This is a genomic window from Anaerocolumna sp., from assembly GCF_032079385.1.
In the GTDB taxonomy this organism is placed as follows: domain Bacteria; phylum Bacillota; class Clostridia; order Lachnospirales; family Lachnospiraceae; genus Anaerocolumna.
Genome location: NZ_DAMAUC010000024.1, coordinates 1 through 57671, shown reverse-complemented (window position 1 = coordinate 57671; position 57671 = coordinate 1). Strand labels below are relative to the sequence as shown.

The 57671-nt window shown below is 35.3% G+C and carries 50 protein-coding genes, 7 tRNA genes and 1 pseudogene (1 of these 58 running past the window's edge); 8 read left to right on the top strand and 50 right to left on the bottom strand.

The genetic code is table 11. The annotated features are described in order from the left end of the window. A protein-coding gene (locus RT261_RS16680; protein WP_313134175.1) for an ABC transporter ATP-binding protein crosses the window boundary here: on the bottom strand, nt 1-1489 show its 5' portion. The gene continues 260 nt to the left of window position 1, outside the view; the window shows 1489 of its 1749 coding nt (coding positions 1-1489); the start codon lies at nt 1487-1489; its stop codon lies off the left edge, out of view. Between the two features lie 377 nt (nt 1490-1866). On the opposite strand from RT261_RS16680, the gene RT261_RS16675 reads away from it, so the two are divergent. Then, nucleotides 1867-2325 (top strand): YaiI/YqxD family protein, encoded by a 459-nt coding sequence (locus tag RT261_RS16675; protein WP_313134174.1) that lies wholly within the window; start codon nt 1867-1869, stop codon nt 2323-2325. 28 nt (nt 2326-2353) lie between these two features. Here the strand turns inward: RT261_RS16675 and RT261_RS16670 are convergent, their stop codons facing one another. The 5 genes from RT261_RS16670 to RT261_RS16650 all read right to left on the bottom strand — a co-directional run bounded on the left by RT261_RS16670 (nt 2354) and on the right by RT261_RS16650 (nt 7864). Further along, the gene (locus tag RT261_RS16670) at nt 2354-4069 is read right to left on the bottom strand and encodes an ABC transporter ATP-binding protein (RefSeq protein ID WP_313134173.1); all 1716 of its coding nucleotides are present in this window, start codon (nt 4067-4069) and stop codon (nt 2354-2356) included. A 9-nt stretch (nt 4070-4078) separates the two neighbouring features. Then, nucleotides 4079-4867, bottom strand: coding sequence for an ABC transporter permease (locus RT261_RS16665; RefSeq protein WP_313134171.1), 789 nt, complete (start codon nt 4865-4867; stop codon nt 4079-4081). Nucleotides 4868-4883: 16 nt separating this feature from the next. Next, entirely contained in the window at nt 4884-5825 is a 942-nt protein-coding gene (locus tag RT261_RS16660; RefSeq protein WP_313134170.1) for an ABC transporter permease, read from the bottom strand. A gap of 255 nt (nt 5826-6080) precedes the next feature. Continuing rightward, a complete protein-coding gene (locus RT261_RS16655) occupies nt 6081-7643 on the bottom strand; it encodes an ABC transporter substrate-binding protein (RefSeq protein WP_313134169.1) in 1563 nt (520 codons plus the stop codon). A 68-nt stretch (nt 7644-7711) separates the two neighbouring features. Further along, the gene (locus RT261_RS16650; RefSeq protein ID WP_313134197.1) at nt 7712-7864 is read right to left on the bottom strand and encodes an adenine deaminase C-terminal domain-containing protein; all 153 of its coding nucleotides are present in this window, start codon (nt 7862-7864) and stop codon (nt 7712-7714) included. Between the two features lie 135 nt (nt 7865-7999). On the opposite strand from RT261_RS16650, the gene RT261_RS16645 reads away from it, so the two are divergent. Both RT261_RS16645 and RT261_RS16640 read left to right on the top strand, forming a co-directional pair. Next, nucleotides 8000-9826: a hypothetical protein gene (locus RT261_RS16645; protein ID WP_313134168.1), complete on the top strand. Its 1827-nt coding sequence runs from the start codon at nt 8000-8002 to the stop codon at nt 9824-9826. A gap of 290 nt (nt 9827-10116) precedes the next feature. Further along, a complete protein-coding gene (locus RT261_RS16640; protein ID WP_313134165.1) occupies nt 10117-10881 on the top strand; it encodes a hypothetical protein in 765 nt (254 codons plus the stop codon). 267 nt (nt 10882-11148) lie between these two features. Here RT261_RS16640 and RT261_RS16635 read toward each other — a convergent pair whose 3' ends face one another. The 16 genes from RT261_RS16635 to rho form a co-directional block, all read right to left on the bottom strand. Further along, nucleotides 11149-11943: a class I SAM-dependent methyltransferase gene (locus RT261_RS16635; RefSeq protein ID WP_313134164.1), complete on the bottom strand. Its 795-nt coding sequence runs from the start codon at nt 11941-11943 to the stop codon at nt 11149-11151. A 631-nt stretch (nt 11944-12574) separates the two neighbouring features. Beyond that, nucleotides 12575-13657 (bottom strand): aspartate-semialdehyde dehydrogenase, encoded by a 1083-nt coding sequence (gene asd / locus RT261_RS16630; RefSeq protein ID WP_313134163.1) that lies wholly within the window; start codon nt 13655-13657, stop codon nt 12575-12577. Nucleotides 13658-13840: 183 nt separating this feature from the next. Next, nucleotides 13841-14287 carry a hypothetical protein gene (locus RT261_RS16625; RefSeq protein ID WP_313134162.1) on the bottom strand — a complete coding sequence of 149 codons (447 nt, stop codon included), beginning with the start codon at nt 14285-14287 and terminating at the stop codon, nt 13841-13843. A 39-nt stretch (nt 14288-14326) separates the two neighbouring features. Further along, nucleotides 14327-15298, bottom strand: coding sequence for a tRNA dihydrouridine synthase DusB (gene dusB / locus RT261_RS16620; RefSeq protein ID WP_313134160.1), 972 nt, complete (start codon nt 15296-15298; stop codon nt 14327-14329). A 113-nt stretch (nt 15299-15411) separates the two neighbouring features. Beyond that, nucleotides 15412-16182: a type III pantothenate kinase gene (locus tag RT261_RS16615; RefSeq protein ID WP_313134159.1), complete on the bottom strand. Its 771-nt coding sequence runs from the start codon at nt 16180-16182 to the stop codon at nt 15412-15414. A gap of 15 nt (nt 16183-16197) precedes the next feature. Then, complete coding sequence (locus RT261_RS16610) at nt 16198-16542, bottom strand: DUF6145 family protein (protein WP_313134196.1); 345 nt, start codon at nt 16540-16542, stop codon at nt 16198-16200. Between the two features lie 403 nt (nt 16543-16945). After that, a complete protein-coding gene (gene argF / locus RT261_RS16605) occupies nt 16946-17881 on the bottom strand; it encodes an ornithine carbamoyltransferase (protein ID WP_313134157.1) in 936 nt (311 codons plus the stop codon). A gap of 199 nt (nt 17882-18080) precedes the next feature. Continuing rightward, on the bottom strand, nt 18081-20000 hold the full coding sequence (locus RT261_RS16600) for an LTA synthase family protein (protein ID WP_313134155.1): 1920 nt from the start codon (nt 19998-20000) through the stop codon (nt 18081-18083). Nucleotides 20001-20365: 365 nt separating this feature from the next. Beyond that, complete coding sequence (locus RT261_RS16595; RefSeq protein WP_313134154.1) at nt 20366-21286, bottom strand: SPFH domain-containing protein; 921 nt, start codon at nt 21284-21286, stop codon at nt 20366-20368. A 1-nt stretch (nt 21287) separates the two neighbouring features. Then, nucleotides 21288-21725, bottom strand: coding sequence for an NfeD family protein (locus tag RT261_RS16590; protein WP_313134152.1), 438 nt, complete (start codon nt 21723-21725; stop codon nt 21288-21290). 322 nt (nt 21726-22047) lie between these two features. Continuing rightward, nucleotides 22048-22836, bottom strand: coding sequence for a TrmH family RNA methyltransferase (locus RT261_RS16585; RefSeq protein ID WP_313134151.1), 789 nt, complete (start codon nt 22834-22836; stop codon nt 22048-22050). 84 nt (nt 22837-22920) lie between these two features. Further along, the gene (gene prfA, locus RT261_RS16580; RefSeq protein ID WP_313134149.1) at nt 22921-23997 is read right to left on the bottom strand and encodes a peptide chain release factor 1; all 1077 of its coding nucleotides are present in this window, start codon (nt 23995-23997) and stop codon (nt 22921-22923) included. A gap of 68 nt (nt 23998-24065) precedes the next feature. After that, nucleotides 24066-24917, bottom strand: a complete 852-nt coding sequence (prmC, locus tag RT261_RS16575) for a peptide chain release factor N(5)-glutamine methyltransferase (protein ID WP_313134148.1) — start codon at nt 24915-24917, stop codon at nt 24066-24068. Between the two features lie 6 nt (nt 24918-24923). Continuing rightward, entirely contained in the window at nt 24924-26396 is a 1473-nt protein-coding gene (locus RT261_RS16570) for a DUF1385 domain-containing protein (RefSeq protein ID WP_313134147.1), read from the bottom strand. Between the two features lie 157 nt (nt 26397-26553). Next, nucleotides 26554-26763 (bottom strand): 50S ribosomal protein L31, encoded by a 210-nt coding sequence (rpmE, locus tag RT261_RS16565; RefSeq protein ID WP_091687384.1) that lies wholly within the window; start codon nt 26761-26763, stop codon nt 26554-26556. 112 nt (nt 26764-26875) lie between these two features. Then, entirely contained in the window at nt 26876-28312 is a 1437-nt protein-coding gene (rho, locus tag RT261_RS16560; protein ID WP_313134146.1) for a transcription termination factor Rho, read from the bottom strand. Between the two features lie 354 nt (nt 28313-28666). Here rho and RT261_RS16555 point away from each other — a divergent pair, with 354 nt between their 5' ends. The 3 genes from RT261_RS16555 to RT261_RS16545 all read left to right on the top strand — a co-directional run bounded on the left by RT261_RS16555 (nt 28667) and on the right by RT261_RS16545 (nt 31488). After that, on the top strand, nt 28667-29821 hold the full coding sequence (locus RT261_RS16555) for an NAD(P)-dependent malic enzyme (protein WP_313134145.1): 1155 nt from the start codon (nt 28667-28669) through the stop codon (nt 29819-29821). An 80-nt stretch (nt 29822-29901) separates the two neighbouring features. Next, entirely contained in the window at nt 29902-30864 is a 963-nt protein-coding gene (locus tag RT261_RS16550; RefSeq protein WP_313134194.1) for a TIGR01212 family radical SAM protein, read from the top strand. Between the two features lie 93 nt (nt 30865-30957). Then, nucleotides 30958-31488 (top strand): DUF4364 family protein, encoded by a 531-nt coding sequence (locus tag RT261_RS16545; protein ID WP_313134143.1) that lies wholly within the window; start codon nt 30958-30960, stop codon nt 31486-31488. Between the two features lie 143 nt (nt 31489-31631). Here the strand turns inward: RT261_RS16545 and yihA are convergent, their stop codons facing one another. The 7 genes and pseudogenes from yihA to RT261_RS16510 form a co-directional block, all read right to left on the bottom strand. Beyond that, the gene (gene yihA, locus RT261_RS16540) at nt 31632-32231 is read right to left on the bottom strand and encodes a ribosome biogenesis GTP-binding protein YihA/YsxC (RefSeq protein ID WP_313134142.1); all 600 of its coding nucleotides are present in this window, start codon (nt 32229-32231) and stop codon (nt 31632-31634) included. Nucleotides 32232-32283: 52 nt separating this feature from the next. Beyond that, nucleotides 32284-34611, bottom strand: coding sequence for an endopeptidase La (gene lon / locus RT261_RS16535; protein WP_313134141.1), 2328 nt, complete (start codon nt 34609-34611; stop codon nt 32284-32286). A gap of 253 nt (nt 34612-34864) precedes the next feature. Further along, nucleotides 34865-36160 (bottom strand): ATP-dependent Clp protease ATP-binding subunit ClpX, encoded by a 1296-nt coding sequence (gene clpX / locus RT261_RS16530; RefSeq protein WP_313134139.1) that lies wholly within the window; start codon nt 36158-36160, stop codon nt 34865-34867. 88 nt (nt 36161-36248) lie between these two features. After that, a complete protein-coding gene (gene clpP, locus RT261_RS16525; protein ID WP_313134138.1) occupies nt 36249-36830 on the bottom strand; it encodes an ATP-dependent Clp endopeptidase proteolytic subunit ClpP in 582 nt (193 codons plus the stop codon). A 39-nt stretch (nt 36831-36869) separates the two neighbouring features. Next, on the bottom strand, nt 36870-38165 hold the full coding sequence (tig, locus tag RT261_RS16520) for a trigger factor (protein ID WP_313134137.1): 1296 nt from the start codon (nt 38163-38165) through the stop codon (nt 36870-36872). Nucleotides 38166-38464: 299 nt separating this feature from the next. Then, entirely contained in the window at nt 38465-39814 is a 1350-nt protein-coding gene (gene glmM / locus RT261_RS16515; RefSeq protein ID WP_313134136.1) for a phosphoglucosamine mutase, read from the bottom strand. Nucleotides 39815-40200: 386 nt separating this feature from the next. Then, nucleotides 40201-40410, bottom strand: a pseudogene (locus tag RT261_RS16510) (small, acid-soluble spore protein, alpha/beta type); the annotation flags it as partial. Between the two features lie 435 nt (nt 40411-40845). Between RT261_RS16510 and RT261_RS16505 the strand changes: the two are divergent. After that, nucleotides 40846-42153: an alanine/glycine:cation symporter family protein gene (locus RT261_RS16505; RefSeq protein ID WP_313134134.1), complete on the top strand. Its 1308-nt coding sequence runs from the start codon at nt 40846-40848 to the stop codon at nt 42151-42153. A gap of 130 nt (nt 42154-42283) precedes the next feature. Here RT261_RS16505 and vanT read toward each other — a convergent pair whose 3' ends face one another. From vanT to RT261_RS16400, 21 genes are all read right to left on the bottom strand, one after another. Further along, on the bottom strand, nt 42284-44413 hold the full coding sequence (gene vanT / locus RT261_RS16500) for a serine racemase VanT catalytic subunit (protein ID WP_313134133.1): 2130 nt from the start codon (nt 44411-44413) through the stop codon (nt 42284-42286). Next, entirely contained in the window at nt 44410-45168 is a 759-nt protein-coding gene (locus tag RT261_RS16495; RefSeq protein ID WP_313134131.1) for a M15 family metallopeptidase, read from the bottom strand. Before RT261_RS16495 ends, vanT begins: the two co-directional genes overlap by 4 nt. After that, on the bottom strand, nt 45165-46217 hold the full coding sequence (gene vanG, locus RT261_RS16490; RefSeq protein WP_313134130.1) for a D-alanine--D-serine ligase VanG: 1053 nt from the start codon (nt 46215-46217) through the stop codon (nt 45165-45167). Before vanG ends, RT261_RS16495 begins: the two co-directional genes overlap by 4 nt. Nucleotides 46218-46620: 403 nt before the next feature. Then, entirely contained in the window at nt 46621-47721 is a 1101-nt protein-coding gene (vanS, locus tag RT261_RS16485; protein ID WP_442871782.1) for a vancomycin resistance histidine kinase VanS, read from the bottom strand. Continuing rightward, the gene (vanR, locus tag RT261_RS16480; protein WP_313134128.1) at nt 47714-48418 is read right to left on the bottom strand and encodes a VanR-ABDEGLN family response regulator transcription factor; all 705 of its coding nucleotides are present in this window, start codon (nt 48416-48418) and stop codon (nt 47714-47716) included. Before vanR ends, vanS begins: the two co-directional genes overlap by 8 nt. 186 nt (nt 48419-48604) lie before the next feature. Beyond that, nucleotides 48605-49156, bottom strand: coding sequence for a DJ-1 family glyoxalase III (locus tag RT261_RS16475; RefSeq protein ID WP_313134127.1), 552 nt, complete (start codon nt 49154-49156; stop codon nt 48605-48607). Nucleotides 49157-49634: 478 nt separating this feature from the next. After that, nucleotides 49635-50027, bottom strand: a complete 393-nt coding sequence (locus RT261_RS16470; RefSeq protein ID WP_313134126.1) for a hypothetical protein — start codon at nt 50025-50027, stop codon at nt 49635-49637. 253 nt (nt 50028-50280) lie between these two features. Further along, nucleotides 50281-51048 carry a GNAT family N-acetyltransferase gene (locus RT261_RS16465; RefSeq protein ID WP_313134124.1) on the bottom strand — a complete coding sequence of 256 codons (768 nt, stop codon included), beginning with the start codon at nt 51046-51048 and terminating at the stop codon, nt 50281-50283. Nucleotides 51049-51072: 24 nt separating this feature from the next. Next, nucleotides 51073-51579 (bottom strand): GNAT family N-acetyltransferase, encoded by a 507-nt coding sequence (locus RT261_RS16460; protein ID WP_313134123.1) that lies wholly within the window; start codon nt 51577-51579, stop codon nt 51073-51075. Between the two features lie 163 nt (nt 51580-51742). Beyond that, nucleotides 51743-52399: an alpha/beta fold hydrolase gene (locus tag RT261_RS16455; protein ID WP_313134121.1), complete on the bottom strand. Its 657-nt coding sequence runs from the start codon at nt 52397-52399 to the stop codon at nt 51743-51745. A gap of 43 nt (nt 52400-52442) precedes the next feature. Beyond that, nucleotides 52443-52955: a GNAT family N-acetyltransferase gene (locus RT261_RS16450; protein ID WP_313134119.1), complete on the bottom strand. Its 513-nt coding sequence runs from the start codon at nt 52953-52955 to the stop codon at nt 52443-52445. A gap of 237 nt (nt 52956-53192) precedes the next feature. Continuing rightward, nucleotides 53193-53272, bottom strand: a tRNA-Leu gene (locus RT261_RS16445). Between the two features lie 4 nt (nt 53273-53276). Further along, nucleotides 53277-53349 (bottom strand) — tRNA-Lys (locus RT261_RS16440). A 59-nt stretch (nt 53350-53408) separates the two neighbouring features. Next, a tRNA-Gln gene (locus tag RT261_RS16435) sits at nt 53409-53480 on the bottom strand. A gap of 28 nt (nt 53481-53508) precedes the next feature. After that, a tRNA-His gene (locus RT261_RS16430) sits at nt 53509-53582 on the bottom strand. 10 nt (nt 53583-53592) lie between these two features. Further along, a tRNA-Arg gene (locus RT261_RS16425) sits at nt 53593-53666 on the bottom strand. A gap of 26 nt (nt 53667-53692) precedes the next feature. After that, nucleotides 53693-53763: transfer RNA gene (locus RT261_RS16420), tRNA-Gly, on the bottom strand. 107 nt (nt 53764-53870) lie between these two features. Further along, a tRNA-Pro gene (locus RT261_RS16415) sits at nt 53871-53945 on the bottom strand. A 175-nt stretch (nt 53946-54120) separates the two neighbouring features. Next, nucleotides 54121-54603 carry a metallophosphoesterase gene (locus RT261_RS16410; protein WP_313134118.1) on the bottom strand — a complete coding sequence of 161 codons (483 nt, stop codon included), beginning with the start codon at nt 54601-54603 and terminating at the stop codon, nt 54121-54123. A gap of 151 nt (nt 54604-54754) precedes the next feature. Next, nucleotides 54755-55357 carry an XTP/dITP diphosphatase gene (locus RT261_RS16405; RefSeq protein ID WP_313134116.1) on the bottom strand — a complete coding sequence of 201 codons (603 nt, stop codon included), beginning with the start codon at nt 55355-55357 and terminating at the stop codon, nt 54755-54757. 19 nt (nt 55358-55376) lie between these two features. Beyond that, nucleotides 55377-56525, bottom strand: coding sequence for an N-acetylmuramoyl-L-alanine amidase family protein (locus RT261_RS16400; protein WP_313134115.1), 1149 nt, complete (start codon nt 56523-56525; stop codon nt 55377-55379). A gap of 174 nt (nt 56526-56699) precedes the next feature. On the opposite strand from RT261_RS16400, the gene RT261_RS16395 reads away from it, so the two are divergent. Continuing rightward, nucleotides 56700-57623 carry an alpha/beta hydrolase gene (locus tag RT261_RS16395; RefSeq protein ID WP_313134113.1) on the top strand — a complete coding sequence of 308 codons (924 nt, stop codon included), beginning with the start codon at nt 56700-56702 and terminating at the stop codon, nt 57621-57623. Nucleotides 57624-57671: the final 48 nt, after the last annotated feature.

Here is a 57671-nt window from a genome sequence, read left to right as displayed (position 1 = left end):
TAAGAATAGGTGCATCCTTCATAAAAGCTCTTGCAATAGAACTTCTTTGCTTTTGTCCTCCGGATAGAGTCGCCCCTCTTTCTCCAACCACAGTTTCATATTTTAAAGGAAAGTTCATAATATTATCATGAATACAAGCTTCTTTCGCTGCCTGTTCCACCATCTCCAAATCATTGGTGGCAGTTCCAAAAGCAATGTTATTTCGTAACGTATCGGAAAACAAAAAATTATCCTGAGGAACATAAGCAATGTTCTCTCTTAAGATCTTTAAAGGAATTTCCCTTATATCATAACCATCCAATGTAATCTGTCCCCGCTCCACATTATACATACGAAGCAAAAGGTTTACCAAAGTAGTTTTACCACTTCCCGTCCTTCCGAGTATTGCAAGTGAAGAACCCTTCTCTATATGGACAGAAATATGATTCAGTGCATTTGGTGCATCATTATTATATCGGAAGCACAAATCTTTGATTTGAATATCTCCCTCTAAATATTCCACTCTCTTTACGGTATCTTCATCAAATATTTCCGGCTTTTCATTAAAGATATTCTGTATTCTTTTTAATGAGGCAAAACCTTGAGAGAAGAAGGTAATGCTATCCCCTGCCGCAATCATAGGCCATACCAGCATATAAATATATTGATTAAACGCAATAAAGCGGCCCAAAGTAATATCTCCTTTTATAGTCAGGAAACCACCATACAACAGAGTGATTACACTGGAAAAACCAATGATAAAATCAAGAGAGGGCATTACAATCGCCTGTAATTTCACGACGCCCATATTCTTGTCCTTGTTCTCCTTATTGGCTTTTGCAAAGGTTTTTAATTCTTTTCTTTCCTGTACAAAGGCTTTAATAACACGAATACCCGAAATACTTTCTTGTACCTGATCGGTCATGTCAGAGAATGCCTGCTGTTTCGCTGTAAATCTCTTTTCAGCCGTCTTACCATAATACACACCGCCTACTGCGATGAATAAAAGTGGAATTACCGCAAGAATTGTTAGCCGAAGATCTACATATAAAACCATCTTAATTAAAACCATCAAAGTCATAATAACCGCATCAAAGGTAGTAATGACCGCAGGGCCAATTGACATACGGACTGCATTTAAATCATTGGTAAAATGGGACATTAAATCGCCTGTTTTATTCTTATTAAAGTAATTCATCGATAACTTTTCTAAATGAGCAAATAAATCATTCCTGATTTCACATTCAATTTCCCTGGAAGAACCAAATATAAAATAGCGCCATAAAAATCTTCCAAACATCAGGATTGCGGCAACTATCAATATTTTACCAATACCCAGTAGGACCCCTTCCATATTCATGGTTCTACTTTCCAGGCCATCTGTAATTTCCCCGGTAAATTGAGGTATGTATAAGTTCACAAAATCCACTACGAATAGGGTAATGATCCCAAGAAGGTATTTCCATTTATATTTATACAAATATTTCAATATTATATTATTCTTTTTCATACTATCTCCCATTCCATGCCGCATCTCTTGCAGATGTGGCGTTGCCTCAAATCAGAATATAAATTATGCATTTCAATAACTAGCTCATATTGCATGCTACGTCTGCTTGCAAATGCGGCACTGCTATAAATCAGAATCTGAATTATGGATTTCAATAATTTATATTATTTATCTATTGTTCTTTTAATTAACCGTACCTATCTATTATGTATGATAGTTATCTTTTTTTCAATATTAATTTCATTCATTTTATAAAGGAAGCTATTGTTCTATATTTTCTTTTTATTATGTATACTGTTTATAAGTCCAATGGTATATAATAGAACTATGAACATGCCTTATGTTCAAGATAATAGATTGATTCAGAAAGGAGTCCTATGAAAATATTAGTAGATGCTGATGCCTGTCCGGTAAAGCACATTATTGAAAGAATTGCAAAAGAATATAGGATACCTGTTATTATGGTTATCGATACAAGCCATATCCTTCAATCGGATTATAGCGAAATCCTGCAGGTCAGTAAAGCTCCGGAAGCGGCGGATATTGCCTTGATTAACCGTACTTCTGCTGGGGATATTGTAGTTACTCAGGACTACGGAGTGGCTTCCATGGCCCTTGGAAAAAAGGCTTATGCCATTAATCAGAACGGCAGATATTATACAGATGACAACATTGACCGCCTTATGTTTGAACGACATATTGCTAAAAAGCAAAGAAAAGCCGGTAACAAGACCAGCTCCGTTAAAAAACGAACCAAAGAAAATGATGAACTTTTCGAAAAGGCTTTTCTACAGCTATGCCTGCAATTAAAAGAAGGAAGTTCCCAACTCGAATAAGCCGAATCCAGGAACTTCCTTTTAAAAGTTAAACTATTGTTTCTAATAGTTTTTTACTGTATGGGTGGCTTGGCTTCTGATATAATGACTCAATGTCCGCTGTCTCAACAATTTCACCTTGGTACATAACACATACACGGTCACACATTTGATAAATAACATTCAGATCATGGGAAATAAAAAGATAGGACAGGTCATATTCCTCTCTTAATTTTTTTAATAATTCCAATATCTGTGCTTGAACTGTTACATCAAGGGCAGATACCGGTTCATCCAAAACGATAAGCCGGGAATTTTGAATAATGGCAACGCCAATAGCCACTCTTTGCCTTTGTCCCCCGCTTAGTTGAGATAAATAACGCTCTCCATGCTTTTCCTTTAACCCAACTTCTTTTAATATCTGCAATACTTTTTCTTTTCTATCCTGTTTCGTATAACCACCTGCAATCCTTAAAGGTTCTTCCAAAATCCAGCTTACTTTTTTTGCAGGATTTAAGCTGCCATAGGGATCCTGAAAAACCATCTGGGGTTTCTTATCCTTTAATACAATTTCACCGGACACATCTTTTATAAGTCCTGTAATTGCTTTTGCTAATGTTGATTTCCCGCTCCCGCTTTCACCAACAATACCTAGAATTTCTCCATATTTTACAGATAAAGAGGCCTTATTTACTATTTTTTTTAATTTCCTTTTTGCAAAGATTTTGTTTACATTTTCCTCATAGAACACATCCAAATCTTGCACTTCAAGTATAGTATCTTTCTCCTTTGTATTCCTTATCCTTTCAGTTTCTGAGTTCCTGTTCTTTTTAATTTTTGATTTTTTGCCAGTTTCAATTTCTGATTTACGATAAACTTCCCCTGCTGATATTACATTGCTTTCAGTTTCTGACACCTCAATATCTTCCGGTTCTGTCTCTTTTTTATCAGCTTCCTTGTTTAAATTCTTTCTTTCTCTCCCGGGCATAGCAGCCAATAACTTCTTGGTATACTCTTTACTGGGATTTGTGAAGATATCCTGGGTAGCTCCTTCTTCTACAATCTTTCCATCCTGCATAACTAAAGCTCTTTTACAAATACTTTTAATCACACCTAAATCATGGGATATGAGAATAACAGAAGTGCCATGCTCTTTATTCAGTTTCTTAATCAGTTTTAGTATTTTAGCCTGAACAGTAACATCCAGTGCGGTTGTAGGTTCATCTGCAATCAGAACTTTAGGACGGCAGATCATTGCCATGGCAATCATCACTCTCTGGCGCATACCTCCGGATAATTGATGGGGATATTTATGAAATAATCCTTCCGGCTCCTTTAGGCCTGCCTCCTGTAACGCCTCTAATATCCGTTCCTTACGAACATCGGAATGCAATTCCGGCTCATGTAATAGGAGCATTTCTTCAATTTGATGACCGATTGTAATAACCGGATTTAGAGAGGTCATTGGCTCCTGAAATATCATGGAGATTTGATCTCCATTTATTTTCCTAAGTTCCTCCTGCTTTAATTTTAATAAATCTTTATGTTCAAAGAGAATACTACCCTCTAAAACTTCCGCATCCTTTGATAACAATCCCATAATTGCCAGCGCGGTCATTGTTTTTCCGGAACCAGATTCTCCAACTATTCCAAGGATTTCGCCTTCCTCCAATTGAAAGGAAATTTTATCTACCACCTTACTTATATTTCCTTTATGACGAAAACCAATGGTAACATCTTCAACTTTAATTAATGGATGCTTCACCTTTATTTCCTACCTTTCGTTTATCAGACTAAATCCTATTACGGATAAAACAATCATAATTCCCGGAAATATAGCACACCAGGGAGACATAAATAAATAGGATTGCGCTTCTGATAACATTCTTCCTAAACTGGGGTCAGGCGGCTGAACACCTAATTGCAGATAACTCATTCCTGCTTCTGCCAAAACAGCATTATTAAATCCAATGGTAAGAGAAGATAATAGAATCGCTTTTGTATTAGGCAGAATGTGCACAAACATAATTCGTAAATCGCTGGCGCCCATTAGCTTGGCGTTCTTTACAAAATCTCTTTCTTTCAGGGTAATATACTCACTTCGTATTACTCTGGCAAAGCTGGGAATAAAAATAACACCTAAGGCAATAATCACATTGTATTTGCCGGGACCAATTAAACTTACCACAATAAGTGCCAGCAAAATACTTGGAAAGGAAGCCAATCCATCATTAATACGCATTAGAATTTCATCTAACCAGCCTCCATAGTAGCCGGTAAAGGCACCTATCAGTGTTCCGAATACTGCACCAATGGCAACCGTTAACACCGCTACAAAAAAAGTGGTTCTTCCCCCCTCCATAACCCGGCTTAATACATCCCGTCCAAAATTGTCTGTACCAAATGGGTGTGAAAAACCCGGTGCCATATTCTTAGCAGTTCCATCCATTGCATTAGGGTCATATGGCGTATAAAACAGCCCTGTTATAATAAAGAGAAGTACAAAACTAATAATAGCAATACCTATCTTAAAGTTTAAATTATTTATTTTTTTGTTCTTCACTTATCTTCTCCTTACGTTATTTCACTCTCACACGTGGATCAATCCACTGGTATAGCATATCAACAATAAAATTAATAACAACAATGGTAGCTGCAATATATAGCACTATGATTTGTACCACAGCATAATCCCGGTTAGAAATTGCCATAACCAAAAGCCTTCCCAATCCCGGTAAACTAAAGACCTGCTCAATCATAATACTTCCCGCTAAAGTTTCCGCAACTATCATGGCTATAAAGGTAAGAACAGGGATAAATGCATTCTTTAATACATGCCTGTAAAGAATGGGGTTTTCTAAATTACCTTTACTTCTGGCTGTTCTAACATAATCCATTTGAAGTTGTCTGATAATAGAGCTTCTTAAAAACTTTAAGACCATGGCAGCCTTGGGAATTGCATTGGCAAGTGCCGGATAAATCATGTATCCCAGGAATAAACCGAAGTTCTCCCTTGGACCAATATACCTTCCAGGCGTAAACCATTTTAATATGAATCCAAATAGTAATGTTATAATAATGCCAAGAAAGAAAGGCGGTATTCCCATTCCAGTATGAGTAAAGAAGGATATGATTCTGTCTGCGGCTTCCCCTTCCTTCTTAGCTGCTATAATTCCAAGGGGAATAGAAAGAACAACAATAAAAGCAAAGGATAAAACAGCCAGCCAGATAGTTACCGGCATCCTTTCCAATATAAGGGAACTTACTGGTATTTTATATTGGCTGGAAATACCAAAATCACCAGTAAATATCTTAGAAATCCACTTTCCATAACGAATCAAAACATTACCATTTAAATTCATGGCTTCTCTTAAAGCTTCAATAGACTCTTCTGTTGCATTGGTACCCAATTGGGCAATAGCGCTGTCTCCCGGAATTATTTGAAATGCTATAAAAGTGAGAAAGGAAACAACTATTAGCGTAACGGCTAAAGTAAGGATTTTCCTTAGGGTGTATTTCATATTCCTTTTCCTCCTTTTATATGTGTTTTAGTCCTGTTTTAAATAAAGTATGTACTAACTTGTTTTATTTCTCTCTCTGTATTCCAGAATAAAATTAAATATGTCATTCTGAGAGTACATTCAGCAGGACCGCTTCCTGTACTCGAAAAATCTCACCTTTATAGAGATTCTTCACCCTTGGGGATCAGAATGACAAATTATCTTATTTCGTTATTTATCCACACGAATTTATTTTATTGCTAAAGTTATTAACAATTATTCTGTGTAATACACACTGGCCATATCCAATGCAAAAACAGGATAGAAAGTATATCCATCTAATTTTTTATTTACCGCAACTAATAAGGCAGGGTCCTGTATATATACGGCCGCCGCATCTTCTGCTAGAATGGACTGTAGTTCTTTATAGAACGTTATTTTTTCTTCATCCTTAGTTGTCTTAACAGCCTTGTCTAATGTCTGGTCAAATTGTGGGCTGCTATAGTTTAAGAAATTATTTCCCGCATCTGATTTATATCTTTCCAATACATCTCTTGGAGCCAGTTTTGCATCTAAACCAATAACCGTTGCTTCATAATTTCTTCCAACATAAACATCACTTAGCCAGCTTGCCCATTCGATCTGCTCAATTTTAGCAGTAATCCCTGCCTGCTTTAATTGTTCTACAATAACCTGGGTCGTATCCACATGGAATTTATAATTGGAAGGTACTTTAATAGTAAAAGTAAAACCTTCCGGATATCCTGCTTCAGCAAGTAAATCCTTTGCCTTTTTCACATCATAAGTATAAGTTCCCGCCGTTGCTTCATTATAATACTTGGAAAAGCCGGGAAACATATTGCTGCCAATTACGGATCCCTTTCCCCCTGCTACCATATCAAGAATTCCTTGTCTGTCTATTGCATGGTTTAAGGCTTGACGTACTTTAACATCTGTAAATGGTTTTGCATTATTATTTAAAAATAATGCCTGTACCAAATTCATATGACCTTCCGCAATATTAAACTGTTGTGATAATTGAGCTGCCTGGGTTTCTGTTAAATATGGGAAAATATCAAGTGATCCTGCCAATAAATCCAAAACTGCAGAATCCGGATTTGGTACTATTTTAAAAGTTACCTGATCTAAATATGGTTTTCCTGCAACATAATAGTCTTCATTTTTCTCTACAACCAGACTCTCTAATGGTGTATAGGACACGAATTTAAAAGGTCCTGTTCCAACCGGAGCAGTATTCTGGTCTTTGTAATCTTTCGGAATAATGGCACTGGTAAGATAACCTAGTAATTCTGTGTCACCTTCTTTTAATACCACTTCTACTGTAGTTTCATCTAACTTATTTACTTCTGAAACATTAGTAAGCGCCGATTCCACTACAACAGCAGGATCCGCTGTTTCAAGTAAACCGGCGCTTCTTTTAATTGAATATATAACATCATCTGCTGTTACAGGAGCACCGTTATGAAACTTAACATTTTCACGCAAAGGAAAAGTATATACTTTTCCATCTTCCGATATGTCATAACTCTTTGCAACAGCAGGTACTAAATCACCATTTTGGTCAGGTTTTACCAAACCTTCAAACAGATTAAATAAAACTTCCTTAGTTCCTGCCGCTACTGCTTTGTGAGGGTCAAGACTATCTAAATCCTGTGAAATTCCTACTACGATTTTTCCACCGTTAATAGGGGCTTTTGAAGACACATCATTTGCAGGAGCTTTCTCACTATCCTTTTCCTTCCTATTGCCTCCACATCCGTAAAGTGCAATGGATAACACCAGAATCATGAGTATGAAAAATGGATATTTCTTTTTCATTTTAAAACTCCTCCTTATGAAATTTTCTTCATCATATACTTATTATGTGAAAATTGCAAGATATAAATTCATTTTTTTCTAAAAATTATTAAGGTGTCAATTCCTTTCGATACACCTAAATGGATTGCCTCCTTTTTCATTGCTCCCAGCTTATCCTCCACTACTTCCGCTTTTTCGTCACACATTAAACCTGCAATAGGCAATGGCAGTTCCCCAAGGATTTCATATTATTTTAATAATATTTTAGAAACATTATGTCTGGCCTATCAAATCACCACATTTAAGTTGACTTTTTTCTACAACTCTGATAACATTTTTTTATATTTATTAATATAAAGAAGGGGTCAATATTTAATATGAATAATGAAAACCAAAATGAAAGTAATTTGAATGAAAATCCATTCTCTGAAGTAGAATTGGACAAAACTCCTAATGGAGTGCCTGAAGAAACTCCTATTACGGAAAACGCTTCTATATCAGAAGCGGAAAATAATGCCCAGGGGGAAACCTTAAATACTCAATCAGAGAATTTAGAGTTTGGCTCTGAAGATTTAGAACTTAATAAAGAAAACACTATGGGAGAAATGCAGGAAGATATATCTGTACAGCCAAGCTACTCCCAACCGGTTGTAGAAACTGTTTCTGAAACACCAGTAAAAAAGAAACCTACAGGAATAATTATAGCTGCCTTAGTAGCCTTAGTTGTTATTTTGGCGGGTTCTGTTACAGCATTTGCAAATCGTAATAAATTATCCAACGCAATTGCAATGATGACAAAAAGTTCTTCTCAATACTATGCCTATATAGAACAAAAGAATTTTGGCAAACAAATAGATTCCCTTTCAAAAAGTTACGGTGAATCATTAGACAAATATGAAAAGGGAGTTGGTATTGAGAATAACCTGTCATTCACCATCTCTCCTGCACTTTCAATGATGATGGGCTTAAATGAAATTAAACCAATCAATGCAAAGTTTGAAAGCATTTCCAAAGATGGATTAAGCAGTTTTAATGGAGTATTTTCCTATGATAATAAAACTCTTGCATCTTTAGAGTTGTTATCTGATTTGAGTACTACTAATTATTACATTAAAGTACCTGAATTAAGCAGTGCATATTTACTAATGACTATGAAAGACATAATGGAAGAAACAGGCACAGCGGAAGGCACTGATTTTGATTACAATGAATATGCAAAAAATATGCCTAAATTACTGGATAGCAAACTTCTCTCTAAAGACACCTTAAATGCAATGCTAAATAGATATTCTTCTGATATTTATAATAATATTAAAACCGTTGAGGTTGAGAAAAACGTAGAAGTAACTGCTTCTAATGTAACTTCCAGCTATAATAAGCTTACTGCAACTATTACAGAAACAGATGCATATAATATTGTTTTAGCAATTTTAGAAGATGCAAAAACTGATAAAGATTTAGCTAAAATAATAACTGCCTTACAGTTAATGCCTGAGGACGAATATTATAAGACCATTGAAGATGCTATCAATGATATGAAAACGGATATATCAACTCTGTCAAAGGATCCTATTCTGAATATGGTATTATATACAGATAGTAATGGTAATATTATGGGTCGTGAAATAACCCTTATAGACGATAACAAAACTTTCTTAGGATATACTACCGCAAGAGATGGTTCCAAATTAGGCTTTCACATTTGGTGTAAGTCAGAAGATATAGAAATTTTAAATATTACCGCTGATGGAACTATCGGCAATAATGGTTTTACCGGTAATTCTGTTACTTCAGTTAATTACTATGAAGGATATTATGATGAATATGCTTCAAAAAGTTTTAATGTAGCTCTTGAAAATGTGAAATCAAAAGATGGTAAATTAGATGGCAAATTCACTTTAACCTCCGATGAGATGCTTGGTACGGAATTCGTAGTTGAATTTAAATCTACAGCCAAACAGCAGGATATAAACGTCAAAATGATGGCTGGCGGTATTGAGACTGTTGCCTTACTATTAACCAACAAAGAAATACCAACCAAAGATATCAAAACACCTTCTTCTTCTGAGCAAGTTATTGATATGGTAAATAATATGGATTCTTATATAGAATCTTCCGATTTGGATGGATTTCTTACAAATATCCAAGATGTATTAGCAGAAGACTTCGGTCCACTATTTGATCTATTTTTATACGGAATGTAATTATAAAATATAAACGTATCAAGAAATAAATATTAAAATTACTGTAAATAGGAGTTGCTGCAAATTTCATAACGTAGATTGTGTACCTGGTTACCTTTATATGTTTATGAAAGAAATGCAGCAGCTCCTTTTATGGGTATAAATAAATATTTTACTTAACATTATAATAAATCCCCATTTTTTATATTGTCATAACTTTTGTATAAGATATTTTTACTAATATTTTATATTTCCTTTCTTTTATTTCATGGGGCAGTATGTTAAACTTATTGTAATGGATTTTAAAGAATATGATTAAAAAGTACGAAAAGGAAAGAGGTACATCAGCCATGAAAGAAGGCCATTTAAAAAATACAACTCTTGATGACTCTGCTTCTATATATCAGCCAAGACAGGAACAAACAGAAAAACAAAAATTCAGTGAGATGACATTAAAGGAAAAGTTTCGTTATTTTAATGACTATTATAGGATAAAAACAATAGTCCTTGTTGCAATAACCATAGGGATTATTTATATAGCCTATGGCATCTTAAATCCAGGTCCCAAAACAGTATTACATGTAACCTCTATTAATAGCACCATTAACACGGAGGCCGCAGAAACACTGGAGACCAATTTTTCTGAATATTTAAACTTAGACAAAGAGAAAGAAAATATATTCATAGATACTACATTATATCTTGACAACGAGAATGCTATGTCCGAATTGACTATGGCAACAGAACAAAAATTAATGGTTTTGTTTTTCTCCGGTGACATCGACATCTTCATAGCTCCCGAAGCCGAATTTAACCACTATGCCGAAGAAGGCTTCTTCGGTAAACTTTCGGATCAATTAACCACCGAAATGTGCAGCTATTTTGCTGATTCCTTCTACTATACCCAGACGAAAGAAGATCCGGCTAAAGGTGCCTATGGAATTTACCTAAAGGATAGCATATTATATGATAAAAATGGACAACCAATGAATAATCCGGTTCTGGGAATAGCCGTGAACTCCAAACATGCAGAAAATGCGGTTGAATTTATTCGGTATATATTTGAACTAAAATAAAAATAGTAAAGGACGCTTTACCTTATTGAGCTAAAGATATTACATCACTTTATGAAAATTGTGAGAGGGCTTGGTTAGTTTTTTCAAAATCTGCTGGGGACCTTGGGAATGAACACTGGCATTCTCTATCCTGCCACTATCTGCACATACCCCCCGCGCAGATTCTCTGCTAAAACAAACCTAACCCTCTCACCGTTCATATATTTATAGAATGCAACGTCTTTATTTCCTTTGTTGAAATAAGGCTAATTTTCTAATAAAGATTCTTTATTTCTTTCCTATGAATAATAGATGGTTACTTGCTCCCAGAAATTCTGGCTTTTCTGAGCAATAGAAATGATAATTGAGCCAAAGAGCATATCTTTCATCATCCATAGAATTGATTTTATCGGCTAAGAGTTCACTTAGTCCATCTGATGCCACCTCACCAATAATTTGAATATTACACTTCTTCAGCATATCTCTGGCTTGGTCTGCCGTTGAAAAAACAAATGGAAAATCCACAACTTTGAAAGTATCATGATTATAATAATCACTTTTCAAGTCAGCTTTATAACACATGGTTTCCGTAGCAATAACCATGTCATTATTAATAAAGGCATAAAACATAATGCCACTGTTACTGCATACTCTTTTCATTCCATTGATACACTTTAACCGGTCTTCCATACTTTCCAAATGATAAAGAGGTCCAAAGCATAAAACCATATCAAAATAATTATCTTTAAAACCGGATAATTCTAAAGCATTTCCCTGAATAATCTCAAGTTTCATATCTTCCCGTTTTTTTCTTTTCATAAGCTCTACATGATCCTTAACTAACTCTACCGCTGTTACATCATACCCTTTTCCTGCCAAATACAAACTGTATGTACCTGTACCTGCTCCCAAATCTAAAATTCTCATACCTGGCTTAATATGTTTTTCAATTTGCCTGATTGTAGTTAGGAATTCAACTTGCGTAGCCTTAGAAGACAATCTGCTGTCTTCGTTGAAGATACTATATAAAGCTTTCACTCTATCTTCTTCTCTTCCAATCTCCATTAATTCTTCAAAATTCATAACACCCTCCATTCCAGCTCTTTTAGCGTTTCTTAATAACAACAGTAACTTTATAAGTGGGTATAAACTACAGGTTGGAAAACTCTTTTTTAAACCTGGCTCCCATTGCAGCCACGTTTGCTTCTGATGTAGCACTGCCACAAATCAGGGTGTGAGTTATGCCTTTCAATAACTTACACTCCCCCTTATAGAAATAAAATTGTAATACTATTACTGTTTCAGCTATTATACTATAAAGTAATAAAATCAACCACTATAAGCTATGGCTTTTATACCTATTTAAAACCTATTTAAAACATTTAAAGTTAATTTCATTCTTACACCCATTGAATGTTACATCTACTAAAAGGTAACCCTGCTGCCAATAAATAGTGCAAAATATGGAAAAGGTAGCAAGCATTTGATTTTCATTGCAGTTGATAGTAATAAAGAAGCTTAAAATAAGAATTCATGAATTCTCATTTTAAACTTCTTCCGGTGTGATGATGCTATTATTAACTTCAACCATAAATTAAAATCAACCTCCTGGAGTAGGATAATATATTTTCATATAATAATAAAATATATTATCTCTGCTCTTGAAGGTCCTTTGAATTATTTTAAGTAAGTAGTTCTTTAAAATTAATAAGTTTTATTTAGAAGTAATATATCCCTCCGCTTTTAGCAGTTCAGCGATTAAAACACCACCACCTGCTGCTCCACGAAGTGTATTGTGAGACAAACCAACGAATTTATAATCGTATACACTGTCTTCACGAAGTCTGCCTAAAGAAATTCCCATGCCGTTTTCATAATCTTTATCCAGCTTAACCTGGGGGCGATTATCATCCTCTAGATATTGAATAAAGTGTTTTGGTGCACTTGGCAGATTTAATTCCTGAGGCAGACCTTTATATTCCCTCCAGGCTTTAATTATTTGTTCTTTCGTTGGCTTCTTTTCAAAGCTTACAAATACTGCCGCAGTATGACCATCACTTACAGGTACACGGATACACTGGGTTGTAATAATTGGCGCAGTTGCTTTCACGATTTGGCCATTTTCAACTTTGCCCCATATTCTAAGAGGTTCTTGTTCGCTCTTTTCTTCTTCTCCACCAATGTATGGAATAACATTATCAATCATTTCCGGCCAATCTTTAAAGGTTTTTCCCGCACCGGATATTGCTTGATAAGTTGTTGCTACAACAATCTTGGGGCCAAATTCTTTTAAGGCATGAAGAGCCGGGGTATAACTTTGGATAGAACAATTAGGCTTTACTACAATAAAGCCTCTTTTCGTTCCCAAACGTTTCTTTTGGTCTTCAATAACTGATAAATGTTCTGGATTAATTTCAGGTACTACCATTGGTACATCTGGTGTCCATCTATGTGCACTATTGTTGGATACGACGGGAGTTTCTGTTTTGGCATAGGCTTCTTCTATAGCTTTGATTTCTTCTTTCGTCATATCAACTGCACTGAATACAAAGTCTACTCCTTGGCTGACTTCTTTTACGCTATTTACATTTTTTACAATAAGTTTCTTAACTGGTTCCGGCATTGGAGTATTTAATTTCCAACGTTCTCCTACTGCGTCTTCATATGTCTTACCTGCACTTCTTTCACTGGCTGCTACAGAAACAACCTCAAACCAGGGATGATTCTCCAATAATGCAACAAAGCGCTGCCCTACCATACCGGTACCGCCTAAGATACCAACTTTTAATTTGCTCATATTAACACACCAATTCCTTTCGCTTATAAAAGGACAAATACCTTAAAGTGTATTTGTACTACGCACACATGTCTTTCTTGTAGATATACAGTACTCTTCTTATTGATAAAAATCAACTGTTTTCTACTATTTATTGATTTTTTGTGATAAGTGTTTAAATATTCCCCATAAGTATAACAACATTTAGTCACTATTCTTATCTAAAAATCTCATTTTCCCGCCGCTATACTTCTTCGGAATCTCACCAACCTGCTCATTGTTAAAATCCATTTCCACACGCATCTCATTGGTTAATTCACTTGCACAACTGGGGCATAATCTGCCGGAACGTATATTTACACCACATCTTTCACATTGAATAAATATAGGTGAATTCTCCGGTATTTCAATTCGGCTATCTTTTAAATATAGTTTAATATAACGTACCGGAACTCCTGTTTTTTCAGCAACTTCCATAACCGTTGCCGTACCATGTTCGTAGATATAAGCTTTCACTCTTTTAAAAGCCTCATCATCTTGCTTCTTGCAAGAAGGACAGTAACAGCGGCCTATTCCAAAATACTGAAAGATTTTCCCGCACCTCACGCAAGTCCTTATTTCGCCATTTGAATTTCTTTGGTAATTCTCCATCTTTATAACCTTGCTCCTTTCACAGGTTGTAAGAATAATTTATCCTATACTTTTTAGATACTCAAAAAGTAATTCTTGTAATTGCTCTATACTTTCAATTTCATTTACCCGATTTCTTAATTTAGCAGCTAAAGGGTATCCTGTGGTATACCATGCAATATGTTTCCGCATCTCCCTAATACCAATATATTCACCTTTATATTCAATTGACATTCTCGCATGACGAAGTATCATATCTACTGCTTCTTCGGGTGTTGGCTTCTTTGGTGTCTTACCTGTTTGATAATAATCCTTAATCTGTGAAAATATCCATGGGTTACCTCTGGCGCCCCGGGCTATCATGATAGCATCACAGCCCGTCTCATTTACCAGCGCAGCAGCATCTTCTGGTGTGTTTACATCTCCATTACCAATAATCGGTATCCTTACAGCTTCTTTCACCGCTTTAATAATCTTCCAATCTGCTTCTCCACTGTAATATTGCTCACGGGTTCTGCCATGAACGGCAATTGCTGCTGCACCATTGGCTTCTGCTATCTTTGCTATTTCTACTGCATTTGCTGTAGATTCTGTGAATCCTTTACGTATTTTAACGGTGAGAGGTTTTTTAATGGCAGTAGATACAGCATATACAATTTCTCCTATCAGTTTAGGATTCTTCATTAAGCCGGAACCTTCTCCGTTATTTACTACTTTAGGAACCGGGCATCCCATGTTTATATCTAATATATCAAAGTTTTTATCTTCAATACGTTTTGCAGTTTCGCTCATAATATATGGATCTGATCCAAACAATTGAAGTGAAATCGGCCTCTCACCTTCTGCAACTTCCAGAAGCTTTTCTGTATTCTTATTATTATATTGTATACCTTTAGCGCTTACCATTTCCGTATAAATTAAGTCGGCGCCTTGTTCCTTGCATAGCAGACGAAATGGCAGGTCTGTCACTCCTGCCATAGGTCCTAATACAAGATTACCATCTATCTTTACATTTCCAATCATTAAACTCATTAAAACTTACCTGCTCTTTGTATAAGAGTTTTGCCTCTCTAATCCTTCCTGTATGCCTACATACCGGAAAGAGATATTAACTTATTGCTATATATCTATTAAACCTATTCGTTCTATATTCTATTCTTATTATAAATGAGACGGATACCTTGCAAAGTTAAACTGTCATCAAAAATTTGAATCACATCTGTTCCATCTGCAATAATTTTACCAAGTCCCCCTGTTGCAATGACTTTGATCCCTTCTATACCGGATTCTTCAATGACCTTCTTAACAATATACTCAGTTTGTCCTATATAGCCATAAACCAATCCTGCCTGCATACTGGTGATGGTCTCTTTTGCCAAAATAGAATCCGGTTTCTTTATTTCGATTTCCGGTAATCTTGCGGTTTGATGCCATAAAGCATCTGCACAGATACGAATTCCAGGGCTTGTAATTCCTGCAAGGAATGAGCCGTCTTCCGTAATAAGATCATAGGTAGTTGCCGTCCCAAAATCAATCACAATAAGGGGGCCTCCATATAAATCATAAGCTGCTACCGCATCAACAATACGATCCGAACCGATTTCTTTCGGATTTGGAGTAACTATCTTAATGCCGGTTTTTGTTCCTATACCAATTTCAAAAGGCGTTAAGTTAAGGTATTTTATAATAGCAGATTTTAGAGAATGCATAATTCCTGGTACTACAGAAGCTATTGCAGCCGCTTTAATAAGAGAAGAATCTATTCCTTTTGTTTTCAGTAAATCATGAATTATAATTCCATATTCATCAGAGGTCCTTGCTATCCTTGTTGTAATGCGGAAGTTGGCAATTAAAACCTCCTCTTTAAATATACCCAGTGTAACATTGGTATTTCCTACATCAATTACCAGTAACATAACCATCCTCCCGTTCTATTTATCCTCTAAATCAACATCTTCGCCTAGAAAGAAAACCTTATAATATAATTCTAACGACTCTAATAACTCTTCTTTATTCTGTCTGATTTCCTTTATTTTGAGGACACTTCCAATTTCATCAAAAAGAAGGTCTCCTTCATCACTGGTCACATTAAACATTAAGCTGCCTTCTTCGTCAAACTCCAATGTAAGAATACCTCCTACATCTTCTGTATATAAAACACACATGATTTTTAATTCTTCTTTAATAGAATCCGGAAGAGAATCAAAATCTTCATTTAAATAAAATTTATGTTCATAAGAACTGCTGGCGCATAAAACCATCTTATCCTGATACATATCCATCCATACCCTTTCGGCTAAACTTTTTTATTATATCATGAACAAAAAGCTTGTTCATAATCTTGGCACTTCAATCGGTAATTACATGCAAGCATGTAATTATCTCATTCCGTTTGTATTATATCATGAACGAAGAACTTGTTCATGATCTTGGCACTCCAATCGGTAATTACATGCAAGCATGCAATTACCTCATTCCGTTTGTATTATATCATAATAAACGGAAATATAAAATATTTCAAGTAAATTTAAGACAACCTGGGATAATATTTTATGCTGATAAAAACTGCTTATACTGTAGGGCAATACTCTACTTACCCACAACGTAAGAGGACTCCGAAAATCATGATTTAATGACTTTCGGAGTTCTCTATACCGATTCAGTAAAACATACTTTTGCTTAATTTCCAAGTGTAGCGACCATAACCGCCTTTATGGTATGCATGCGGTTTTCCGCTTCATCAAAAACAACCTCACTATGTTTTTCAAAAACATCTTCCGTAACTTCATTCCCTTTTACTGCTGGAAGGCAATGCAAGAAAATCGTTTCTTTCTTACCTATCTTCTCCATTAAAGACTGATTTACCTGATAAGGTTTTAAAAGAGCAATACGTTCTGCCGCAAGGTCTTCCTCGCCCATGGAGCACCATACATCTGTATAAATGGCATCTGCTCCTTTTACCCCATCTATATCTTCTGTGATCGTTATTGTGCTGCCTGCGGCATCTGCATATTCTCTGCAGGTCTTTACTAACCCTCCTTCCGGCCATAAGGACTTTGGAGCAAGGATGGTAAAGTTAATACCCAGTTTACCAGAGCCAATCATTAAACTGTTTGCCATATTATTTCTTCCGTCACCAACAAATACTAAATGAAGTCCTGCCAACTTTCCAAATTGCTCCTTTAATGTTAAGAAGTCTGCTAAAATCTGTGTTGGATGATACAAATCCGTTAAACCATTCCATACAGGTACTCCGCTATATTTAGCAAGTTTTTCAACGGTTTCCTGCTTAAATCCGCGAAATTCAATCCCGTCAAAAATTCTTCCTAATACTCTTGCAGTATCTTCGATACTTTCTTTATGTCCCAATTGAATATCGTTCTTTCCCAAATATTCAGGATGTCCACCTTCATCAACACATCCCACTGTAAATGCACATCTGGTTCTGGTGGAAGGCTTTTCAAATATTAATGCAATATTCTTGCCCTTTAAACTATTTCCTGTAATGCCTTGTTTCTTTTTACCTTTCAAGTCCGCTGCCAAATCTATTAAATATTCAATCTCAGCTGGTGTAAAATCTTTTAAGGTTAACAAACTACGTCCTTTCAAATTCATATTAAGTCCTCCTTTTATAAAATATAAGCAATCATTTTCAGTTATCTTTAGCAATACGTTTATATTATATTTATAAATTATATTGTTTATTTATACATGATAATTAATTTTAAATTATTTGTCAATAGATTTATTTGTATTATAAAAAGGAAGTTCTAACACCCATATAAAAAGTGTAGAACTTCCTTAGATGAATCATTTATCTATAATTATTTGTTCCTATATAACTTTCTGCATCTGTATTATACTTTTCATCTGAGATAGGATTAGAACTGCTTTTTTCTTTCCTATATTCTGCAATTAAATCCCGATCTAATATTTCTTTAGAGGTCTTCTTTATCTTAACGGCTCTATTATAGTCTTCTTCAAAAAGCGACCCATCCAATTCTTCATGGGTTCCCACATCCCAAGCTCTGCTTCCATCAAAGACACCTTCTCTGGATATCTCAAACATAACATTATTATGTATGAAAGATCCTTCGAATAAATATGCCGTAAACGCTGCAAAACCTTCTTTTGCATTCACCAAATCCTGACCTAAAATATATGGATTATCTATCTCCAGACCCATAATATTAGCAATAGTGGGGAGAAAATCAATCTGGCCCCCTGTTGTTGATATGGTTCTATATACATTACTTCCAGGAACATGTATGATTAAAGGCACTCTTAACATTTCATCATAATCATATTCTCTGCCTAAATACGCTTCCATCTTTTCTTTATTGTTATCCATATTTTTATTCAAGCCATGATGGTCACCATATAGGGCAATTATAGAATTCTCATAAAGTCCTTTATCTTTTAAATCTGCAATAAATTGTCCAAGGGCTTCGTCCATATAATGAATGGTTTGCAGGTAGGAACCAAACTTCGTATCTTTATCTTCTTCCTTAAGTACCAAAGTATTGTATTCTTCATCCAAAAGATAAGGATGATGGCTGGTTAAAGTAATAATAAAACTAAAGAAAGGTTCTTTCTGTTCATCTAAAATATCAATTGCCTGTTTAAACATGGATTTATCCGAGATACCTAATCCAATCGTTTCACTTGCATCCAGATCTTCCATACTATAGAATTCCTCAATGCCCTGCCCCGGATAAGCAGCCTCTCTATTCCAAAACGCACCCTCATAACCGTGAATAGCCAGGGTCTTGTATCCATTATCATTTAAAATCCAGGGAAGTCCATAAAAAGTATTCTTTTCATATAATGTATAACACTCCCGGTCAATAACCGGGTATAAACTATTTAAGGTGGCAAATTCCGCATCTACGGTATTTCCCTTCCCTATAGTGCTATAATACCTATTAAAATATATAGAATCTTTACCAATTAAGGAATTCAAATTCGGAGTAAGTATTTGTCCATTGTATTCTGCACCAATAACAAAGTTTTGTAAAGCTTCTACTTGAATCAGTATAAGATTTTTGTCTTTTCCTATTCCATGGAGGGTTAGTCCTTCTTCCTTGGGGGCAACCTCATCCACTACTTCCAAAACTTCTTCCACCGGTATCTCTTCTGTTACTATATTATCTGCAACAGCATTATAGATATCATTTACATGATTTGTAAAAAACTCCACACTATTAACCTTATCAATCGCTACACTATCTAATGGATTTACAACCAGTAAACCAAAAATCGCGCATAAGCCTGCAATTAAATACTTCATTTCTCTTTTAAAGCTCCAACTGTTTTTTGTGCTGGTGTCATCGGCATGCTTTTTAAAATAATAATAAACAAACGGAATATCTAAGAACAACAGAAAGCTTGCTGGAATTAAAGTTGCGATAAAACTATCTGGAACGGCAGCAACATTCTTTGCCTGCCAAAGTTGTTTAATGGAAACCGTTTGATTATAATAATTATAATACATGGAATCAGCAAACATTAATAAACTGACTAAGCTATATACAATTAGAAATAGTCCCTTTTTATGTTTAAACTTAATTCTGCTAAAGCCTATAAACATAATACCAAGGGCTATAATGCTGACTATAATAATAAAACTGTCCAGAATATTAGCATCGATCAATCCATAATACACAATTAGCTTTATTGTAAACAAAAGCAAAATCATATAAGGTGATTGTAAAATCTTTTTGTACTGTTTCATAATAAATGCACTCCTTTTATCAGTTAAACAGAGTACCATCTGTTTCTTAAATCCTCATCCATTCCTTTTATATAATAGCTCAAAGAGATTCTATTATCAAGACAAGAATTCTTAAGATTATCTTAAAAAAATTGGAAATTTGAAGATATTTATGTTAAATAAAATTAATGCCTGATTATTAATACTCTGAGTCTGAAGGAAGTGAGATATTTTTTTCTCTTTTCTCCAGCCTTTTTATAACTCAGATTTATTAAAAAATCAGGCATTAAATTAAAAGTTTTATTCCATTATAAATTCAATTTTGAACAGCGATATAAATAGTGGCAAGTTAAGAAAATCATATAAGAGAATCTGCTTTCTTCTAACTAATCTTCTTTACTTACTTCTGTTAAAGATTTTACAAGTCCTGCAATTCCCTGGATTTCAGAAGGAATTATAATCTTCGTAGCTTTTCCGTCTGCAGCTTTTGCAAAAGCTTCCAGACTCTTTAATTGAAGCACTGCATTTCCTGGCTGGGAATCATTTAAGAAACGGATACCATCTGCATTGGCCTTTTGTACCGCAAGTATAGCTTCTGCCTGACCCTCTGCTTCTCTAATGGTAGCTTCTTTTTGAGCTTCTGCTCTTAATATAGCCGCTTCTTTTGAAGCTTCCGCTTCAAGAATTACTGCCTGCTTCTTACCTTCTGCAACAAGAACAGCGGAGGTTTTCTCACCCTCTGCGCGAAGAATTGCTTCTCTTCTCTCTCTTTCCGCTTTCATCTGCTTCTCCATAGCATCCTGAATAGCAGTTGGAGGAATAATATTCTTTAATTCCACACGGGTAACTTTAATACCCCAGGGATCTGTTGCTATATCAAGTGAAACACGCATCTTCGTATTAATAATCTCTCTGGAAGTCAATGTTTCGTCCAATTCCAAATCACCAATGATATTTCTTAATGTAGTGGCAGATAAATTCTCGATAGCCATTAGCGGGCGCTCTACACCATAGGTATACAACTTAGGATCTGTAATCTGGAAAAATAAAACGGTGTCAATTTTCATAGTTACATTATCCTTTGTAATAACTGGCTGAGGAGCGAAATCCACTACCTGCTCCTTTAAGGATACTCTTTTTGCTACTTTATCTATAACTGGTACAATAAAGTGAATACCTACATCTAATGTAGTCTGATATCCCCCAAGGCGCTCAACTACATAAGCCGTAGCCTGTGGAACAATTTTAATGCTGGATGCTAAAATTAATAATATAATAACACCTAAAATAATAAGAAAAATGTCCATATTATATTTCCTCCTTTATATCAACAATCAATTTTACACCTGATACTTTTCTTACAGTTACTCTTTCTCCTACGGGAATAACTGCATCATCATCTACTGCTCTGGCCATCCATTCCTGTCCGTTAAGCATAACCCATCCTGTAGCGTTTAAATTATCAATTACTTCAATCACTTTCGCATCTTTTCCTATAAGTAAATCAATATTCGTCTTAACACGTTGTTTATTAAAATATTTTTTTGCTACAGGCCTTGTAAAAAATAACAGTAAAAATGAAACAATTAAACAAACCGCTATTTCTAATATGGCGTTATCCACAAACAGGGAAAGGAAAAAAGCAACTAGAGAACCACCGGCAAACCATATGGTAGTCAGGCCCAGTGTGATAATCTCTATTAGTAAGAGTACTGCTAAAATTATTAACCAGTACATTGAATCCATCTTGTAAGCACCCCCTTATTATCACTATGGTATTTTTATTTTACTGCATATTACCATAATATACAAGAATAGTTTAATATATTATATATTATACCTTTTATTATTTAATAATGGAAGTAATTTATATTTTTAATCATCCTGCGGCTCCCTAAGCTCTATTTCAGTTAAAAATTTAGGGCGCTAATTATCAAATCATAAGTATTTCTATATTATGTGTAACATTATTCAAAATAAAAGATTGGTATTCTCATACCAACCTTGTACGTTTTTTTATTATTTATGCAATTCCATTTATAAAATGACTCAGCCTTAACAGAACATTCTATCTCACTCTTTTTTGGCGGTATATCTCATACATCAAAACCGCTGCTGCAATTGCAGCATTTAAAGACTCCACATTACCCTCCATTGGAATCTTTATATATTTTGTTGCCATTTCGGTGATTTCATCGCTTAAACCATTAGCTTCGTTGCCAATTAGGATAGCACTTTTTCCGTTATAGTCCACTTCATCATAATAATAATGGGCCGACAGATGTGCTGCATATATAGAAATATTATGCTTTTTCACTTTGATAATTGCCTCTTTTAAGTCTTCCACATAAACAAAAGGCATTCGATAAATGGCGCCCATAGTGGATCGAATTACCTTCGGATTATACATGTCAACAGAAGCTTTACTAAGAATAATTCCCGTCACTCCTGCACCCTCTGCTGTACGGACAATAGTGCCAAGATTCCCCGGGTCCCTAAGATCCTCCAAAATTACCAGATTTGCATTAGAAGTCTGTAACATTTCTTTCAAATTATATTCCGGTTTTTTCACAATAGCCATAATTCCCTGAGGGGTTAAGGTATCGGAAGCTTCTTTTAATACAGTATCTTCTACTATTTCATATGGAATATTCTTAAGATAGTCAGGCGTTTCCAATACCTTTTCTTCATAAAAGCTATTGGAAACATATGCTTTTATCAGCTTCCCAAAGGTTACAGATTCCTCAAACATTTTAATTCCTTCTATTACAAAGGCACCTTGTTCCTCTCTGGCTTTGGATTTCTTTTGCAATTGTATGATGTTTTTAATCTGTCCATTAGAAGTACTGCTAATCATAATTATTCCTCTGTCAAACTAGACTTTAATTCCTCATATAATTCTATTAACTATTTCGCAATTTAGATATTTTCTAAATTCTCTCTAGGCACTTTCATTCATCTTACTTAATTTAGCCGCCTGGTCCGCTGCAATCAGACTGTCAACGACTTCATCTAAGTCTCCGTTTAAAATATCGTCCAATCTATGAAGTGTTAATTTAATTCTATGATCCGTTACACGTCCCTGGGGGAAATTATAGGTTCTGATTTTTTCAGAACGGTCACCTGTACCAACCTGGCTTCTTCTGGCTTCCGCTTCTGCATTATGAGCCTTCTCCAGCTCTAATTCATAAAGTTTTGCACGTAATACCTTTAAGGCTTTATCTCTGTTTTTTAACTGGGATTTTTCGTCCTGACAGGAGATTACAATACCAGTAGGGATGTGAGTAAGACGTACTGCGGAGTCCGTTGTATTAACGCACTGTCCTCCATTACCAGAAGCACGGAATACATCAAACTTACAATCATTTAAATCAAGTTCTACTTCCACATCTTCTGCTTCAGGCATAATTGCAACGGTTGTGGTTGAGGTATGAATACGTCCACCTGATTCTGTCACTGGAATTCTTTGTACTCTGTGTACACCGCTTTCGTATTTCATACGGGAATATACACCTTTACCATTAATCATAAATACAACTTCCTTAAATCCGCCTAAACCATTTTCATTTAAGTTTATCATATCAACTTTCCAGTGTTGGCTTTCTGCATACTTAGAGTACATTCTAAATAGCTCAGCAGCAAATAATGCTGCTTCATCTCCGCCAGCACCTCCACGGATTTCAACAATAACATTCTTTTCATCATTAGGGTCTTTTGGTAAAAGGAGAATCTTCAGATCATTCTCAATTTCGACTAGCCTTTGCTTGCAGTCATTTAATTCTTCTTTAGCAAGTTCACGCATTTCTTCGTCTTTTTCTTCTTCTAACATCTTCAGACTGTCATCAATGGCTTCTTTTGTGCTTTTATATTCTTTATATTTATCTACAATGGCGCTTAAATCGCTTTGTTCCTTCATAAGCTTACGATACTTATTTTGATCATTAATTACTCCCGGATCATTTAATTCTTGAATGATTTCTTCATATCTTATTAAAAGATCCTCTAATTTATCAAACATTACATATTCCTCCAATAATAACTTCATTTATAAATTATATTCTACTTTGTATCAGATTATATTCTACGCTAAGTGAAGGGCTCCTCTTGATTTACGTATCTGCCTGTAACAACCCGGTCTAAACCGGCTAAGTCTTTTATAATACGAATATCCTGAAAACCTTTTTCTTTCAGAAGCTGGCTTACTGCCGCCCCCTGATCACATCCTATTTCAAAGAAAATGAATCCGCCCGGATTTATATAATCCGTTCCTTCCGACAGAATACGTCTATAGAAGTATAGACCGTCTTCTTTACCATCCAAAGCGATGGAAGGCTCATGGTCTTTTACCTCCTCCATTAAGGTTTCAATATCCGAAGTAGGGATATATGGAGGATTGGATACAATAATATCATATTTGCCCTGTACCTGTTCAAACAAATTGCTTTGCAAGAACTGCACATTGGCTTCCAATCGGGTATTATTTTCATCTGCTATCTTTAAAGCTGATGCTGATATATCCGCGCCAGTTCCTGACTTAATGTTCCCTAGTCTATCCAAACTAATAATAATACAACCGGAACCGGTACACATATCTAATACGGTTTTTCCATCAGCGGCTTTTAGAACTTCCTGAACTAATATTTCGGTATCCTGTCTGGGTATTAATACCTCATTTGATACTTTAAAATTAAGCCCCATGAACTCCTGCTCACCCGTTATATGCTGAAGAGGAATGTGATTGCCACGTTTCTTTATTAATTCCATATACTCACAATATTGCTCTTTTGAAATAGGCATAGAAGAATGCATCAGGTAATGAGCACGATTCATTCTAAACAGAAAAGATAACAGATACCATGCGTCAATATCACTATCTGCAATCTGTTTCTCTTTCAAGAATCTTCTGCCCTCCTGTAATGCATTCTCTAATGTTTTCATGTTATATCATTCCTCTTCTTTGCTTTTCTCATTAATGAAAAGATAACGGTCTAATGCCCTTAATATCTCATCGTCTTCTTCCTCGTCAATATACGGATTTGCTTTGTATTCCAGCTCCGTCACAGTTGCTGCTGTCTCTTCATCCGCCGGATGCTTTTTGCCAGAAGCTTTTATATCTTCACTGCTATTAGTATTCTTACGGTCAGACTTTTTATACTTTTCACCTTGATGTCTATTGCCTTTATCCGAGATATCATTCTTTTGGTTTCCCTTATCTTCTTTTTCATCTTCCGGAGGAAGAAAAGTGCTGTCTGCTTTTAACTTGGATTTTGCCTTTAGGCTCTCTTTTTTAGCAATAATTTCTTCTATAGTTTCTTCTGTTTTTTTATCTGTATTTTGATTTTGATTTACTTTATTGCTGCGGCTAGGATTACTATTTTCATTTGATTTATTTTCATCTAATTTATTATCAATTGATTTGCTTTTTTCATTTTTATTGTTTGTCTTGGCATTTTTCCCGGACTTTTTAGCTGACTTATTTTTAGAAGCTTTCCCCTTATTTGTGTTCAGGAATTCTTCCCAGTCAAAAACCGCTTCCACTGATTGAATAGCAACTTCAATCATGTCATTATCAGGCTCTTTTGTGGTAAGGGCCTGAAGCCACATACCCGGTCTGCTTAAGATGTTAACAAGCTTTGATTCGTTTCTTCCGGCCAAACGGATAAACTCATAAGAAACACCTGCAATTACTGGTATTAATAATATTCTGATTACATAACGCAGCCACTGCTGTTCAACACGTATAAAGATAAAAAATATAATGCTGACAAACATAACAATAAACATAAAACTGGTTCCGCATCTTTTATGTTCTCTGGACTGGCGTTTTACATTTTCAACGGTTAATTCATAACCTCGTTCAATACAGTTAATAGTCTTATGTTCCGCACCATGATACATAAACATGCGTTTAATATCCTTAATCTGAGATATGGCTGCTACATAAGAAATAAATAACAAAATACGGATACACCCTTCGATAATGGTTAACAAAACCCGGGACTGAATCACTTCGGTCAATAAACCGGCTAGAAAACCGGGAAGGAGAATAAATATGCCGATGGCTAGTATTACAGAAATGACCATAGTAATTCCCATAACAACACTTTCTGCTTTTTCCTTAAAAATTTTAGAAAATGCCTTCTCCATCTTACTTGGTTTTACTTCTTCCTCTTCTTCAAAAAAACTTGCTGAAAAAGTTAATGTTCTGCTGCCAATGATCATGGATTCCACAAAAGATAACATTCCTCGAAAGATCGGAAGCTTAAATATTTTATATTTTTCTGCTGCACTGACAAAGGTACTTTTTTCAATTACAATTTCCTTATTGGGTTTTCTGACAGCAATGGCATATTCATCTTTATTTTTCATCATTACGCCTTCAATAACTGCTTGTCCGCCTATTCCTGATGGTTTCATATACCCCACATCCTCTCTTCAAAAATGCTATCTATCTTATGTTTCTAAAAATAAAAGCGGAATGTCTATTTTCAAAAAGAAAGACCTCTTTCAATTTAAAAATAGGCTGAGATTCTCCAACCTCAACCTGTTTTTAACATGATATGTTTCTGTCATTCTATTTGTTTTGACTAAGGCCATATCTACGATTGAACTTATCAATAGCTCCGCGAGCAGCAGCTGCTTTCTGCTGTCCTGTGTAGAATGAATGGCACTTAGAACATATTTCTACGTGGATTTCACTCTTTGTTGAACCTGTTACGAATTCGTTACCACAGTTACATGTAACCTTTGCCTGATGATAATTTGGATGTATTCCTTCTTTCATTACTTTCACCTCTTTGCAACTATACTAATTTTTAAAGTTGACTTATGTCAAACTAATCATTTCAAATAAACAGCTTTTTAATTATAGCATAGGTTGTTCTTTTATGCAATACCTAAAACACAATTTTTGTCTTTTTTATCATTTCAATAAATTCAACATTATTCTTAGTTCTTAAGAACATTTCTATAATTCTTTCAGCTGCTTCGTCGGATTTTAAACCATTTAAAGCTTTGCGCATTAAATAGGTAGCTTCTAATTCTGACTGATTTAATAATAAATCTTCTCTTCTGGTACTTGATTTTGGTAAATCAATAGCAGGGAATATTCTTTTCTCTGATAAACTTCTGTCTAATACCAGCTCCATGTTACCGGTTCCCTTAAATTCTTCAAAAATTACGTCGTCCATTCTACTTCCGGTATCCACTAAAGCTGTTGCAAGAACAGTAAGGCTTCCTCCTTCACGCATATTCCTTGCCGCACCAAAGATACGTTTCGGCATATGAAGGGCCGCTGGATCCAAACCACCGGATAATGTTCTTCCGCTGGCTTGTACCGTTAAGTTATAAGCTCTTGCCAGTCGTGTAATACTGTCTAGCAGAATAATAACATCCTTTTTATGTTCAACCAGTCTTTTGGCACGTTCGATTACCATTTCGGAAACACGCTTATGGTTATCTGGGAGTTCATCAAAAGTAGAATAAATTACTTCTACATTCTTTCCTTCGATGGATTCCTTAATATCTGTTACTTCCTCCGGACGTTCATCAATTAATAATATAATCAGATTCATTTCCGGATGATTTTTGGTAATAGCTTTTGCAATCTGTTTTAATAAAGTAGTTTTTCCGGTCTTAGGCTGAGATACAATCATACCTCTTTGTCCCTTGCCAATAGGTGAAATTAAATCCACCATCCTCATGGAAACACTTGTCCCTTGAGTTTCCAGATGAATTCTCTCATTAGGGAAAATAGGTGTTAAATCTTCGAACCTTTTCCTTCTTTGAGCCTCAGATGGATGAAAGCCGTTAACACTCTTAACAAATAAAAGTGCGCTGAATTTTTCATTCTGGCTTTTGATTCTCGTATTGCCGGCTACAATATCACCGGTTTTTAAACCGAATCTTCTGATTTGTGCCGGGGACACATACACATCATTCTCACCGGGCAGATAATTATCACAACGGATAAATCCAAATCCATCCGGCATGATTTCCAGTATTCCCTCTTTGGTTTCTCCGCTGTCCAATTGTTCTGCTTCTGATGAGGTATTGAGTTTCTTTGCATCATTTTGTACTTTGTTTCTTCTAAAATCCGAATCCTGTTGTCCCATATCTTGACCTTGTATATCCTGCTTATTCTGTTCTTCCGTCGTATTGTCTTGTGTTCGTATTGGTTCCTCCGTCGTCATCCCATTTAAATCATTGTTCTCATTTTCTTTCAATGCATCAATCAGCTCTTGTTTTCTTAATGCGGTTATTCCTTTAATTCCTTTAATCTTTGCCAAAGCTCTAAGCTCCGTTAGAGACATTGCGTTCAAATTTGTTTCCATGTACACGCTCCTTTAATAAGGTCTTTAATAACTATTATTCTTATAAACATTATTAAGCTATTTTTTTACAGTTTCAGTTGGGAGTAATTACGATTAAGATAAGACGACTCTAATGAAATAAGCAGTATTGAAAAATCAAATAAACTTTTACTTATTATACACCTATTCTATTTGAAAAAAAAGGCTTTTTTTAAAATAAGATTAAAATAGGACCAAAGAATTAAATTTTGAGGCCTATTTATGGTTCCCCGGACTTGTTTTACCTGGTTTCAAGTGGTATCATTATCAAAAACAGAAAAGAATTAAATAACTAAGTAACATACTGAAACCAAAAGAAACGGAAGGTATAATACTATGAATTTAAATGACCAGGCTTTATTGTTACACGAAAAATGGAACGGAAAAATCGAAACCACTTCGAAATGTTCCGTTAATTCCAGAGAAGATCTTGCGTTAGCCTATACACCGGGTGTTGCGGAACCTTGTAAAGAAATAAATAAAAATCCTGAAGCAGCTTACCGTTATACACTAAAAGCCAATACCGTAGCAGTTATTTCTGATGGAAGCGCTGTTTTAGGTCTGGGTAATATCGGGCCCTTAGCTGCCATGCCGGTTATGGAGGGAAAAGCAGTATTGTTCAAGGAATTTGCAGGTGTAAATGCATTCCCGATATGTCTGGATACTCAGGATACGGAAGAAATCATTAAAACCATTGTTAATATTGCTCCTGCCTTTGGAGGAATTAATCTGGAAGATATTGCAGCTCCCCGTTGCTTTGAAATTGAGGAACGCTTAAAGAAACAATTAAACATTCCTGTATTTCACGACGATCAGCACGGCACTGCCATCGTTGTATTAGCAGGTGTTATTAACAGCTTAAAAGTAACCGGAAAACAAAAAGAAGACTGTAAAGTTGTAGTAAATGGTGCCGGTTCTGCAGGCATTGCTATAGCTAAATTATTATTAAATTATGGATTCAACAACGTAACTTTTTGTGATAAATCCGGTATCTTATCTAAGTCTGCTCCTGGTTTGAACTGGATGCAGCAGCAAATGATGGAGGTAACAAATCTGTCCGGTGAGCAGGGCACATTAGCTGATGCACTAAAAGGCTCAGATATATTTATCGGCGTATCTGCTCCAAATATACTTACCAAAGAAATGGTAGCTTCCATGAATAAAGATTCCATTCTCTTTGCCATGGCAAATCCTGTACCGGAAATTATGCCTGATCTGGCAAAAGAAGCAGGAGCTAAAATTGTAGGTACCGGCCGTTCCGATTTTCCTAATCAGGTAAATAATGTACTTGCCTTCCCCGGAATATTCAAAGGCGCATTAGAAGGACGGGCGGAACAAATTACAGAGGAAATGAAGCTGGCCGCTGCTGAAGCTATTGCCGGATTAGTAGATGACAACGAACTTAATGAAGATAATATTATGCCCCAGCCTTTTGATCCAAGAGTATGTACCGCTGTATGCAATGCCATTAAATCTCATATAGCAAAATAACACTATACATTACCCTTTACTGATATAATAGAATTTAAACTGTAGGATTAAAATTATTAAGGAGCATTTAATTGACTAATATACAACCTTGGGGAGATAAACCTTATTATTCCCTTGATTATTATTTAAAGCAAGAATTTGGCCAAAAAGTATACAAACTGTCTCTAAACGGTGGAATGACCTGCCCCAATCGGGACGGAACACTAGGGAAATCTGGATGTATCTTCTGCAGCTTGGGCGGTTCCGGAGATTTTGCTGCTTCTCCAAACCTTTCCGTTACCAATCAGATTGAAGAAGCAAAAGAATTGGTGAAAGCAAAGGTTAGAGGCAGGAGGGTAGTTTCAGAAACCGGCACTGCTGAAAAATATATCGCTTATTTTCAGGCCTATACTAACACCTATGGTGAAATATCTTATCTGCGTAAGCTGTTTACAGAAGCAATATCCCATCCGGATATTGCAGCTTTATCCATAGCAACCCGCCCGGATTGTCTTGGAGATGATGTAATTGATCTTCTTTCAGATTTAAACAAAGTAAAACCGGTATGGATTGAACTTGGTTTGCAGACCTGTCACGAGAAAACCTCCCAGTTTATACGAAGAGGCTATTCTCTCCCCTGCTTTGAAGAAGCTGTGAAAAATCTGCACCAAATAAATGTTACTGTAATCGTTCATGTTATACTTGGTTTACCCGGAGAAAGTTTTGCTGATATGTTAGAAACCATATCCTACATTACCTCCTTCCATAAAAGAGGAATACCTATTCAGGGAATAAAATTGCAATTACTCCATGTATTAAAAGGTACTGACTTAGCAAAACACTCGTTCCATGTACTTACTCTTGAAGAATACATAGATATTCTCATATCCTGTATTGAGATGCTTCCAAGAGATATGGTCATTCATAGAATAACCGGAGACGGACCTAAGAATTTATTAATTGCTCCCTTATGGAGCTCAAATAAAAAGTTAGTCTTGAATAGAATCCACCAAGAGTTTAAAATAAGAGAGACATGGCAGGGTAAATACTGCCATGTTATATAATGAAAAAACAAATGAAAGGGTTAGCAATTTGTGCTACACAAAAATCACTAACATTATTAAATGGTGCTAAAGCACCGGAATCGAGGTTGTTTTATGGAATCAGATGCTTTTACATTATATAAATTGATTATATTATTTCTTTTGGATAAAGTAGATTTTCCTTTAACTAATTCACAAATATCCAACTTTATATTAGAGAAGGGGTATACCAACTATTTTAATATTCAACAATCTATCTCCGAATTGATCGAAGCTGAGTTCATAAATATGGAATCCATCGGACATAACTCATATTATAAGATTAATAATGAGGGCAGAGAAACCTTGTCTTTCTTTGATAATATGATTTCTACCGTAATTCAGGAAGAAATCATTGAGTACTTAAAAGAAAATCAGTATTCACTTAGAAATGAAACTTCTATCCTTGCGGAATACTTTGAAGCAAAAAAGGGTGAATATATGGCTCATCTCCGTGTATTGGAAAAGGAAGAACCCATTATCGACTTAAGTATATCCGTACCCACAAAAGAAGAAGCTTCCACCATATGTAATAATTGGAGAACAGAAAGTCAAAAGATATACGCTTTCGTGGTATCTACTCTACTGAAAGAAGAGGAAGAATAGTATAAAATTTTGGTTACTTAAGAGGCTGCTGCAGTATAAATGAGAATATCGGCTATGGTAAATAGATTGATATTACAACCCATATCCGGTATAAAGCATTCATTTGCAGCAGCCTCTTTCTCGTTAAATCGGAAATATTTTCTTTAATTAATTTCCTTATCTTCCATTACTTCTTCAATACATTCCCATATTTCATCTCTTCCCTGCTTGGTAACTGATGAAAAGGGTATAATTCTCGTTCCGGGTTTTACATTTAACCCTTCCCTTACTATCTTTATCTGTTTGTCTTTCTGACTACGATTAATTTTATCCAGTTTCGTTGCAATAATAACAGGTTCAAATCCGTTATAAACAATCCACTCGTACATATTCCGATCATTAGCGGAAGGCTCATGACGAATGTCGATTAATAAAAAGATAATCTTTAACTGCTTTGATGTTTTAAGATAACCTTCAATCATTTTACCCCATTTTTCTTTTAAAGCTTCTGAAACTTTAGCATAACCATAACCTGGAAGATCCACAAAATATAAGGCATCATTAATGTTATAAAAATTAATAGTTTGGGTTTTACCCGGTTGTGAAGATGTTCTTGCATATGCTTTGCGGTTCATCAAACCATTAATAAGAGATGATTTACCTACATTGGACTTCCCTGCAAATGCAATCTCAATTTTATCATTCTGCGGCAATGTACTAGTAATACCGCATACCGTTTCTAAATTTACACTTTTAACAACCATGTTACTCTCCTATTCTGCCCATGTCTTTTGCGCATACGACAGTTTGTCCTATCTACTTTTCTTCCGGAACAAGTGCCAAGGAAAGCACTTCCTCCATAGTATCCACATATTGAATGTCAATTCCGTACAAAATCTCTGAGGATATCTCTTCAACATCTTTTTTGTTCTGAGCCGGTACCAATACCAGTTTGATTTTCGCCGTTTTTGCAGCCAATATCTTTTCTTTTAATCCTCCAATTGGAAGAACCCTTCCTCTTAGAGTAATCTCACCGGTCATGGCTACCTCTGCACGAACCGGCCTATTTAGAACTGCTGACATCATCGCTGTTGCCATGGTAATTCCGGCAGAGGGACCATCTTTTGGTACCGCCCCTTCCGGTATATGAATGTGTATATCATGTTTCTCAAAATATTCACTTTCTATACCATATTGTTCACTGACGGAACGAATATAACTAATACCTGCCCTTGCAGATTCTTTCATAACATCGCCTAATTGACCTGTTAATTCAAATTTGCCCTTACCTGGCATAACATTTACTTCAATTTGCAGGGTATCACCGCCTACACTTGTCCATGCAAGACCTCTTACAATACCAATTTCACTTTTCTCATTGGCCATTTGGTGGGTATATTTTTCTTTACCTAAATATTTCTCTAGGTTCTTATCCGTAATCTTGATTTGTAATTTCTTTTTGCTCACCAACTCTTTTGCCGCTTTTCTGCATATTTCACTTAATTTTCTTTCCAGATTACGAACTCCTGCTTCTTTTGTATAGCCGGAAATGATTCGTTTTAAAGCAGTTTCGGAAAGAGTTAATTGTTTCTCTTTTAAACCATTTTTGTCCATAACCTTTTTGATCAAATGCTCTTTTGCTATATGAAGTTTTTCATTCTCCGTATAACTGGTAACTTCGATCAGTTCCATTCTATCCAGTAATGGCCTTGGTATGGTTTGCACGGTATTGGCAGTGGCAATAAATAAAACTTCGGATAAATCTACAGGAATTTCAATATAATGGTCAACAAACTTATTGTTTTGTTCTCCATCCAGTACTTCTAAAAGGGCAGAAGAAGTATCTCCTTTATAATCACTGCTTACCTTATCAATTTCATCTAATAAGTATAATGGATTCTTTACACCTGCACTTTTTAAACCGGATACGATTCTTCCCGGCAATGCCCCAACATAAGTCCTTCTGTGTCCCCGAATCTCTGCCTCGTCTCTTACACCCCCAAGGCTGATTCGGATATATTCTTTATTTAAGGCCTTTGCCACTGATCTGGCTATGGAGGTTTTACCGGTACCCGGCGGTCCCACTAAACATATAATTGGACTATCACCCTTTTTGGTTAAAGACCTTACAGAAAGAAATTCTAAGATTCTTTCTTTAACTTTTTCCAGTCCGTAATGATCTTCATTCAAAATTTTCTCTGCATGATTAATATCCGAATTATCTTTACTGGTTTTATCCCAGGGAAGAGCCAGTAAAGTTTCTATATAACCTCTCACTACCGCACTTTCTGAGGAACTTCCCGGCATATTCTTATAGCGGTTAATTTCATTAATAATTTTTTCTTTTACTTCTTTTTTTGCCTTCAGTTTCTCTGCGGCAGCCATAAAATTCTCGGCATCAAAAGCAGTATTACTTTCTCCAAGTTCTTCACGAATAACTTTTAATTGCTCCCGTAAAATATAATCTTTTTGATTTTTATCTACTTTTTCTTTAACTTTTGTCTGTAAATCTCTCTTAATCCTTAGGATTTCAATTTCTTCTGAAATCATTACCATTAATTTTTCATATCTGTCCAGTAAATCCACAGCTTCAATTAGTATCTGCTTACCCTCTACGCTAAGAGGTATGTTGATACCAATTAAATCGATTAATTCCTGAAGTTCTTTTGCATTCAGAATTTGCTTTACAACTTCTTTCCCTATTCTGGTATTCTCGATGGAATAGAGTTCAAATATATCCTTTATGCCTCGAATCATGGCTTCCTGTTCCAGATTGGATAATTGTATCTTGGTTTTGTCTTCCAGTAATTCAATTTCACCTACTAAATATGAACTGTCTGCCTCCAGACTTTCCAACTTAGCCCTTTCCGTTCCTGAAACCAAGACTCTTAATATGTCTCCCGGTAATTTTATTAATTGCTTAATTTGTGCTAATGTACCAATTTCATATAAATCTTTTTGCTCCGGTTCTTCTACATCCGGATCTCGTTGGGTTAAAAGTAACACCATCTGGTTATTATCCATAGCACTCTCCACTGCTTCTATGGATTTGGGGCGATTTATATCAAAATGAATTAACATTCCCGGAAGTACTGCCATTCCTCTTAAAGCTACCACAGGAATTCTTCTTTCATACTCACTCATGTTAACACCTTGCTTTCCATTTTAACCTCGACGCTTTAGTGCTTTTAATAACCTATTTATCCCCAAAAGGATACATAGGTATTTTAAAAATGGGGCTGCCTCAAAATGCCTCCTCTCTAATTCTATCAATTTCACAAAATGAAATGAAGTTTTTCACTCAATGAGATTTTTCACTCAGAGAAATCTTTCACTCTATTTCGTGAAATTAAATTAAAACAATAAAGGTATTTTAAGACAGCCTCATTTTACAGACTTAAGCTATTTCGTTATTACTCTTTTTTGATATACGTTTTGTTATCTGCTTTCTTGGCAAATCGTCTTCTGCATTAATTAATGTAGGTTCACTATTACCTTCTGCAGCATCTTTGGTAATAATACATTTTAAGATTTTTGTATCGGAAGGTACCCTATACATGGTATCCATCATAACCGATTCCATTATAGCTCTTAATCCTCTGGCTCCTGTCTTTCTTTCAATGGAACGTTTCGCAATTGCACGAATTGCTTCCTGATCGAATTCAAGTTCAACGCCATCCAATTCAAACAGTTTTTTATACTGCTTTACAATTGCATTCTTTGGCTCAGTAAGAATACAAACCAATGCTTCTTCATCCAATAAATCCAGAGCTACGCATACAGGAACACGACCAACAAACTCAGGTATTAAACCAAACTTTACAAAGTCCTGTGGCATTGCCTGTCTGAATAACTCACCAACATTTTGCTTTCCTTTTTCAGAAATAGCAGCATTGAATCCAATGGACTTATTTCCAATTCTGGATTCAATAATCTTCTCCAATCCATCAAAGGCACCGCCGCATATAAATAAAATATTGGTAGTATTGATTTGTATAAATTCCTGATGAGGATGTTTTCTTCCGCCCTGTGGTGGTACGGAAGCTGCCGTTCCTTCTAATATCTTAAGTAAAGCCTGTTGTACACCCTCACCGGAAACATCTCTGGTAATAGAGGTATTTTCAGACTTTCTAGTTATCTTATCTATCTCGTCTATATAAATAATACCATATTCTGCTCTCTCAATGTCATAATCTGCTGCCTGAATCAGTTTTAACAGAATATTTTCAACGTCCTCACCTACATAGCCTGCTTCTGTTAATGCCGTAGCATCGGCAATGGCAAAAGGTACATTCAATAGTTTTGCCAGTGTTTGAGCTAAGTAAGTTTTACCGGAACCCGTAGGTCCAACCATAAGAATATTACTTTTTTGCAGCTCTACATCTAAATCTCTTCCGGCAAGCACCCTCTTATAATGATTGTAGACAGATACCGATAAAACCTTTTTTGCTTCCTCTTGCCCAATTACATATTGGTCAAGAAAACTTTTAATTTCAGCCGGTTTTAGTAAATTAATATCGGTGTCCACTGCTGTATCATCAAACTCTTCTTCTACGATTTCAGAGCATATTTCTATACATTCGTCACAAATATACACATTATTAGGACCAGCAATTAGCTTTCTTACCTGATCCTGATTTTTATTACAGAATGAGCATCTTAGTTGTTTTCTCTCATCCGTCTTGTTAGCCACTATTTTCACCTCACTTCATTCGTCTTCCCTTACAACAGGGTAAAAACATTCGGCTAAGCTCAGTTTCATGTAGCTTAGCCGAATGTCTTTATCTGCTAATGATTACACTATCAATGATTCCATATTCTTTTGCTTCTTCAGCAGACATGTAATGATCTCTTTCTGTATCAATTTCAATCACATCAAGCGGCTTTCCTGTATTAGCAGCAAGAATTTCGTTTAATTTTTGTTTAGTTTTTAGTATGTTCTCAGCAACAATCTTAATATCTGTTGCCTGTCCTTTGGCTCCGCCTGATGGCTGATGAATCATAACTTCAGAGTTTGGAAGTGCAAATCTTTTACCTTTTGTACCGCCAGCCAAAAGGAATGCACCCATACTTGCAGCCATACCTATGCAAATAGTTGAAACATCACATTTAATATATTTCATGGTATCATAAATTGCCATACCGGCTGTAACAGAACCACCTGGGCTATTGATATATATATTTATATCCTTACCTGGATCTTCTGATTCTAGGAACAATAACTGAGCTACTATAACACTTGCAGATACATCGGTTACTTCTTCACCTAAGAAAATGATTCTATCCTTTAATAATCTGGAATAGATGTCATAGGATCTTTCACCTCTACTGGTTTGTTCAATGACATATGGTACTAAACTCATAGAAATTCCTCCTTTATTAATATTTCTATACTTTGGATATTATTTTGCTTCTGTATCAACTGCTGCTTCATAAACAACATCAACAGCTTTTTGTACTGCCATATCCAATGAGATTTGTTCTTTTTCTTTATCAGAAATTAATTCTTTTAATTTATCTACTTCCATTTGATAAGAAGAAGCCATATCTACGATTTCTTTTTCTAAGTCTTCATCAGAAATAGTGATATTTTCAGCTTTAACGATAGCTTCTAATACTAATCTGGTCTTAATACGTTGTAACGCCTGTGGCTTCATCTCTTCTAATAACTTTTGAACATTCATTCCTGTAAATTGAAAATATTGCTCTACGGATAATCCTTGCATCTGAAGTCTTTGTGCAAATTCATCTGCCATTTGTCTTGTTTGTGTTTCGATCATAGCTTCTGGAATATCCATAGTTGCATTCTCTATAATCTTTTCAACAACTGCATCTTCTTTTGCTCTCTTAACGTCTTTTTCTTTCTTTTCTAAGATATGTTTCTTAATATCTTCTTTATAATCAGCTAAAGTATCAAATTCAGATACATCCTGTGCAAAATCATCATCTAATTCCGGTAATTCTTTTACTTTGATTTCTTTAATGGCAACCTTAAATAATGCAGGTTTACTTGCTAAATCTGCAGCATGATATTCTGCTGGGAAGGTTACATTTACTTCTACTTCTTCACCAATGTTCTTGCCGATTAATTGGTCTTCAAATGTATCAATAAAAGAATGAGAACCGATTGTTAAAGAATAGTTTTCACCTTTTCCACCTTCAAATGGTGTACCATCTACAAATCCTTCATAATCTATTACAGCCATGTCTCCGTTTTGAATTGCTCTGTCGTCCACTGTAATTGTTCTGGAGTTTTGTTCTCTTACTTTATCTAATTCTGCATTGATTTCCTCTTCTGTTACTTCAGCAGATTTTTTCTCTACTTCAATGCCTTTGTATTGTCCTAAGGTAACTTCCGGTTTTACAGCTACTTCAGCAGTAAAGATAAAAGATTTACCTTTTTCAATTTGGATAACATCAATTTCAGGTCTGGATACAATATCTAATTTACTTTCTTCTGCTGCTTTTTCATAAGCATCCGGAATAATAATATTAGCTGCATCTTCATAAAAGATACCTGCTCCATACATTTTTTCAATAATTGCACGAGGTGCTTTTCCTTTACGGAAACCTTGTACATTCATCTTACCTTTATTCTTTTGATAAGCTTTTTCTAATGCAGCTTCAAACTCCTCTGCACTTGATTCTATGGTAAATTTAACCATATTCTTTTCCAAATTTTCTACTTGTAAACTCATTTAATATTTCCTCCTTAATATGTGAAGCGTATCTCTTATACGATCCCTGTAATTTTAACGTCAATATAATCCACCACTGTATACACAACTTATCTTCTAATTATAAAATAATTAATTATTATAAAAATTTGTTATGATAATATTAAATTATTAACAAAATTTGCAGATTAAAACTGACAATTTCCCATTCTGAGTTTTGACATTAGTATATTATAACATAGGAATTCTGTAAATACCATAAATATTTTTGTTCTTATTCTTAAGATTCTATTATGTTTTTGACAGCATTCTTTTATTTTCTATTTTCCCACCGTATGTCCCTGGGTATTTATGGTACTAACAACCATATCTACATATTTTTTACACATTTCATCTGTCTTAGCTTCCACCATTACCCGAAGTACCGGTTCCGTACCGCTTTCTCTAACAAGGATTCTTCCGTCATTCCCAAGCTCATCGGCAACCCTTTCAATTACTTCTGCTACCTTAGAGTCTTCTATTGCATCCTTTTTATTCTTAACTCTCACATTTACTAACAGCTGAGGATATATAATAACTTCTTTCACAATATCGGATAATTTAAGCTTCTTCTCAAGCATTACTTCCATAATCTTTAAAGATGTTAAAATTCCGTCACCAGTAGTTGCATGCTTGCTAAAAATGATGTGCCCGGATTGTTCTCCGCCAATGGAATGGTTGTTTGTCATCATATTCTCAAATACATATTTATCCCCAACTGCTGTTTTTTCATAAGAAATTCCCAGCTCATCAAAAGCTTTATACAAACCGATATTAGACATTATTGTAGTTACAATGGTATTGTTATTTAATTCGCCCCGTTCTTTCATATAACAGCCGCAAATATATAATATCAAATCGCCATCTATAATATTACCCTTTTCATCTATAGCTAAACAGCGGTCCGCATCCCCGTCATAAGCAAATCCAACATCCAAACCATTGTCTACCACATACTTCTGCAATTCTTCAATATGTGTCGATCCGCAGTTAGTATTAATATTAAGGCCATTAGGTTCGTTATGAATGGTAAATGTTTTTGCTCCCAGAGCATCAAATACACCTTTTGCTATTGTGGAGGCAGAACCATTTGCACAATCCAGACCCACTTTCACCTGTTTAAAAGATCTGGTTGCCAAAGAAATTAAGTATCCTATGTAGCGGTTTCTTCCCATAGCATAATCCGTAGTTTTACCGATATTTTCTTTGGTTGCCAAAGGAATGGTATCTTTTTCACTATCTATGTATTCTTCGATTTGGTTTTCCACTTCCGGTTCTAATTTAAAACCATTTCCGTTAATAATCTTAATACCGTTGTCATAGTATGGATTATGGCTGGCAGATATCATGATTCCACAATCAAAATTCTCACTTCGTACTACATAAGAAACGCTGGGGGTAGTCGTTACATGTAATAGGTAAACATCCGCGCCGCTTGCTGTTAATCCGGCCACTAAAGAATATTCAAACATATAACTTGATCTTCTTGTGTCTTTACCAATTACAATATTGGCTTTATGGTCTTTGCCGTAGTAATGCCCTAAGAATCTTCCCACCTTATAGGCATGCTCTACAGTGAGTTCGACATTTGCTTCTCCTCTAAATCCATCTGTTCCAAAATATTTTCCCATAAATATGACTCCTTTTTATATTAATACCGCAATATATTGCGATTATTTTTCCGTTAAATTGTAACATAATATAAACCCAGGTGCAACTTTTTATACCCAATGTTGTTTGTATTTCTATACTTAAATTATGTAACGTGGAATAAAAAGTGCTTTATTTACACAAAAAAAACATCATCTCATATGTACGATTTCATGTAACAGATGTAACTCCCTTACTTCATCATATATACTAGATGATGTTTCATTCTGACTATCTTTTTACCGGTTATGAAGCATCTGTTTCATAATCAAAAGTCAGCCGTTTTTAGTTTTTAGTTCGATTAGAATGTTCCCTGTCCTGGTTGTCCTAAGCCTGCAGCTGGTGCAGTACCTGATGCTGATGATGTTCCAGACATAGATTCTTCTTGACGTTGAATCATACGTCTAACCATTTCTCCGCCAACAGAACCATTCTGATAGCTTGTTAAGTCTCCGTTGTAACCTTGTTTTAAAGGTACTCCAATTTCACCGGCAACTTCCATTTTAAATCTGTTAAGAGCTTCTCTAGCCTGAGGCACTTCTGTTCTGTTAGAACCTGTCCTATTATTACTTGCCATATAATTCACCTCCGTGGTTTATTAATAAATTGTTGTAGATATCGGTTGAGTAATTTCAACTTCTATCTCTACTAGATAATGATGTAAATCAATTATCTTGATGATATTGTTAGCAGTGATAATAAATTTTATTATAAAATTGTGATGGTAAGTTGTGGAATTGAAAAAATTACTTTATATAATTTTTACTTTCGTTCTCTTATCTTGTATACGCTGCTTATTATTCCCATTAATCATTCTTTTTAAAAGGAAGAAAATGATACAAAAGTTTATAGAGATACTAATCATTTTAACTCTTACATATATTATAGTAATTGCTTTTCCTAAGAAATAGTCTGAGAAAACAAATTTTTCAGCTAAGAATTTTTTCGGAATAAGCGAGAGTAAAATTGCTGTCGTTATTAATGGTGTTAAAGCACCGGAATTGAGGTTATTATGAACCAGTTATTTAATATTATCAAAACCATAAATAGTGTAATTTGGAGTTGGCCAATGTTAATTCTCCTTTTTGGCACCCATCTTTTCTTTACTTTTTATTTGAAATTTATTCAAAAAAAGATTGGAAAAGGCATTAAATTATCCATTTCCCCCTCCCAGTCCGGAGAAGGTGATACCAGCAGTTTTGCAACTCTTACCACCACCTTAGCAGCTACCCTTGGAACCGGAAATATTATAGGAGTCTCAACAGCCGTGGCACTTGGTGGACCCGGTGCAATTTTTTGGTGCTGGTTAACCGGTGTATTTGGAATGGCAACTACCTATGCAGAATGCTATCTTGGTGTTTTATACCGCAAAAAAACAAAAGACGGTACTTATCTTGGGGGACCTATGTACACATTGGAATACGGCCTTCATTCCAAAGGCTTAGCTGTTGTATTCTGTCTTTTAACACTTTTAGCTTCTTATGGTGTAGGCTGCTCCACACAATCCAATGCCGTTACAGAAACGGCCTCCCATTTATGGGGAATATCTCCTTACATAACCGGATTTGTCACCGCTTTCGTAACCGGATTGGTTATCCTGGGGGGCATTCAATCCATAGGGAAGATTTGTATGCGTTTAGTTCCTGCTATGGGCGGGTTTTATATCCTTGCCTGTATTATATTGCTTCTTATGAATCTGCAATATATATTGCCTGCCTTTACCTTGATCTTTCGTTCTGCCTTTCTTCCTCAGGCAGTGATGGGAGGATTTATCGGCAGTACGATTAAAACAGCTGCCCGTTATGGTATTGCCCGGGGATTGTTTACCAACGAAGCCGGCCTTGGTACTGCCGCTATTGCTGCTGCAAGTGGAAAAACAAAAAGTCCGAAAGACCAGGCGCTGATATCCATGAGTGCAACTTTCTGGGATACCGTTGTAATGTGTGCTATTACCGGATTGGTTATAGTAACAAACATGCTTCGAAATCCCCAATCCGTAGAAGGCCTTTCCTCGGGAGAATTAACCACCGCTGCTTTTAAACAAATTCCTGTTGTAGGTGAAACAATGCTTGGTATTTCTATTATTGCCTTTGCTGTTGCCACCCTCATTGGATGGTCTTATTTTGGGGAAAAAGCAGTGGATTATTTATTTGGGAAAAGCGGTATTGAAACCTACCGCGTATGCTATATTGTTATGATTTTTGTAGGATCTATACTATCTCTGGAATTTGTGTGGGAATTCTCTGATTTAGTCAATGCTTTTATGATAATGCCAAATGTATTATCACTTCTGGTATTGTATAAGAAAGTAAAAGATTAGCTTATATTAAATTAATTGTATTACATATAAAGCTGCTGCAAAATGGAATACCGAATAAAGATAAGCAGATTGATTTTAAAGTCCGCAACCGGTATAAAATAATCATTTTGCAGCAGCCTCATAAAAAATATTATTGTTTGAATATATATCCCAGGCGATTTCCCAGGCGACTTAATATCTCATTGGAAATAGTTCCGCATCTAACAGAAAAGTCTTCACATCTTATCTGCTCCTTGCCGTCATTTCCCATAATAGTGACAATATCACCCGGTTTCACATCATCTATACCTGTAACATCTATAATGAATTGATCCATACAGATTCGACCGATAATTGGCGCCTTTTGAGAATGCAGCAATACATAAGTATCGGCCTCAAAAAGATTTCTTGGAACTCCATCTGCATAACCAATGGTAACCGTTGCAATTTTCATATTATGCTTTGCAGTAAATAACCTTCCATAACTTACACTTTCATCCGCTTTTATATTTTTAATTATACCAACCCTTGCCTTTAATGATAATACTGGTTTTAAGTCAACGGATAAACGGGTATCGTTTTTGTCGCTTAATACTCCGTAAAGCGCTATCCCGGCACGGGCATAGTCACATTCCAGCTCCGGATAATTTAAGATTCCATAGCTGCTTTGTATATGCAGCTTTCCTGTATCATATCCTTTGACCTTTAAATAGCGTATGGTCTCATAAAATCGTTCTATTTGCAACCGGCTAAAGGTAACATCTTCATCTTTTAAGCTGTCACTGGTGCAAAGATGGGTGAAGGTTCCTTCAACCTTTAAATTTTTCAGTTTATAAATATGTTCCAAACTATCATAGCTATCATAATCTTCACCTAACCGGTGCATACCCGTATCAATCTTTATATGAACCTTTACTTGTTTCGAAGATTTATTTAATGCCCTGGCATAATCATAATTTAGTACAGTTTGGGTCAACTGGTATTTCGTAATACAATTTACGTCAGAAGGATTGGTATATCCCAGCACCAGTATCTCACCCTTAATTCCCTTTCTGCGAAGGCGTATGCCCTCTGCCAGTGTTGCAACTGCAAATGTATAAAATCCCGCTTTGTTCAACTCTCTTGCTGTTTCAATATCACTGTGTCCATAGGCATTCGCTTTTACCACTGCCATTAACTCACAACTTTTTGGCAGACATTCTTTCAATGCAAAAGCATTCTGCACCAAAGCATTTAAATCAACTTCTACCCAGGCTCTGCTGTTACTATCCGGATTCTCCGGTTTTAATCTTGTCCAAAGATATATAACAATGAATCCTGCCAATAGGGATAGCATGCTAACGGATAAAAAATGAAGGAAATTATTATAAATTAGTATATTTTGAAGGTGTAAAATCTTTGCAAATCCCCTTACAATCACAATCATCCAGGGATGAATGATATAAATTACCATAGATAGGGTTCGTAATTTTTTGATGCTGCTCCCATTATACTGTAATAATATTAAAAACAAGAAATACATACATGGTAACAGCATAATATACATACTATCATGGCGTTGCACCTTAAAATTATGAAGCAGAAGTCCTTCTATAATAAGTAATACATTGGAAATAATTAACCCGGTAACTGCAATCTGCGTTTTTATTTTATATTTAGAGTATGCTATCCAGGACCCTAAAAATAAATAAATTGGCGCAAAGAACAATCCATTTCTTGTATAATCCATTATTTTAAATAAGAAATCATAGCTTTTATGGATGGTACCAATCTGTGTAACTATTCCATAATAACTATCTCCCCCCAGCCCTATGATATATAATGCCAGAGTAATCATAAAAACATAGGTCATAGAGAATTTACGTAATAAAAACTGAACCAGTAGAATTCCAATGATTGCAGCTGGAAGATACCAAAGATGATAGAATGTACCATCAAAAATTAGATCTTTTATAATCTGAAAGGGCAAATTGTTTTGCTTAAAATAGTCTCCATATAAATCAAGGGGCAGGTAAAGAAGAATTCCAGCTAAATAGATGCCGATCAGCTTGTTTAAAGTTCTTCTTATGCTTAACTTATTTCCTTTTTCCATGGATAAATATAAAAAATAACCGGTTACCATAAAGAAAAAAGGAACTGCTGCTCTGGCAATGATACGAACGATTATAAAGTCAGCAGTTTCATTGATTGATAAAAAAGGGGAGGTGTGGATTGCGATAATCAGAAATGCCGCAACTAGCCTGAATATATCAAGTGTGGCATATCTTTTTGTTATATTCATGAATATTGCCTCCAGACTGTAACAATAAAACCATCAACATTATTACCAGATACCTGATATAAGTCACTGTTTGATAATTCTATTACTGTTTGATCTCCTTTACTTTCTACAAAAAATACTTTTACCTCTGTTCCTTTATGCTTAATTGTAAGATGCTCTCCTTGGTAGGAATATGCCTTTACAAATTGAATATACTCCTCCAGACTTAAACCGTTGTATTCTATTAAATAAGAGTGAGGGTATCCAACATATCGAAAATGCCAGGGTTCATGAGCAATTCCTGTCATTGTTTCTTTTCCTTTACCATACCTTTCAATAAATCCATATTGGGGAGCCTTGGCACGAAATTCTCCACATATACCGGAATAAGGAAACTCTGGCCGGATAAAATCAATAGATTCACAGTTTTCCCCCAAATCAATTGCAAGACCGGTCTGGTGTTCACTATGATCCGGGAAAGCCACATATTTATGTGTAAATTCAAGCCCATTTTCTAAAAGTGAATTTTCAAATATTTCTTCCTGCTCCTCTTTGCTGCGATAACCGCTAACCGGAATAATCTCATCATCACATTGAATGGATTCCAGCAATTTTGATAACATAGATGCAGTTTTTGCATCCAGTTGTATCTCTTTGTATTCCAAACTATAAGGTACTAAATTCGGATCGCTTTTATATTGAAGCTGATGTTCTTTATTTACAAGAATTAATGGTCCATGAAAAATATCCGATTCATTTAAGGTTATTCTTCTCATCTTTCCAGCCCTAATTGGATTAGCTTGTCCACAATTTCGTCAAATTGTAATCCAATTCCTTTCATCATATTGGGATAACGGCTGTGGGAGGTAAACCCGGGAATGGTATTCACTTCGTTAAAAACGATTTCTCCCTTTTGTGCAATAAACATATCTACTCTTGCAAATCCGGAACAGCCTAAAGCACGATAAATAGAGACTGCGGTATTTTTAATTTTATCTTTCAATTCCCCATCAATTCTTGCTGGCATGTGAATTTGGGAGGATTTTAAAGTATATTTTTCTGTGTAATCAAAGAATCCCGCCGTTAATTCAATCTCATCTACCTCACCAATAATAAGCTCCTCATTACCAAGAACTGCACAACCCACCTCAAAACCATCTATATTTTCTTCTACAATAACTTGACTGTCATGTTGGAACGCAGTCTTTACCGCCTCCGGTAATTGCTCTTTTTTATAAACCTTGGTTATTCCAAAAGAAGAACCTGCTTTTACCGGTTTTACAAATAAGGGATAGGTTAAATGGCTTGTCTTTTCAAAAATCAGATTTTCTGATAGGGGACCTGGGAAAACCACTGACGAAGGTGTCTTTACCCCTGCTAACTCAGCCAGTTTGTGGGCTCTGTCCTTATCCATACATAATGCAGAGGATAGTGAATTACAACCTACCAGAGGAATCCCCGCCAGTTCAATTAGTCCTTGCAGGGTGCCATCTTCTCCATTTTTACCGTGTAACATTGGAAAGGCAATATCAATTCTTGTAAATTTCAATTCATCATCATAGAATTCTATGATTCCATGAATATCTCTGCTTGGTGATATGGCTGCGGGAATACAATGTTCTTTTTCCAGATGCCAGGTATTGGCCGGAATTTTATCAGGATCCCCATAATAACGGAACCAATTACCCTCTCTTGAAATTCCTAATAAAACGGTGTCATACCTTTGATTGTTTATATTTGTTATTACTGCATAGGCTGATTGTAAGGATACTTCATATTCGGTAGAACAGCCTCCAAAAATAATTGCAACTTTTTTCTTTTCCATTGTTAACTATACTCCTTTCACATTACAGGATGTCTCTTTGTGACATCTCGAATAATAGACGAAAAATTTAACATGAGAATTCCAATGATTCTCATGGACTTCTTTCCAAATGTAAGCCATGCCTTAGATTTGTGAAGATACTTTCACATTTTCTATTGGGTGTTATATTACGAACCGATTGTAGAATTTAATTGCCGGGATATGGATAACCTTCTACAGCTATCCTTTAGAATTAAACATTGCTAAAAAGATAGGAGCCATTTCCTATAACAAAAAAGTTCTCTGTTCCGGTACATACATAGTACCAAAACAGAGAACTTCATTTTTTCGTTTTTTAATAAGAAATTGTTGAGATTTTATTCGTAAATTCATAAGATTTTCTTAAGGTAGTAAATAATATAGGTTAATTATTATCTGGAAGCCATACAACAAACTCAATCTGCTCATTTTCACTGGAAGCGGTAATAGTTCCATGATGCAATTCAATAATCTCCTTTGCAATAGCAAGTCCAAGGCCTGCACCACCTGTTTTTGTAGCACGGGAAGTATCCAGGCGGTAGAATTGTTCAAAGATACGGCTTAGTTTTTCTTTGGAAATTGTATTGCCATGGTTTAAAAAACTCATTGATATGTGATCTTGTTCCTTAGTTACAGTTATTTCAATTGTACTGTTTTCAAAGCTATAATTAATTGCATTTCGAATCAGATTGTCAAAAACACGTTCCATTTTATTAATATCACACTTTATTTCCATATTGGGTGCAATTTCTAATTTACAATCTAAATTTTTCGTGTCTAATATTGGTTTGAATTCGTATACTATCTGTTCTAACATTCTTGATAAATTAGTGCGGCTTAATTCTAAAGTAAGATTACTTAAATTAAATCTGGTAATCTCAAAAAATTCATTGATGAGATCTTCTAAACGTTCTGCTTTATCTAATGAAATTGATAAATATTTTTCTCTCAGTTCCTCAGATATCTGCAATTCGTCCCGTAATAAGTTCAGGTATCCGATAACAGAAGTAAGAGGCGTCTTTAAATCGTGGGCTAGATATACAATTAAATCATTTTTACGTTGTTCCGATTCTTTGGCTAATCTTGCATTACGGATGGCCTGTTGTTTTATCTGATTCATTTGATCTTCTACTTGTTTTAATTCGTCTGGAAGATGAATTAAATTATCACCTGGCTCTACGAGCACATTACTGGCTTCTACAATAGTATCAACATACCCCAGGGTTTTTCTCCAAAATATAAGAAATATCACAATAAAACCAAGCAGCCAGCAACATGCCAAAAATAACAATTCGTTATTATTAATAAGCCTTAATACCCTATATAAGATGTTTTCATTTTCCCAAGAAAAAAAAGCAAAGAAAGTACTGGCAAATATAAAGGAAACAACTAAGGCAACTGAATAAATAACAAGTACTAAGAAGAATTGTGCAAATATTCTCCTTGTTAATTTCCCACCTGAGGATTTATATTTATTCTTATTCAATGGTATACCCCACCCCCCATACTGTTTTAATGAATTTCGGTTTTCTGGAAGGTTCCTTCATCTTCTCCCGTAATCTTGCCACATGGGCCATAACCGTATTGTTATTATCTAAATATTTCTCTCCCCAGACTGCTTCAAATAATTCTTCGGAAGAGATAACTTTACCTTTATGTTCACATAGATACCATAGAATAGAGAATTCAATGGGCGTTAATTGCAGCTCCTTACCATATAAAGTGCATTTATGGCTATCTTTATTAATTACTAGTCCTGCAAAATCAAATTCATTATTTTCCTCTGGAAGCTGAACCAGCCCCTCCAAATGATTATATTTCTTATACCTTCTTAATTGTGTCTTTACCCGTGCACAAAGTTCCAGCGGATTAAAGGGCTTAGTTATATAATCATCTGCCCCCAATGTTAGTCCCATAATTTTATCCATATCCTCCACCTTCGCAGTCAGCATTAGAACCGGGAAGAAATATTTTTCTCGTATCTTCTGGCATATGGAGAAACCATCCGTATCAGGAAGCATAACATCTAATATAGCCAAATCCAGTGGTACTGAATTGATACATTCAAGGGCTTCCTTTCCCGTATAGAATTTATATACATTATAATTCTCATTCTTTAGATAAACTTCAATTAAATCTGCAATTGGTTGTTCATCGTCTACAATTAATATATTAATACTCATAATATTCTTATATGATATATCTTATATTTATCTTGATTATAAAAACTCAAAATAATCCTTTAAAAAGCTTGACATATTTAAATCCTTAAATTTATGGATTTTGCAAGGACCTTTTAGTAAGGTTTAATGAGATTCTTATCATTTACTATTAGATATATCTTACAACTCCTTTTTTCTTATTGCCTTTTAATATTCATATTGTATTGAAGATTTAATCCGGTCTGCTGCCGCTTTTCCCTGATAGTGCTCAATAATAGAAGCAGCAAAATCAATAGCAGTTCCAAGCCCTTTGCTTGTAATAACATTCTTATCTTTTACCACTTTTTCATTGGTATAAACAGCACCAACTAATTTATCTTCAAATCCGGGATAGCAGGTGGCTTTCTTATCCTCTAAGATGCCATGCATTCCCAATACACTTGGAGCCGCACAAATTGCAGCAATCATTTTATTTTCAGAATTATGTTTCAGTAATAATTCACGTAGTTTCTTATGTTCCAATAGATGTGTAGTACCTGGCATTCCCCCTGGTAATACTAACATACTGGCATTATTATAATCAGTTTCATCAAATAACTCATCTGCAATCACTTTAATATTATGAGCCCCTGTAATCTCTTTAGACCCGGTGATAGAAACCATGGTAATATCAATTCCAGCTCTTCTTAGAAGATCCGTTACAGTAAGGCCCTCAATTTCTTCAAATCCGTCTGCTAAAAATATATAAACTTCTGACATAGAAACCTCCATTCCGGTGCTTTATACACCATTTATTAACAAAGCAATTTTTGTTCCACACATTGCCGGTAAAAAATATTTTTCAATCCGGCCTGTATTCACACCTTAACATCTTACAAGCAAATTTATATTTTACTCCGTTTGCATTATATTATGAACCAAAAATGTATTCATAATCTTGGCATTCCGTCCTGAATTTACAAGAAACCTACAAATTCTTTACTACGTTTACATTAGATCATGAATGAAAAAAGCCGGTTCATGATCTCCCTCTACGCTCAGTAATTGTAAGAACGATTGTATTTTTTCACTGCGCTCTTATTATATCATATATTTGTATTTTCTGTACTATCCATTGAACACTTTCCTAAATGTAATCCTCCTTGTTCTTTTATATCATGCATCATATACATCCTATGACCTTCTGCACTATCACCGAAGATTTTCCTATATACTGGAGGCCTGCTTCAATTTTCTTTTATATCAAACAACCTAACACCATATCATCCCTTACATAAGAAAGTGTACCAAGAGTACCATCGTAGTTATGAAGAAATCCATATTCCCCAATATCAAATCTGACCGCATTGGAACTGTATTCTCCAAGTACTTTAGAATTGATCACGTCTTCTATCGGTACAAAACTGCTTCCAAACCGCTCATTCATAGGCTCATAGGCGGTTTCTTTCAATGTGTTGTCCGAAACCGTATAGATATACATGTTTTCACAGCTCACAGGATGCAGCATCACGTTCTCCCAAAAACCATCGGGTACAATACTATCACCAGTATAATTCCACTTGCTAAGCCATTTATAATCCACCTTAAAAGCATCATCGTCAATAACCAGATATACATTCCCATTATTCATAAACCGATGTACTACTCCATCTTTTGTAATAATATAAAATGCATGACATTATTGTAATGGGCATTTTAAGTGACGAGTATAAGCAAATGTCTTACCATACCAACCGCCTATAGGCTTCGCTCTGATTTAGTTTTCTTACGCCTGATTGCTAAAAGAGAAAAGGAGTAGTTTCGGCTACCCCTTTCTCTCCTTCTTCTAATATTTGTCCTTTTCATTCATAGTATTACTCTTCTTCTAAACCAATCAATTTAAGCTATCTGTTCATTTCAGAAACAAACTCTATACTTTTAGCAGTCATCTCAATCCAGGCCGGACGAAATCCGCTTTTTATAGCATTCCGCACTGACCTGATATTAGACCATGCTGCACAGTAAAATGGAACTTTATTTCTCTGCAAAATTTCTAAAGCCAAATGACTCGTTAAAGCCGAGGCCACCCCTTTTTTTCTATATTCAGGTAACACATCCACTCCAATTTGCCACATAGTATCGCAATCATCTGAACAGCCTGCCAATCCTATCAGCCTGTTACCGTCATAAGCTCCCACTGCTAAAACATCTAAATGTTTTCTCTTATGGCACAATGCATTGCTCCATTCGTCCGTATACAAGTCCGCAAAATCCTTTGGCTCTAAAACTTTCATCTCATAATTACAATCCATTGCTGTAAGGACATTCACATCCGGCAGAAAGTATTCAGCCATAAAACAGATTCTCATACCTTTCTTTTGAAGCTCGTCATTGAGCATATGGAAATTCGGAGTTTCAAAACAATGTTCAACTGGATATTTATTAATATATTCTTTTACCGTATCTGCAATTTCCTTGTCTACAGATGCAACAATATTATTTCCGTAAGAAATCAGATTACAGTATAATGGTAATGTTAAGTATCTTCTGGCATTTGGGCTAACAGAAGATAGAACAACCTTATTATCATTATGAAAAAAATCTTCTCCACAACAGTTCGCATCTATAGCTGATTGATCCGTTGCAATTTTCAATATCTCTTGATTAGTCACAATATGCCTCCCTGATATAATAGTTTATTCTTTAACTTTTGAATATATCTTCATGTCAAGAACAATTCCGTTTTTTACAGCATTTTTCCTTAAAGTGCCCTCATTTACGAAACCTGATTTTTCAAGTATACGGCAGGACCCCAAGTTATGAGCAAAAGGCTCCGCAAAAATTCTTATAATATCAGTATTTTCAAAAATGTATTGACATACTTGCTTAACAGCACTTGTTCCAATTCCTTGTCCCCAGTATGGCTCTGCAATATAATAACCCATTTCTCCAGTTCTATAATGAATATTATCTTTGCGGAACACGCCAATACTTCCTACTGCCTTATCATTAACAGTAATTGCAAATGCATAGGTTGTATCTTTCTTTGAATCGAGCATTGCCGAAATATAATTCTTAGCATCATTTACCGTATATGGATATGGTAAGCCATCTCTTAGATTATCAAGAATCTTTTTGTTATCCAAAGCCTCCGCCAGATCTTTTGCATCTTCTACTCTCCATGAACGTATTTTACATTCCATTTCCAAACCCCCTATAGATAATATAAATAATTTAAATATAACATAAAAAATCAGGTTAAAAAAGAAACAATCTTGCTTCTTTTTCAACTTGGTTAATCATATGCTTTTAAATCAGATAAATTTTGAACTCTTTAAACCTGATTATGCTGATAACATTAATTACTTAAATAAAAAATTTCACTAAATCAGGATATAGAATATCTTGATTTACAATATAACTATCATGTGCATGCCCCTTCATTATTACTAATTCTGCATTTGGCAAGGCGTTTGTAAGATCAATAAATAACTCCGGTTTAAATATATCATGTTCCGCCGCTATAACTAACGTGGGAATGGTTACAGTTTTCACATCATCTAATTCAATATTCGGTTGTTCTAACATTAGCTTGAATAAAGGATCTTTGGTTTCTTCGTATGTTTCCTTTACAAATTGATAACTTTCTTTCTTAAAATCATCTGGTTTTAAATTCACACCCAAAAGCGCCATTTTACTAATACATTCCCCCTGATCCATTGCCAGAATTAAGGCAATAATAGCACCATCACTAAAGCCAACAATGTTTACTTTTCCTAAATTTAAAGTTTTGATAAAGAAATAAATATCTTTTGCCATGGTTTCATATGAATAATCTCCTGTTTTGGTACTTTCCCCATGATTTCTGCTATCAATAGAATATATGGTGAAATTATTTTCTAACTTTTTAGTAATCTCATCAAAAATATGATGATTTTCACCGTTCCCATGCAAAAGTATAAGGGGGTCACCCTTTCCAAGTTTTTCATAAGCAAGTTCAATATTATTTACCATTATCTTCATTTAGATTATCCTCCGCTTTTATACTCTAATTCATTTTTCTATTTTACCTTCTCTTAACGTTAAATACATAGTGGGGCATATCAACACCTCGATAATGCTTCACAAGCTCGTCGATACGAGTCATACCGTTTCTCTTTGCTACGTTCTGGGACGGTATATTTGTGTCCCGGATAATTGAATACACTTCTTTTGCATTCAGCTTATTAAAAGCGTATTCTTTACAGGCAATAGCCGCCTCACTTGCATATCCGCAATGCCAATATTTCTTTTGAAAAAGATATCCCACTTCCATAACCCGGCTGCCACTGTAATCCTGCATAGTTATTCCACACTGTCCAATCATGATACCTGTTTCTTTCAGAATAACCGCCCATAAACCAAACCCATATTCTTTATAGTTTCTCAGCTGTTTATCAAGCCAGTTTTGAACCTCATCATCTTTAAATCTACCCTCATAAGCATACATTACATCATCATCTTGTAAAATTTTACAAAGAGAAGGAAAATCCATTTCAACCATTTTTCTTAAAATAAGTCTTTTGGTTTCTAAAATCATAGTTCATTGTCTCCCTATAATAACCTGCATTTAATATATCATAAATATAATAAAAGAAAAAGCTTAAACCACAAGAGTTTAAGTAATAGCAGGTAAATAAAAAACAGCAACTCATAAAAAAGTTGCTGCAGCCTACAGAATATAAATAAATTTTGTTTATAGCATATTTACAATAGTATATCTACATAATAAAAAAACCACATGCAGTCCAAACTCCAGCATATGGCTTATTAGTAATGCGGATGAAGGGACTTGAACCCCCACGGTATCCCACTAGATCCTAAGTCTAGCGCGTCTGCCAGTTCCGCCACATCCGCAAAATGAGACATCCGGGATTCGAACCCGGGACACCTTGATTAAAAGTCAAGTGCTCTACCAACTGAGCTAATATCCCATCTGATGTTAACTATATTAAGTTAAACATCCTATCATCTAACAATATTCAGTTAGAAACTGGGCTAGCTGGATTCGAACCAGCGAATGCAGGAGTCAAAGTCCTGTGCCTTACCGCTTGGCGACAGCCCATTAATAATTAAAACAAATTTCATTACAAGGTGGATAAAGGGATTCGAACCCTTGGCCTCCAGAGCCACAATCTGGCGCGCTAACCAACTGCGCTATACCCACCATATAAAAACGTGCCAGAAGGGATTCGAACCCCCGACACACGGCTTAGAAGGCCGTTGCTCTATCCAACTGAGCTACTAGCACATTTCGACATGCAATCACGCACATCAAGCGGGTGATGGGAATCGAACCCACGTATCTAGCTTGGAAGGCTAGTGTTCTACCATTGAACTACACCCGCACATAAACTCTTTGCATAGAATTATTATGAAGCTTTGTGTAACAAATTCATTCTGCACTTAATACTATCTTGCACAAATCAACCGGATTTAAACCTGCTTGTACAAATCGGGGTGACAGGATTCGAACCTGCGACCTCTTGATCCCAAATCAAGCGCTCTAGCCAAGCTGAGCCACACCCCGTTTTCCAGTGTTTTGCCGTCTCTCTCGCGACGCAAGAATTATTATATAATAGACTTACTTTAATGTCAACAACTTTTTTAAACTTTTTTAAAAATTCTCTAGGAAAAAGCTTCCACGAGCGTTATTACGGGATAAATCGGGTATATTATACCCTGAAGAAATCATGGTTATCCCGTTATTTCAGATAGTTTAAAGTAAAGTGTGCCCTTCCGTCCTTATCTATATCCATAATAATAAAGGTTGGAACTGCACCCTCTTGTCTTGGCTGGGAAATACTGCCCGGATTAACAGCCCACACCCTACCTGATAAGTCAATCAAAGGACGATGGGTATGTCCAAATATGACAATATCCGCCCTATGTTCTTCTGCTGCTTCTTTTATAAAATCTGTTCTAAAATTAACACCATACCTGTGTCCATGAGTTAAAAACACAGTGTGATTACCTAGTTTAATAACCTTTTCTTTTTCTAAAGATGTATAATAATCATTATTACCACTAACCATCTCCACGTTACAAGGTGCAATTTCCCTTATTGAATCTTCATCTCCTTCAATATCTCCAAGGTGCAATATTAAATCTATAGGTTTAACCCTATCTATGGTTTTGATAAGGTTATTTATTCTTCCATGCGAATCGCTTACAATTAAAATTTTCATATTCACTCTTTCAACCATATACCAAAAGCAGTATTTAAATACTAAAGAACAAGTCGGTACCAAAGTATGATAATTAAGCCCGCCTAATTACTATGTTTTTACAAAACCACTTTTTAGCTTCTGTTTCACTCTTTCTAACAATATTCTTAAATTAATTTTCTTTTAGTTTTTTCCTTAATTCTTCTCTCATTTCCATTAAAGCTTTTCCTCTATGACTAATTTCATTCTTTTGCTCTAATGATAATTGTGCTAACGTATTACTAAATTCTGGTACCCAAAATATAGGATCATAACCAAAGCCGTTATTTCCAGTGGTTTCATATCCTATGAAACCTTCAATGGTAGCTCTCTTAGTCAAGATTTCATCATCCGGCATAGCACATGCAATTACACAGACAAATCTTGCACTTCTATCCTCTTGTTCCACATCTTTTAATTTATCCAAAATATGTTGATTTTTTATGTCGTATGAAGTGCCTTCCCCGAGGAACCTGGCAGAATACACTCCCGGAGCCTTATCCATGGCATCTACCTCTAAACCGGAGTCATCTGCCAAAACGATTTCACCGGTTAATTCCATGATTGTTTTTGCTTTTATTATAGCATTCTCTTCAAAGGTTTCACCATCTTCCACTATATTTACATGAATACCCGCTTCCTTTAAGGAAACGATCTCAACATTCAAATCACTTAATATAGCTTTTATTTCTTTTATTTTTCCTTCATTGGTTGTGGCAAAAATAATTCGTTTCATAGTATCTCCTATCTGCTGCCTAATTATATTTTTCTAACTCCTCATAGGCTTTCATAATGGCTTTATGTATTCCCTTTGCTATATCCCTTCTATTACTTTCCTGAAGTAAAAATTCCATTTCGCCCGGGTTTGACATAAATCCTACTTCCAATAAAGCCATAGGCATTTTGGCTTTTTTTACAATAACCACATCTTCTTCTTTTACAAGCCCCCGATTAATTTTATGTGTAACATTAGTAAGCTCTTCCAAACATATTTCTGCTAATTGTTTTGAACTAAAACCGTTGTCCATTGTAATGTCGTTATATAAAACTTCCCCTCCACTTGGTTCGGAGGATTCACTTCCATTACAATGTACACTAATAAAGAAATCTGCTTCCACATCATTAGCAAAAAAGACCCTGGGGTTTAAGTAAACTGTTTTATCCGAAGTTCTCGTATAATATACTTTAATATCTTCTTTATCCAGTAATTCCTGCAGATAAAGTACAATACTTAAATTTATTTCCTTTTCATAATGTTCTTCACCTTGTGAATAGGTCCCTGGATCGGTACCGCCATGCCCGGCATCAACGACCACGATTTTATTATATACATCCTTTGGGCGTTTTAAATCAATATATATATTTTCCTCATCCTGATATACCAAATTAGCATATATATTATCTAAAGTAATATATATAACTGCTGTGTAAAATCCTGTAGACTCGCTTTTTGTATAATCAACATGAAAGCTTTTCACAAGATCTAATGTTTCTTCTTCCGTTTCAACAGGTATTCCGGTAAATGTTGTATCCCCATTCACACGGTAGATTGAAGAATCATAAAAGCTTTTACCCTTCAGACCCTTTACCGTAATTTCAATGCTATGGTCCATATAATAGTCCTGGACTTCTACCGGAAACAGTGATTTTTCCTCTTTTTTAATAACAAGATACTTATCTCCTAAAGTATTATTTTTCAATTCCTCTTTCGAGATAATTCCATCTGTAATAACTTCTACTTCCAACTGTGTATTTTTTAAATCAACGGATTTTCCTCTATTTCGACTTTCATCCGCATAAATTTTCCTTTGATTGCTCGGTGAAATAGCGATAGCTATTGCTATAACTACCAACATAATCGTTAAACTATGAATTGCCAAAAGTTTCAGTCTTTGATCGTTCATCTATTTTCCCCCTGATATGTAGAATTATACTATGTTTTATCGAATTCTACAATAACATTTTCCCCTTTTCACTGGAATAAAATTGCTTTTTTAAAATTTAGAGGTATAATAAAATTGAAACAGCTTCATTTAGGAAAAATATATAGATTGCCCGTAAAAGGAAGGATAGTGAACATGGAAGTTAACAAAGATATTATCATACAAAAAGACAGCCATAAAACCATATTGCACCATTATTTTAGTTCCCAAGATCCGAAAGCAAGTATCCTCCTGTTACATGGAATGGCTGAACATCATAATCGTTATCATAACTTTGCAAAGTATTTATGCTCTAACGGGATCGATGTTTATCTCTATGACCATAGAGGACACGGAACAGATAAAATGATAAAGGAACTAGGCTTTTATAGCACATCTGACGGACATAAATTAGTAGTTGAAGATGCTTTGGAAGTTCTTTATTTTGTTATGAAAAAGAAACGATCCAATAAACTCTTCTTATTCGGTCACAGCATGGGTTCTCTAATAGCCCGTAATGTAATACAGCAAGAAGATAACCTGGACGGAGTTATTTTATGCGGAACAACCTGTCCTTCTAGATTGAAAGCAAAATCCGGTCTTTTTCTTGCACATATTGTCAAATTATTATACGGACCTATGCACCGTTCCAAGTTTATTGACAACCTGCTATTCGGTGCAAAATCTTATACATCATTATCCACCCGAACCTCCTTCGATTGGCTATCCAGAGATAACAACGCTGTAGGCGCATACATACATGATCCCTATTGCGGTTTTATCTGCACCATAAGTTTTTATATCGATCTGATAAAACTGTCTTTACAAGCCTCAAAACCATCTCTTATGAGTAAAACAAGGACCGACCTACCAATACACATTATTTCAGGCGATAAAGACCCTGTTGGCGGCTACGGTACCGAAATCCATCACTTAGTTGCCATGTACGAAAAATCAAACTTCAATAAACTCTCCTGGAAGTTATACCCTGAATGCCGGCACGAATTATTGCAAGAATTAAACTCTCACGAAATAATGGAAGACATACATAATTGGATTAATAAAAATTTGTTGCAGTAGGACGCTTTGCCTGGAGGGGTGTAGAGAACTCAGAAAGTGTTACTGGGG

Coding starts and splice junctions, on each gene's coding strand:
- RT261_RS16675 (WP_313134174.1), top strand. CDS start 1,867: ATGAAAATATTAGTAGATGCTGATGCCTGTCCGGTAAAGCACATTATT.
- RT261_RS16660 (WP_313134170.1), bottom strand. CDS start 5,825: ATGAAATACACCCTAAGGAAAATCCTTACTTTAGCCGTTACGCTAATA.
- RT261_RS16655 (WP_313134169.1), bottom strand. CDS start 7,643: ATGAAAAAGAAATATCCATTTTTCATACTCATGATTCTGGTGTTATCC.
- RT261_RS16645 (WP_313134168.1), top strand. CDS start 8,000: ATGAATAATGAAAACCAAAATGAAAGTAATTTGAATGAAAATCCATTC.
- RT261_RS16640 (WP_313134165.1), top strand. CDS start 10,117: ATGATTAAAAAGTACGAAAAGGAAAGAGGTACATCAGCCATGAAAGAA.
- RT261_RS16635 (WP_313134164.1), bottom strand. CDS start 11,943: ATGAATTTTGAAGAATTAATGGAGATTGGAAGAGAAGAAGATAGAGTG.
- asd (WP_313134163.1), bottom strand. CDS start 13,657: ATGAGCAAATTAAAAGTTGGTATCTTAGGCGGTACCGGTATGGTAGGG.
- RT261_RS16625 (WP_313134162.1), bottom strand. CDS start 14,287: ATGGAGAATTACCAAAGAAATTCAAATGGCGAAATAAGGACTTGCGTG.
- dusB (WP_313134160.1), bottom strand. CDS start 15,298: ATGAGTTTAATGATTGGAAATGTAAAGATAGATGGTAATCTTGTATTA.
- RT261_RS16615 (WP_313134159.1), bottom strand. CDS start 16,182: ATGTTACTGGTAATTGATGTAGGAAATACCAATGTTACACTGGGTATA.
- RT261_RS16610 (WP_313134196.1), bottom strand. CDS start 16,542: ATGTATCAGGATAAGATGGTTTTATGCGCCAGCAGTTCTTATGAACAT.
- argF (WP_313134157.1), bottom strand. CDS start 17,881: ATGAATTTGAAAGGACGTAGTTTGTTAACCTTAAAAGATTTTACACCA.
- RT261_RS16600 (WP_313134155.1), bottom strand. CDS start 20,000: ATGAAACAGTACAAAAAGATTTTACAATCACCTTATATGATTTTGCTT.
- RT261_RS16595 (WP_313134154.1), bottom strand. CDS start 21,286: ATGGACATTTTTCTTATTATTTTAGGTGTTATTATATTATTAATTTTA.
- RT261_RS16590 (WP_313134152.1), bottom strand. CDS start 21,725: ATGGATTCAATGTACTGGTTAATAATTTTAGCAGTACTCTTACTAATA.
- RT261_RS16585 (WP_313134151.1), bottom strand. CDS start 22,836: ATGATTAGCAGTACTTCTAATGGACAGATTAAAAACATCATACAATTG.
- prfA (WP_313134149.1), bottom strand. CDS start 23,997: ATGTTTGATAAATTAGAGGATCTTTTAATAAGATATGAAGAAATCATT.
- prmC (WP_313134148.1), bottom strand. CDS start 24,917: ATGAAAACATTAGAGAATGCATTACAGGAGGGCAGAAGATTCTTGAAA.
- RT261_RS16570 (WP_313134147.1), bottom strand. CDS start 26,396: ATGAAACCATCAGGAATAGGCGGACAAGCAGTTATTGAAGGCGTAATG.
- rpmE (WP_091687384.1), bottom strand. CDS start 26,763: ATGAAAGAAGGAATACATCCAAATTATCATCAGGCAAAGGTTACATGT.
- rho (WP_313134146.1), bottom strand. CDS start 28,312: ATGGAAACAAATTTGAACGCAATGTCTCTAACGGAGCTTAGAGCTTTG.
- RT261_RS16555 (WP_313134145.1), top strand. CDS start 28,667: ATGAATTTAAATGACCAGGCTTTATTGTTACACGAAAAATGGAACGGA.
- RT261_RS16545 (WP_313134143.1), top strand. CDS start 30,958: ATGGAATCAGATGCTTTTACATTATATAAATTGATTATATTATTTCTT.
- yihA (WP_313134142.1), bottom strand. CDS start 32,231: ATGGTTGTTAAAAGTGTAAATTTAGAAACGGTATGCGGTATTACTAGT.
- lon (WP_313134141.1), bottom strand. CDS start 34,611: ATGAGTGAGTATGAAAGAAGAATTCCTGTGGTAGCTTTAAGAGGAATG.
- clpP (WP_313134138.1), bottom strand. CDS start 36,830: ATGAGTTTAGTACCATATGTCATTGAACAAACCAGTAGAGGTGAAAGA.
- tig (WP_313134137.1), bottom strand. CDS start 38,165: ATGAGTTTACAAGTAGAAAATTTGGAAAAGAATATGGTTAAATTTACC.
- glmM (WP_313134136.1), bottom strand. CDS start 39,814: ATGGGAAAATATTTTGGAACAGATGGATTTAGAGGAGAAGCAAATGTC.
- RT261_RS16505 (WP_313134134.1), top strand. CDS start 40,846: ATGAACCAGTTATTTAATATTATCAAAACCATAAATAGTGTAATTTGG.
- vanT (WP_313134133.1), bottom strand. CDS start 44,413: ATGAATATAACAAAAAGATATGCCACACTTGATATATTCAGGCTAGTT.
- RT261_RS16495 (WP_313134131.1), bottom strand. CDS start 45,168: ATGAGAAGAATAACCTTAAATGAATCGGATATTTTTCATGGACCATTA.
- vanG (WP_313134130.1), bottom strand. CDS start 46,217: ATGGAAAAGAAAAAAGTTGCAATTATTTTTGGAGGCTGTTCTACCGAA.
- vanR (WP_313134128.1), bottom strand. CDS start 48,418: ATGAGTATTAATATATTAATTGTAGACGATGAACAACCAATTGCAGAT.
- RT261_RS16475 (WP_313134127.1), bottom strand. CDS start 49,156: ATGTCAGAAGTTTATATATTTTTAGCAGACGGATTTGAAGAAATTGAG.
- RT261_RS16470 (WP_313134126.1), bottom strand. CDS start 50,027: ATGAATAATGGGAATGTATATCTGGTTATTGACGATGATGCTTTTAAG.
- RT261_RS16460 (WP_313134123.1), bottom strand. CDS start 51,579: ATGGAATGTAAAATACGTTCATGGAGAGTAGAAGATGCAAAAGATCTG.
- RT261_RS16455 (WP_313134121.1), bottom strand. CDS start 52,399: ATGAAGATAATGGTAAATAATATTGAACTTGCTTATGAAAAACTTGGA.
- RT261_RS16450 (WP_313134119.1), bottom strand. CDS start 52,955: ATGATTTTAGAAACCAAAAGACTTATTTTAAGAAAAATGGTTGAAATG.
- RT261_RS16410 (WP_313134118.1), bottom strand. CDS start 54,603: ATGAAAATTTTAATTGTAAGCGATTCGCATGGAAGAATAAATAACCTT.
- RT261_RS16405 (WP_313134116.1), bottom strand. CDS start 55,357: ATGAAACGAATTATTTTTGCCACAACCAATGAAGGAAAAATAAAAGAA.
- RT261_RS16400 (WP_313134115.1), bottom strand. CDS start 56,525: ATGAACGATCAAAGACTGAAACTTTTGGCAATTCATAGTTTAACGATT.
- RT261_RS16395 (WP_313134113.1), top strand. CDS start 56,700: ATGGAAGTTAACAAAGATATTATCATACAAAAAGACAGCCATAAAACC.